At 65.4% G+C, this 56,215-nt stretch carries 52 protein-coding genes and 1 other RNA gene (1 of these 53 only partly in view); 23 read left to right on the top strand and 30 right to left on the bottom strand.

Annotated features, from left to right (window positions below; genetic code table 11):
• Positions 1-872 precede the first annotated feature (872 nt).
• Positions 873-1,031 (top strand): hypothetical protein, encoded by a 159-nt coding sequence (locus JOE66_RS07570; RefSeq protein WP_205108187.1) that lies wholly within the window; start codon positions 873-875, stop codon positions 1,029-1,031.
• A gap of 65 nt (positions 1,032-1,096) precedes the next feature.
• Here JOE66_RS07570 and JOE66_RS07565 read toward each other — a convergent pair whose 3' ends face one another.
• The gene (locus JOE66_RS07565; protein ID WP_205108184.1) at positions 1,097-1,849 is read right to left on the bottom strand and encodes a gamma-glutamyl-gamma-aminobutyrate hydrolase family protein; all 753 of its coding nucleotides are present in this window, start codon (positions 1,847-1,849) and stop codon (positions 1,097-1,099) included.
• Between the two features lie 189 nt (positions 1,850-2,038).
• On the opposite strand from JOE66_RS07565, the gene JOE66_RS07560 reads away from it, so the two are divergent.
• From JOE66_RS07560 to JOE66_RS07545, 4 genes are all read left to right on the top strand, one after another.
• Positions 2,039-2,932: an arginase family protein gene (locus JOE66_RS07560; protein ID WP_307827107.1), complete on the top strand. Its 894-nt coding sequence runs from the start codon at positions 2,039-2,041 to the stop codon at positions 2,930-2,932.
• A 71-nt stretch (positions 2,933-3,003) separates the two neighbouring features.
• A complete protein-coding gene (locus JOE66_RS07555; protein WP_205108180.1) occupies positions 3,004-3,786 on the top strand; it encodes a crotonase/enoyl-CoA hydratase family protein in 783 nt (260 codons plus the stop codon).
• 42 nt (positions 3,787-3,828) lie between these two features.
• Entirely contained in the window at positions 3,829-5,295 is a 1,467-nt protein-coding gene (locus tag JOE66_RS07550; protein WP_205108178.1) for a dihydrolipoyl dehydrogenase family protein, read from the top strand.
• A gap of 39 nt (positions 5,296-5,334) precedes the next feature.
• Complete coding sequence (locus tag JOE66_RS07545) at positions 5,335-5,727, top strand: Fe-S oxidoreductase (protein ID WP_372435509.1); 393 nt, start codon at positions 5,335-5,337, stop codon at positions 5,725-5,727.
• A 13-nt stretch (positions 5,728-5,740) separates the two neighbouring features.
• On the opposite strand, the gene JOE66_RS07540 is transcribed toward JOE66_RS07545, so the two are convergent.
• From JOE66_RS07540 to JOE66_RS07515, 6 genes are all read right to left on the bottom strand, one after another.
• The gene (locus tag JOE66_RS07540) at positions 5,741-7,186 is read right to left on the bottom strand and encodes an amidase (protein WP_205108176.1); all 1,446 of its coding nucleotides are present in this window, start codon (positions 7,184-7,186) and stop codon (positions 5,741-5,743) included.
• A 20-nt stretch (positions 7,187-7,206) separates the two neighbouring features.
• Positions 7,207-7,785: a GNAT family N-acetyltransferase gene (locus tag JOE66_RS07535; RefSeq protein WP_205108174.1), complete on the bottom strand. Its 579-nt coding sequence runs from the start codon at positions 7,783-7,785 to the stop codon at positions 7,207-7,209.
• 64 nt (positions 7,786-7,849) lie between these two features.
• Positions 7,850-8,554, bottom strand: coding sequence for a uracil-DNA glycosylase (locus tag JOE66_RS07530; protein WP_205111731.1), 705 nt, complete (start codon positions 8,552-8,554; stop codon positions 7,850-7,852).
• Positions 8,551-9,276 carry a Type 1 glutamine amidotransferase-like domain-containing protein gene (locus JOE66_RS07525; protein ID WP_205108172.1) on the bottom strand — a complete coding sequence of 242 codons (726 nt, stop codon included), beginning with the start codon at positions 9,274-9,276 and terminating at the stop codon, positions 8,551-8,553. The genes JOE66_RS07530 and JOE66_RS07525 overlap by 4 nt, the downstream gene beginning before the upstream one ends.
• Before the next feature lie 31 nt (positions 9,277-9,307).
• Positions 9,308-9,823: a phosphoribosyltransferase gene (locus tag JOE66_RS07520; RefSeq protein WP_205108170.1), complete on the bottom strand. Its 516-nt coding sequence runs from the start codon at positions 9,821-9,823 to the stop codon at positions 9,308-9,310.
• Positions 9,824-9,839: 16 nt separating this feature from the next.
• Positions 9,840-10,634, bottom strand: a complete 795-nt coding sequence (locus JOE66_RS07515) for an SDR family oxidoreductase (RefSeq protein ID WP_205108167.1) — start codon at positions 10,632-10,634, stop codon at positions 9,840-9,842.
• Positions 10,635-10,840: 206 nt separating this feature from the next.
• Between JOE66_RS07515 and JOE66_RS07510 the strand changes: the two genes are divergently transcribed.
• The 5 genes from JOE66_RS07510 (at position 10,841) to JOE66_RS07490 (ending at position 16,786) form a co-directional block, all read left to right on the top strand.
• Entirely contained in the window at positions 10,841-12,166 is a 1,326-nt protein-coding gene (locus JOE66_RS07510; RefSeq protein WP_205108165.1) for a bifunctional o-acetylhomoserine/o-acetylserine sulfhydrylase, read from the top strand.
• Between the two features lie 163 nt (positions 12,167-12,329).
• Positions 12,330-13,535 (top strand): homoserine O-acetyltransferase MetX, encoded by a 1,206-nt coding sequence (gene metX / locus JOE66_RS07505; protein WP_205108163.1) that lies wholly within the window; start codon positions 12,330-12,332, stop codon positions 13,533-13,535.
• A 118-nt stretch (positions 13,536-13,653) separates the two neighbouring features.
• Entirely contained in the window at positions 13,654-14,799 is a 1,146-nt protein-coding gene (locus JOE66_RS07500; protein ID WP_205108161.1) for a sensor histidine kinase, read from the top strand.
• On the top strand, positions 14,796-16,037 hold the full coding sequence (locus JOE66_RS07495) for a membrane-associated sensor domain-containing protein (protein ID WP_205108159.1): 1,242 nt from the start codon (positions 14,796-14,798) through the stop codon (positions 16,035-16,037). Before JOE66_RS07500 ends, JOE66_RS07495 begins: the two co-directional genes overlap by 4 nt.
• A 44-nt stretch (positions 16,038-16,081) precedes the next feature.
• Positions 16,082-16,786: a response regulator gene (locus tag JOE66_RS07490; RefSeq protein WP_205108157.1), complete on the top strand. Its 705-nt coding sequence runs from the start codon at positions 16,082-16,084 to the stop codon at positions 16,784-16,786.
• Here the strand turns inward: JOE66_RS07490 and JOE66_RS07485 are convergent.
• The 3 genes from JOE66_RS07485 to JOE66_RS07475 all read right to left on the bottom strand — a co-directional run bounded on the left by JOE66_RS07485 (position 16,735) and on the right by JOE66_RS07475 (position 19,798).
• The gene (locus JOE66_RS07485; RefSeq protein ID WP_205108155.1) at positions 16,735-18,015 is read right to left on the bottom strand and encodes an MFS transporter; all 1,281 of its coding nucleotides are present in this window, start codon (positions 18,013-18,015) and stop codon (positions 16,735-16,737) included. The genes JOE66_RS07490 and JOE66_RS07485 overlap by 52 nt on opposite strands.
• A 134-nt stretch (positions 18,016-18,149) precedes the next feature.
• Positions 18,150-18,515 carry a thiamine-binding protein gene (locus JOE66_RS07480; protein ID WP_205108153.1) on the bottom strand — a complete coding sequence of 122 codons (366 nt, stop codon included), beginning with the start codon at positions 18,513-18,515 and terminating at the stop codon, positions 18,150-18,152.
• On the bottom strand, positions 18,515-19,798 hold the full coding sequence (locus JOE66_RS07475; RefSeq protein WP_205108151.1) for a glycosyltransferase 87 family protein: 1,284 nt from the start codon (positions 19,796-19,798) through the stop codon (positions 18,515-18,517). The genes JOE66_RS07480 and JOE66_RS07475 overlap by 1 nt, the downstream gene beginning before the upstream one ends.
• A gap of 192 nt (positions 19,799-19,990) precedes the next feature.
• Here JOE66_RS07475 and JOE66_RS07470 point away from each other — a divergent pair, with 192 nt between their 5' ends.
• Positions 19,991-20,740 carry a YceI family protein gene (locus tag JOE66_RS07470; RefSeq protein ID WP_205108149.1) on the top strand — a complete coding sequence of 250 codons (750 nt, stop codon included), beginning with the start codon at positions 19,991-19,993 and terminating at the stop codon, positions 20,738-20,740.
• Between the two features lie 36 nt (positions 20,741-20,776).
• Here JOE66_RS07470 and JOE66_RS07465 read toward each other — a convergent pair whose 3' ends face one another.
• Entirely contained in the window at positions 20,777-21,631 is an 855-nt protein-coding gene (locus tag JOE66_RS07465) for an ADP-dependent NAD(P)H-hydrate dehydratase (RefSeq protein WP_205108147.1), read from the bottom strand.
• Between the two features lie 108 nt (positions 21,632-21,739).
• Between JOE66_RS07465 and JOE66_RS07460 the strand changes: the two genes are divergently transcribed.
• Positions 21,740-22,819, top strand: coding sequence for an NADH:flavin oxidoreductase/NADH oxidase (locus tag JOE66_RS07460; protein WP_205108145.1), 1,080 nt, complete (start codon positions 21,740-21,742; stop codon positions 22,817-22,819).
• Positions 22,820-22,835: 16 nt separating this feature from the next.
• Here JOE66_RS07460 and JOE66_RS07455 read toward each other — a convergent pair whose 3' ends face one another.
• The 3 genes from JOE66_RS07455 to guaB1 form a co-directional block, all read right to left on the bottom strand.
• The gene (locus JOE66_RS07455; RefSeq protein WP_205108143.1) at positions 22,836-23,876 is read right to left on the bottom strand and encodes a hemolysin family protein; all 1,041 of its coding nucleotides are present in this window, start codon (positions 23,874-23,876) and stop codon (positions 22,836-22,838) included.
• Entirely contained in the window at positions 23,869-25,314 is a 1,446-nt protein-coding gene (locus JOE66_RS07450; RefSeq protein ID WP_205108141.1) for a hemolysin family protein, read from the bottom strand. Before JOE66_RS07450 ends, JOE66_RS07455 begins: the two co-directional genes overlap by 8 nt.
• Positions 25,315-25,522: 208 nt before the next feature.
• Entirely contained in the window at positions 25,523-26,962 is a 1,440-nt protein-coding gene (guaB1, locus tag JOE66_RS07445; protein WP_205108139.1) for a GMP reductase, read from the bottom strand.
• A 200-nt stretch (positions 26,963-27,162) separates the two neighbouring features.
• Here guaB1 and JOE66_RS07440 point away from each other — a divergent pair, with 200 nt between their 5' ends.
• Positions 27,163-30,996, top strand: coding sequence for a multifunctional oxoglutarate decarboxylase/oxoglutarate dehydrogenase thiamine pyrophosphate-binding subunit/dihydrolipoyllysine-residue succinyltransferase subunit (locus JOE66_RS07440; protein WP_205108137.1), 3,834 nt, complete (start codon positions 27,163-27,165; stop codon positions 30,994-30,996).
• A gap of 179 nt (positions 30,997-31,175) precedes the next feature.
• Here JOE66_RS07440 and JOE66_RS07435 read toward each other — a convergent pair whose 3' ends face one another.
• A complete protein-coding gene (locus tag JOE66_RS07435; protein WP_205108135.1) occupies positions 31,176-31,439 on the bottom strand; it encodes a zf-HC2 domain-containing protein in 264 nt (87 codons plus the stop codon).
• On the bottom strand, positions 31,436-32,119 hold the full coding sequence (locus JOE66_RS07430; RefSeq protein ID WP_205108132.1) for a sigma-70 family RNA polymerase sigma factor: 684 nt from the start codon (positions 32,117-32,119) through the stop codon (positions 31,436-31,438). Before JOE66_RS07430 ends, JOE66_RS07435 begins: the two co-directional genes overlap by 4 nt.
• 154 nt (positions 32,120-32,273) lie before the next feature.
• Here JOE66_RS07430 and aroA point away from each other — a divergent pair, with 154 nt between their 5' ends.
• The 5 genes from aroA (at position 32,274) to epsC (ending at position 37,225) form a co-directional block, all read left to right on the top strand.
• Positions 32,274-33,725: a 3-phosphoshikimate 1-carboxyvinyltransferase gene (gene aroA, locus JOE66_RS07425; RefSeq protein WP_205108130.1), complete on the top strand. Its 1,452-nt coding sequence runs from the start codon at positions 32,274-32,276 to the stop codon at positions 33,723-33,725.
• Positions 33,722-34,780 carry a ribosome small subunit-dependent GTPase A gene (rsgA, locus tag JOE66_RS07420; protein ID WP_307827104.1) on the top strand — a complete coding sequence of 353 codons (1,059 nt, stop codon included), beginning with the start codon at positions 33,722-33,724 and terminating at the stop codon, positions 34,778-34,780. Before aroA ends, rsgA begins: the two co-directional genes overlap by 4 nt.
• 29 nt (positions 34,781-34,809) lie before the next feature.
• Positions 34,810-35,631 carry an inositol monophosphatase family protein gene (locus JOE66_RS07415; RefSeq protein ID WP_205108128.1) on the top strand — a complete coding sequence of 274 codons (822 nt, stop codon included), beginning with the start codon at positions 34,810-34,812 and terminating at the stop codon, positions 35,629-35,631.
• Between the two features lie 96 nt (positions 35,632-35,727).
• Positions 35,728-36,663, top strand: a complete 936-nt coding sequence (cysK, locus tag JOE66_RS07410) for a cysteine synthase A (RefSeq protein WP_205108126.1) — start codon at positions 35,728-35,730, stop codon at positions 36,661-36,663.
• The gene (gene epsC, locus JOE66_RS07405; protein ID WP_205108124.1) at positions 36,656-37,225 is read left to right on the top strand and encodes a serine O-acetyltransferase EpsC; all 570 of its coding nucleotides are present in this window, start codon (positions 36,656-36,658) and stop codon (positions 37,223-37,225) included. Before cysK ends, epsC begins: the two co-directional genes overlap by 8 nt.
• A gap of 174 nt (positions 37,226-37,399) precedes the next feature.
• Here the strand turns inward: epsC and JOE66_RS07400 are convergent, their stop codons facing one another.
• The 6 genes from JOE66_RS07400 to JOE66_RS07375 form a co-directional block, all read right to left on the bottom strand.
• Positions 37,400-37,567, bottom strand: coding sequence for a hypothetical protein (locus JOE66_RS07400; protein ID WP_205108122.1), 168 nt, complete (start codon positions 37,565-37,567; stop codon positions 37,400-37,402).
• 51 nt (positions 37,568-37,618) lie between these two features.
• Entirely contained in the window at positions 37,619-38,809 is a 1,191-nt protein-coding gene (locus tag JOE66_RS07395) for a cysteine desulfurase family protein (protein ID WP_205108120.1), read from the bottom strand.
• The gene (gene nadC / locus JOE66_RS07390) at positions 38,806-39,627 is read right to left on the bottom strand and encodes a carboxylating nicotinate-nucleotide diphosphorylase (protein ID WP_205111729.1); all 822 of its coding nucleotides are present in this window, start codon (positions 39,625-39,627) and stop codon (positions 38,806-38,808) included. The genes JOE66_RS07395 and nadC overlap by 4 nt, the downstream gene beginning before the upstream one ends.
• A gap of 89 nt (positions 39,628-39,716) precedes the next feature.
• Entirely contained in the window at positions 39,717-41,324 is a 1,608-nt protein-coding gene (nadB, locus tag JOE66_RS07385) for an L-aspartate oxidase (protein ID WP_205108118.1), read from the bottom strand.
• The gene (gene nadA, locus JOE66_RS07380) at positions 41,321-42,592 is read right to left on the bottom strand and encodes a quinolinate synthase NadA (RefSeq protein WP_205108116.1); all 1,272 of its coding nucleotides are present in this window, start codon (positions 42,590-42,592) and stop codon (positions 41,321-41,323) included. The genes nadB and nadA overlap by 4 nt, the downstream gene beginning before the upstream one ends.
• Positions 42,593-42,708: 116 nt before the next feature.
• Positions 42,709-43,452 (bottom strand): NUDIX hydrolase, encoded by a 744-nt coding sequence (locus tag JOE66_RS07375; protein WP_205108115.1) that lies wholly within the window; start codon positions 43,450-43,452, stop codon positions 42,709-42,711.
• 426 nt (positions 43,453-43,878) lie between these two features.
• Between JOE66_RS07375 and JOE66_RS07370 the strand changes: the two genes are divergently transcribed.
• A complete protein-coding gene (locus JOE66_RS07370; RefSeq protein ID WP_205108113.1) occupies positions 43,879-44,211 on the top strand; it encodes a DUF7882 family protein in 333 nt (110 codons plus the stop codon).
• Positions 44,212-44,226: 15 nt separating this feature from the next.
• Here JOE66_RS07370 and JOE66_RS07365 read toward each other — a convergent pair whose 3' ends face one another.
• Entirely contained in the window at positions 44,227-46,899 is a 2,673-nt protein-coding gene (locus JOE66_RS07365) for a phosphoenolpyruvate carboxylase (RefSeq protein WP_372435482.1), read from the bottom strand.
• 126 nt (positions 46,900-47,025) lie between these two features.
• On the opposite strand from JOE66_RS07365, the gene JOE66_RS07360 reads away from it, so the two are divergent.
• Complete coding sequence (locus tag JOE66_RS07360; RefSeq protein WP_205108111.1) at positions 47,026-48,222, top strand: MarP family serine protease; 1,197 nt, start codon at positions 47,026-47,028, stop codon at positions 48,220-48,222.
• Between the two features lie 44 nt (positions 48,223-48,266).
• On the opposite strand, the gene JOE66_RS07355 is transcribed toward JOE66_RS07360, so the two are convergent.
• Positions 48,267-49,691, bottom strand: a complete 1,425-nt coding sequence (locus tag JOE66_RS07355; protein ID WP_205108108.1) for an amidohydrolase family protein — start codon at positions 49,689-49,691, stop codon at positions 48,267-48,269.
• Positions 49,692-49,822: 131 nt separating this feature from the next.
• On the opposite strand from JOE66_RS07355, the gene JOE66_RS07350 reads away from it, so the two are divergent.
• Positions 49,823-50,950 carry an FUSC family protein gene (locus JOE66_RS07350; protein ID WP_205108106.1) on the top strand — a complete coding sequence of 376 codons (1,128 nt, stop codon included), beginning with the start codon at positions 49,823-49,825 and terminating at the stop codon, positions 50,948-50,950.
• On the opposite strand, the gene JOE66_RS07345 is transcribed toward JOE66_RS07350, so the two are convergent.
• On the bottom strand, positions 50,922-51,416 hold the full coding sequence (locus JOE66_RS07345; RefSeq protein ID WP_239518251.1) for a MarR family winged helix-turn-helix transcriptional regulator: 495 nt from the start codon (positions 51,414-51,416) through the stop codon (positions 50,922-50,924). The genes JOE66_RS07350 and JOE66_RS07345 overlap by 29 nt on opposite strands.
• Positions 51,417-51,486: 70 nt before the next feature.
• Between JOE66_RS07345 and JOE66_RS07340 the strand changes: the two genes are divergently transcribed.
• Positions 51,487-53,604 (top strand): MMPL family transporter, encoded by a 2,118-nt coding sequence (locus JOE66_RS07340; RefSeq protein ID WP_205108104.1) that lies wholly within the window; start codon positions 51,487-51,489, stop codon positions 53,602-53,604.
• On the opposite strand, the gene JOE66_RS07335 is transcribed toward JOE66_RS07340, so the two are convergent.
• Together JOE66_RS07335 and JOE66_RS07330 are read right to left on the bottom strand one after the other, a co-directional pair.
• Positions 53,531-53,929 (bottom strand): type II toxin-antitoxin system death-on-curing family toxin, encoded by a 399-nt coding sequence (locus tag JOE66_RS07335; protein ID WP_205108102.1) that lies wholly within the window; start codon positions 53,927-53,929, stop codon positions 53,531-53,533. The genes JOE66_RS07340 and JOE66_RS07335 overlap by 74 nt on opposite strands.
• On the bottom strand, positions 53,926-54,126 hold the full coding sequence (locus tag JOE66_RS07330) for a ribbon-helix-helix protein, CopG family (RefSeq protein ID WP_205108100.1): 201 nt from the start codon (positions 54,124-54,126) through the stop codon (positions 53,926-53,928). The genes JOE66_RS07335 and JOE66_RS07330 overlap by 4 nt, the downstream gene beginning before the upstream one ends.
• 82 nt (positions 54,127-54,208) lie before the next feature.
• Here JOE66_RS07330 and JOE66_RS07325 point away from each other — a divergent pair, with 82 nt between their 5' ends.
• Positions 54,209-54,814, top strand: a complete 606-nt coding sequence (locus tag JOE66_RS07325; RefSeq protein ID WP_205108098.1) for a phosphoribosyltransferase family protein — start codon at positions 54,209-54,211, stop codon at positions 54,812-54,814.
• A gap of 111 nt (positions 54,815-54,925) precedes the next feature.
• On the opposite strand, the gene JOE66_RS07320 is transcribed toward JOE66_RS07325, so the two are convergent.
• The 3 genes from JOE66_RS07320 to ssrA all read right to left on the bottom strand — a co-directional run.
• On the bottom strand, positions 54,926-55,315 hold the full coding sequence (locus JOE66_RS07320) for a type II toxin-antitoxin system VapC family toxin (protein WP_205108096.1): 390 nt from the start codon (positions 55,313-55,315) through the stop codon (positions 54,926-54,928).
• The gene (locus tag JOE66_RS07315; protein ID WP_205108094.1) at positions 55,312-55,593 is read right to left on the bottom strand and encodes a type II toxin-antitoxin system VapB family antitoxin; all 282 of its coding nucleotides are present in this window, start codon (positions 55,591-55,593) and stop codon (positions 55,312-55,314) included. Before JOE66_RS07315 ends, JOE66_RS07320 begins: the two co-directional genes overlap by 4 nt.
• A 289-nt stretch (positions 55,594-55,882) precedes the next feature.
• Positions 55,883-56,215: a transfer-messenger RNA gene (ssrA, locus tag JOE66_RS07310) on the bottom strand; it runs 64 nt beyond the window's last position.

The following is a 56,215-nucleotide window of genomic DNA, read 5'->3' as shown; positions in this document are numbered from 1 at the left end:
GTCGTCTGAGTGGGCAGCGGTTAGCCTCAGACGTCGTTCCGGCCGCTTCGCGTTCGTCGTAGGCCGAGCAGAATCAAGACAATACCGACTGCCGCGACAATAAGTCCGATGTACAACCACATGCGGTCACCAGTCATCGAACTACCCGGAATGAGATTTGCGCCCTGCCCCGCAAACACCGCGCCCACGATGAGAGCAATCGCGCCGACTATCACGAGCACTGTCCGACCAACACGCCTATTCATGGTCTCAACCTAGCCTCAGCCCAGACAGATGTCCGTCTATCGGCTGACAACAGACTCCCGTTCAGCGGACCAGCGAATTTCGACGGAGTGGAAATTGGCGTGGGTGTGCGGCCGTTGCGGGAACCCGTGGTCATGGCGCCGGATAGCGGAGCAATGCGCGTCCGTAGTATTCGTCACTCGCAGTGAATCCTGAGCGTAGTGCCGCGTCACCATTGGACATGTCCACGCGAGCCCCTGTGGTGACTCCGTCAGGGTCTGGCGTTCGCCCAAGGTGGTGCGAGTACATTAGCGGCTTCCGGGTGACGGAGCTAGAACCGGCGAGACGGGTTTCGTGGCTCGGATCGAGGGCCTGACGAGGTGACCGATCGACGGGTCATCGCGCCTTCCGTACCTGCGGCGTGAGGGAAATTCCGCGCAGGTTCACTCAAATCGGGGTCAGAAAGTCACGCCGTGAACAAAATCTGTGCAATTTGGCCGCGACACGCAGGAATCGGTCATTCGCCACTCAGCTGACCGTTATGCTCTGAGAAATGCACCAGTGACCCAGCGTCGGGTTCGGCTCCTTCGGGCCCTTCGGCGGATCATTCCTCCACTCCCGAATCCTTACCCTTGCCCATGGAGCACACAATGATGTTTGCACTGGTTGCCATTCTTCTCACTGTCTGGATAATCGTCTCTCTGCCCATCGCCCTCATCATGGGGCGAATTCCGCGCCTCGCTGAACGAGCAGAGCTGCACCACGCCGAGCCTGCCGCGAGCGGCGTCGTCGGCACGATCACGCGCTGACAAAGCACGCAGCAGTAGCAGCAAGGCCGATACGCGACCGTAGCCGCGTCTGCGGCGCTGTCGGTTTACGCAGCGACGCGCGCGGCCACAGAGCTGGTCAGTGCAGAGAGCACGAGGGCGAGTTGCCCAACAGGTGCGCCAGGGTCTTCGGGGTGCCACTGCACACCGTAGATGGGAGCCGAGCTGTGCTCGAGCGCTTCGGGGGTGCCGTCGGCGGCGATTCCCACGACGACCAGGTCGTCACCGATGCGATCCGCCGCCTGGTGGTGAGCGCTCTGCACAACGACCCGAGTGGTGCCCAAGTGACCGGCGAGTCGGCTCGCCGCACGCAGATCGACTTCGTGTCGGGTCATGGTCGATTCGACTGGCACGCCGACATTCGTGTGCGAGGTCTGCTCGCCGAGGTCTTGAAGCAGCGTGCCGCCGAGGGCGACGTTGATGATCTGAAGTCCCCGGCAGATGCCGAGCAGCGGGGTCTGCCGTTCGAGCGCGCGACGCACCAGAGCGATCTGCGCCTCGTCGGCGACATCGAAGTGCTGGCCCTCACCTCGATACCCTGACGCCGCGCCGTAGAACCTCGGGTCGATGTCTTCGCCGCCCATGACGACGAGTGCGTCTGCATCGCGAGTGAGCTCTAGCAGCTTCTCGGTGCCAACATCTGCGGCCCCGACGCGAAGCACCGAATACCCGAGCCGCTCCCCTTCGGCGACGACGGCCGAGTTCAGGGTGTCGACGTACGCGTGATATTCAGGCCGGTCGGGCCGAGACCGCGTCACCTCGACGACGGCGAGCGTCTTCGTGGCGGTGGTGTCGGGCATCCGGAGCTCTTCTCGTTTGCAGGGCAGCCTGTCGGTCACGGCTGGTGTGTGATTCAAGTAGACGGCCCCACAGGCGCCACGGCCAGTCGCCAGGTAACGCGCCGTCACAAACCTCACCGGCAAAGACAGTGCGACACGCGATGGATGCCCGGCAACCCATTGGCCGAACGCTCGTGCCAGACTGAGAATGTGCCAGCTACCTTTCTTGTTGTTCCCCAGTGGCAGGGTTCCGGTTCGAGCCGGGCCATGCAGCTCAGTGACGGTGCCGATGCGATTGCGGGGGACCTGCCGGCGGCGGTCACTCGGCGTGTCGAGGTGCCGCTCGGCGCCGGCGAGAGCCTGGATACGGGGGTGCACCGGGCCAGTTCGGTGCTCAGCATCCGTGACGCGGTTGCAGCGGCGCTCGGCGCTGACCCTGACGACGGCGAGCGCGAGGGCGTCGGCCAGGGCGAACCAGGCATCGTCGTGACCATCGGCGGGGACTGCGGTGTGGAGCTCGCACCCGTCGCCCGCGCGGTCGGCAGGCACCCAGACCTCGCCGTGGTGTGGCTCGATGCCCACGCAGACCTCTGCACACCCGAGGAATCACCCTCGGGTGCGTTCTCAGGCATGGTGCTGCGCACACTGCTCGGCGACGGGGCAAAGTTGCTGGTGCCCACTGCTGGCGAGACGCTGAACGCTTCGCGGGTGGTTCTGGCTGGCACACGATCGTACGATGACGACGAAGAAGCCTTCATAGAGGAGAAGGCGATCCGGCTCGTCACCGTCGACCAGCTCCAGCAGAGCGAAGACCTCGAACGCGGCGATGCGCTGGTTGCGGCCGTCGAGTCGACCGGTGCGTCCTCGGTGTACCTGCACATCGACCTCGACGTGCTCGACCCGGCCGAGATCGCCGGCATCAGCTACCCGGAGCCCTTCGGCCTCACGGTGGCAGCACTGGTGGAGAACATCACGGCGGTTCGCCGGCGCTTCACCCTCGTCGGCGCCGGAATCACGCAGTTCGCGCCGTCGAGCCCCGATACGGCCGCTGACGACCTTTCTGCGGTGCTCCGCATCATCTCGGCGCTGACCCGGCCCCTGTAGCCCGGCCGCCCCAACTGGCCTGGCAGCGGGGCTGACAGGTCCCGGCCCCGAGTTCGACGTAGCATCGATGCATGAACACGCGTATCACCGTCGAACGCCGAGGCCCCATTCTTCTCATCGGCCTCAACCGGCCAGAGAAGCGCAACGCCGCCGATCTCGCCCTTCTTGAGGAGCTCGCCGCGGCCTACGGCGAACTCGAGCATGACCCCGAACTGCGGGTCGGCCTCGTGCACGCGGTCGGTGACCACTTCACCGCAGGACTCGACCTGGCCGACATCGGCCCACGCATCGGCCCCGACGGTCTCGACTACGTGGTCGAGGGCGGCATCAACCCCTGGCAGCTCGAGGGCCGCTACCTCAGCAAACCAGTGGTCATGGCCGTTCAGGGCACCTGCCTCACCCTCGGCATCGAACTGGTACTTGCCAGCGACATCGCCGTCGCCGCTGCCTCGACCCGGTTCGGTCAGATCGAGGTCTCGCGGGGCATCCTGCCCTTCGGCGGCGCCACCCTGAGGTTCCCGCGCGCCGTCGGCTGGGGCAATGCCATGCGATGGATGCTCACCGGCGACCTTTTCGACGCCGCCGAAGCTCATCGCATCGGCCTGGTGCAGGAGGTTGTGCCCGACGGCGAGCAGTTTGCCCGGGCTCTCGAACTCGCGAGTCGCGTCGCCGCCCAGGCGCCGCTCGCCGTTCAGGCCGTGCTCGCCAATGCCCACCTCGCCGTGCGATCGGGCGATGCCGAAGCCGAACGCGAACTTCAGCCGGAGCTCGTGAGGCTGGTCGGCAGCGAGGACTCCGTGATCGGAATGCAAGCCTTCGTGCAAAGAAAGCCTGCCGAGTTCGTCGGTCGGTAGTGTGGAATCAGGGTTCTGCGACCCTGGACCGAAAGGGCACCAATGACCGCTTCACCAGAAGAGACAACATTCGACCTGATCGTGATCGGCGGGGGTGCGATCGGTGAGAACGTCGCCGACCGGGCCGTGCAGGGAGGGCTCAGCGTCGCACTGGTCGAAGCCGAGCTGGTCGGCGGCGAGTGTTCGTATTGGGCATGCATGCCGTCGAAGGCGCTGCTGAGAAGCGGTGCGGCCGTCCGCGCCGCCCAGAACGTGTCTGGGGCACGAGAGGCCGTCACCGGCCAGATCGACGTGCGTGCCGTGCTCGAGCAGCGCAACAGCATCGCCAGCAACTGGAGCGACGACGGCCAGGCCGAGTGGGTCGCCGGCGCGGGCATCACGCTGCTGCGCGGTTTCGCGCGGTTCACGGGCCCCAAAGCGCTGTCGCTGACGGATGCCCGGGGCGCGGTGACACAACTCACGGCCCGCCACGCCGTCGCGGTCTCGACCGGTTCTGCCGCACTGCTGCCCGACATCCCCGGGTTGGCTGGAGCAGCCCCCTGGACCAGCCGCGAAGCGACGAGCACCCAGGAGATCCCGGCACGGCTCGCCATCCTCGGTGGCGGCGTGGTGGGCTGCGAGATGGCGACCGCCTACGCCTCACTCGGATCGAAGGTGACTCTGCTTTCACGAGGTGCACTGCTCAGCAACCTGGAGCCGTTCGCCGGCGAGCGGGTGAAGGATGCCCTGCTCGCGCTGGGCGTCGACGTGCAACTGGGGGCCTCCCCGACGTCTGTCTCGCGAGACGGCGCCGGCGGCGAGGTGACCCTGGTAGTGGGCGGCACAGAACTCGTTGTGGACGAGCTTCTGGTGGCCGTCGGCCGAACGCCGAACACCGGTGACCTCGGGCTCGAGACGATCGGCCTCGAGCCGCACAGCTGGCTGCCGACCGACGACACGATGCTCGTCGTCGGCGAAGACGGCGCTCCCCTCTCGGGTGAGTGGCTCTATGCCACCGGAGATGTGACGCATCGCGCGCTGCTCACCCACCAGGGCAAGTACCAGGCCAGGGCCGCAGGAGACGTCATCGCGGCCCGCGCGCTCGGCAAACGCCTCTCGATCGAACCGTGGGGCGCCCATGTCGCGACGGCAGATCATGAGTCTGTGCCCCAGGTGACCTTCACCGACCCGGAGGTCGCCTCCGTCGGCCTGACACTCGCGGCCGCGCAGAAGGCGGGCTATTCTGTGCGCGCCGTCGACTACGAGATCGGCAACGTCGCAGGGGCGAGTGTGACCAGCGAGAACTACTCCGGCCAGGCACGCATGATCGTCGATGAAGACCGGCAGGTCATCCTGGGCGTGACGTTCGTCGGGCAGGGCGTCGCCGAGCTGCTGCACTCCGCCACCATCGCCGTGGTCGGTGAAGTGCCCCTCAACAGGCTCTGGCACGCGGTACCGTCGTACCCCACGCTCAGCGAGGTCTGGCTGCGTCTGCTCGAGACGTATGGCCGGGATACGTCGAGTTTCTAGACCGTGCCAACACCACTGCCAGCATCCCTGCGCTCACTCGTGCCCGCTCCCCTCCGGCGACTGGTGGTCGCGATCATCAGGCCCATCCTTCTTGCCCCGCCGCTCGCGGCAGCAGGGTACCTCTACGCGACGCTGGTCGGCATTGTGTGGGGGGCTGTGCTCAGCACCGGCCGCATCCGCCGGGTCGACGGCCTGTTCGTCTTCACCGGAATGCCGCCCGGGTCGTTCTCGCGCGGCGGATCGTGCATCGGCGGGGTCTACCTGACCGACACGAACGACTCGCCGACCGTGCTCGAACACGAAGCCATTCATCGGCTGCAGTGGAAGAAATACGGCCTCACCTTCCCGTTGGCCTACTTTCTCGCCGGGCGCGACCCCCTGAAAAACCGATTCGAGATCGAAGCCGGGCTCGAGAAGGGCGGCTACGGCTGAACCGCTCGCTCGCTCACCACTGCGGCGGGTGACGGATTTCCCAGCGAAGCACACGCTCCAGTTGGCGCCCGAGGGAGAAGAGTGTGGCTTCGCCTCCTGGTCGGCCGATGAGCTGCACCCCGATGGGCAGACCCGGGAGCCCCTCAGCGACCGCCCGCGTCTCGCCGACCGGGAGCGTGATCGCCGGCAGCCCACTCACGTTCACGAATGAGGTGAACGGCGTGTACTGCACCTGCTGGGCGAAGTTCTTCTCGGCATCGACGCTGTCGAACCACCCGATCGTGCGCGGAGGGAACGCGAGGGTTGGAGTGAGAACGGCGTCGAACGAGTCGAACTGCCGGATGATCGACCGCTCGAAGCCCGAAAGAACACCCAGTGCGGCCGACAGTTCTGCGGCGCTCAATGAACGGCCGCGATGAAGAAGCCACCGGGTGAGGGGCTCGAGCAGGTGTTCGTTCGAGGCGTCTGCCGGGATCGACGCGGCCCCGGCCTGCCAGATCGTGCGGAAGGCGGGGGCATACTCTGGCGAAGGCAGGAGCGACAGCTCTTCGACGCCATGCCCGAGGTCAGAGAGCAGAGCCACGGTCTGTTCGAACGTCTCGATCACGTCAGGATCGAGGGTGATCTCGTAGGCGTCTGACCACGGGGAATCCAGCAGCACTCCCAGCTGAAAACGACCTTCGCCACGGATAGCGGCTCCGAGGTAGGGCCCGTCGTGGTTCTCGGGGGCCCTCAGCGCAAAGTGATGGTGCGGAGTGCCGCCGCTCGGGGCGATCATTCCGTCGAGCAGCAGCGCAGCATCCGTCACCGACCGGGCCAGTGGCCCGCCGACGGCGAGACCCGCCAGAGTACCGATACCCGACGCGGCGGGGATGAGACCGCGCGAGGGCTTCAGGCCGACCAGGCCGGTCGCGGCGGCGGGGATGCGAATCGACCCGCCGCCGTCGGAGCCGGGAGCGAAGGGCAGCATTCCGGCGGCCACAGCGACGGCAGCTCCCCCGCTCGAACCGCCTGGCCCACGCGCTGTGTCATAGGGATTACGGGCCGGCGGAGCCACGAGGTTCTCGGTGTAGCTCGGCAGGCCGAACTCCGGTGTCGCGGATTTTCCGAGGCTGATCGCTCCTGCCGCGTCGAGCACCTCGGCGATCTCGTCGCTCTCCTCTGGCACGTGGTCGGCGAACAGGCGTGAGCCGAAGGTGGTGCGCACGCCTTTGCGCCGCACGAGGTCCTTGTCGGCGAAGGGCAGCCCCCAGAGCGTCGTCGTGCGCGGCACGTTCTCTTCAACGTGTCGGGCTCGCGCGAGAGCCAACTCGGCGGTCACCTCGTGAAGGGCCCCGAGCCCGGGGTTCAGCTTCTCGATGCGTTTCAGATAGTGCGCTGTCACCTCGGTGGGCGAGGCCTCGCCCTTCTGCAGCAGCTGCCAGAGCTCGAGCGCCGACAGATCGTAAATCTCAGCCATGCGAATGTCGTCTCTTCGAGCTACTTCAGGTGCTTCTGCAGGAGAACCGTGCCGAGCCAGCGGTTGAATTTGAAGCCGACCTTGCCGAGCCTGCCGACTTCGACGAAACCGAAACTCTCGTGGAGCCTGATCGAACCTTCGGCGCCCTTGTCGACAATCACCGCGAGGACCTCCTTGATGCCCGCGGCCTTGGAGCGCGCGAGGAGCTCCTTCATGAGGGCCTTGCCGAGACCCTTGCCCGTGGCCGCCGGCCCGAGGTAGATCGAATCCTCGACGGTTCGCCGATAGGCGGCCTTCTGCTTCCACGGGGAGACGTAGGCGAACCCGAGCACGGTCGAGGTCGGCGAGACCGCCACCAGGAACGGCATGTTGAGCTTGGAGACCCAGCTGAACTTCGTGCGCCACTCCTTGAGGGTCATCGCGTCTTCATCGAACGTCACGACCGTGTTGGCCACGTAGTGGTTGTAGATCTCGCGCACGTAGGGCATGTCGGCGAGGGTCGCATCGCGGATCGTGAACTCGAACACCGGCTCGGGTTGAACCGGGGGGCGCAGGTGAACAGGCAGCTGGCGCCGGGGCTGATATTCCTCTTCAAGCATGCCAGAAGCCTAATGGGCAACCGCCCGGGTTGGCTTGTGGGCTTCACCAGCGTCAGGATGCACGTCACCGGCCGTCGAGCGACCAGTCGATCGGTGCCGCACCCTGCTCGAGCAACAACGCGTTGGCTCTGCTGAACGGCCGCGAACCGAAGAAGCCACGGTAGGCCGAGAGCGGACTCGGATGCGCAGACTCGATCACCGGCACCTCGCCGAGAAGCGGCCGAAGCGTGGCGGCATCCTTGCCCCAGAGGATGACGACAAGCGGAGTCTGCCGTGCGACCAGGGCCCTGATCGCCTGGTCGGTCACCGCCTCCCAGCCTTTACCGCGGTGCGAGGCCGCCTGGCCCGGTTGCACGGTCAGCACCCGGTTGAGCAGCATCACACCGTGCCGCGACCACGCCGTGAGATCGCCGTGCACGGCCGAGGGCTCGCCGAGGTCGTCGCCCAGCTCCCGAAAGATGTTCTGAAGGCTCCGGGGCAGCGGCCTCACCCGCTGGTCGACCGCGAACGACAGGCCGATCGGGTGCCCGGGGGTGGGGTAGGGATCCTGCCCCACGACGAGAACCCGAACCTCGTCGAACGGGAATCGGAACGCCCGGAACACGTCGTCACCAGCGGGCAGGTAACCGCGCCCCGACGCCACCTCGGCTCGCAGAAAATCGCCCAGTTGCCGGATCTGCGCAGCCACCGGTTCAAGGGCTGCCGCCCAGCCTGTGTCGATCAGTCCTCGCGAAACCAGTTCGTCAAGCGACGAGCCAGCGGGGCTCAGTTCGCGCCCATCGTCGCAACCCGCACTCCGCCGCCCTCGGTGGTCACGGTCCACACACTGCCCCGGCCGACGACCCTGAGCGGGCCCTCGCCGATGACCAGGGCCGTGTGTTCGTCGATGGCGATGCCACTCTCGACGAGGCCGGCTTCCGTTGCCGCGACGAGCCGGGACAGGGTGCCCCACTGGGCTGCGTGCACGTCGACGGCGAGGTCGATGAGCCCGATGCCCTCGCCCATGGTGATCTCCTCAAGATCTTCGGCCGCGTCGTGCGGTGACACTTCGACCTCCCCGATCTTCCAGCCACCCAGCAACGCCCGGTCTGCCGCAATCGCAGCACCGGCAGAGAAGCCGAGGTAGGGCACACCCGACGAGACCTGGCGCCGGATCTCGCCGAATGCCGGGTCGAGGCTGTCCCGGTAGGCAGGAGTGAGGCCACCCCAGACCAGGATGCCGTCGACGTCGGCGAGCTGTGTCGGACTGACGGTCTCGCCCTCCGCGATGAGCACGGGTACCGGCTGGAGTTCGGTGAGAAGTTCGAGAGACGCGAGAAGAGCCGCATATTTCTCTGGCCCGTCGCCGTCTCGCACGAGAACCAGGGCAATCCGCGGGCCCTCGAGCCGGCCCGCCTGCAGGGCGCGTTCGGCGCTTTCCGACAGGAATTCCCGGTACACGGCCCCGTCGTCTTCCGGGGGCCAGCCTCCGCCGACAAGATGGATGCTCACCGGGGCATCCCCGAACCCGAGGCCCTGCGCGTCATACCGTCACCGGCGGGTGGGCCGACCACGGGAAGACGATCCACCGGTCGGTCTTGCGCCAGTAGAAGTCAGGTTCGATCACCGATCGCGGCTTGGCGTACAGCGTCGCCGTCTTCACCGTGACGCCGATCTTCGTCAGCAGTCCGACCACAAGGGCAAGCGTGCGCCCCGAGTCGGCGACATCGTCGACCAGCAGGATGTTCTTGCCGATCAATGCGGTGTTGTCGAGCATCGGCGGCAGGATGATCGGCTCAGGCAGTGTCGTCTCGATATCGGAATAGAACTCCACGTTCAGGCTCCCGCAGCTCTTGGTTCCGGTGGCGTAGGCCAGGGCGCCGGCGGGCAGGAGGCCGCCGCGGGCGATGGCGATCACGAAGTCGGGCACGAACCCGCTCTCGAGCACGCTTGTTGCGAGAACCCGTGACGCTTCGCCGAACTCCAGCCACCCCAGCACCTCGCGCTCGGGGGTTTCTTCGACGACGACGGTTTCAGGTGCTTCTGTACTCTCGGCCATTGGTCAAAACTACCGGTTATTGCTTCACTTCGAGGGGGCCACGGTGCACCTTGTACGCAGCCGACTGCGCGACCGGCTTGATCACGACCAGGTCGAGGCTGATATGTGGAGCCAACTCGACCATCGTCACGATGGTCTCGGCAACATCGTCTGCGGTCAGCGGGTTCGGAACCCCTGCGTAGACCGCGTCGGCAGCAGCCTGATCGCCCCTGAACCTCACCAGCGAGAACTCGTCGGTGTGCACCATGCCAGGCGCTATCTCGAGAACACGAATGGGTTCGCCACTCAGTTCGAGCCGCAGAACGTCCATCATGGCCGCCACGGCGAACTTTGCTGCGTTGTATCCGCCGCCCTTCTCGTAGGCGATGTGACCCGCGATCGAGGAGACCGTGAGGATGTCGGCAACACCCTCCCCCGTTGGCACGCCGGAGACAGAGGCACGAAGCAGCGGAAGCAGGGCCGTGATGACGCGCTTCACGGCGATGACGTTGATCTCGAACATCCACTGCCAGTCCGCGATACTGCCGTGCTCGACGGTGTCGAGCCCGACGGCCCCGCCGGCGTTGTTGACCAGTGTGCTCACTCCACCGGTTTCGGCGAGATGGACTGCCAGGGCATCCACATCGGCCTGGACGGTCAGGTCGGCGACGAAGAACGTCGCCCCCGTCTCTTCGGCGAGCGCACGCAGCCGGTCTTCACGGCGTGCCACGGCCACCACCGGCCACCCGTGAGCGCGGAGCCGGCGCACTGTGGCGGCACCGATACCCGAACTCGCTCCGGTGACGACGGCACGACGATTTTGCTGGGGCACGGGGATCCGCTTTCTGTGACTGGTGGCAGGAGAGGCACTCTGTGCAACAACGCTAGCGGAGATGGTATTTCGTTCTCGTTACCCCGTATTGCATTCCTCGTTGACGCTACCTTCGCGGGTGCCTACTGTTACGACAGAGAGAGCGCACCGTTTCGTCTCCCTGCGTTCACCCAGCCCTCCTCCCCAGAACTCGAAGGACACCTCAGATGACCGACAATTCCGCCGACTGGCAGTTCGAAACCAAACAGATCCACAGTGGTGCTGCGCCTGACCCGGTGACAAACGCGCGCGCGACGCCGATCTACCAGACCACGTCGTATGTCTTCAACAACGCCGACCACGCGAAGAACCTCTTCGCTCTCGCCGAATTCGGCAACATCTACACGCGCATCCAGAACCCGACCCAGAACGTGGTCGAGGAGCGAGTTGCAGCGCTCGAAGGCGGAACAGCAGCGCTGCTGGTCGCTTCGGGCCAGGCCGCAGAGACTTTCGCCGTTCTGAACATCGCCCAGGCCGGCGACCACATCGTGTCGAGCGCCTCGATCTACGGCGGAACGTACAACCTGTTCAAGTACACGCTTGCCAAACTCGGCATCGAGACCACCTTCGTCGAGAACCAGGACGACGCGGAAGAGTGGTCGAGGGCAGTACGCCCGAACACCAAGCTGTTCTTCGCTGAGACCATCGGAAACCCGAAGATCAACATCCTCGACATCTCCCTGGTCTCGACGGTCGCCCACGAGAACGGCGTGCCGCTCATCGTCGACAACACGATCGCGACCCCGTACCTGATCCGCCCGTTCGAGCACGGGGCCGACATCATCGTGCACTCGGCCACCAAGTTCCTCGGCGGCCACGGCACCGTCATCGGCGGCGTCATCGTCGACGGCGGAAAGTTCAAGTGGAGCGAGAACTCGGCGAAGTTCCCGGGGCTCACCACACCCGACGAGTCGTACCACGGCGTCACCTACACCGAGGCGCTCGGCGACGGCATCGCGTACATCATCAAGGCCCGCGTTCAGCTTCTGCGTGACCTCGGATCATCGATCGCCCCCGCGAGCGCATGGCAGCTCATCCAGGGCATCGAGACCCTGAGCCTGCGCATCGAGCGCCACGTGCAGAACGCCCAGGACGTTGCGGAGTGGCTCGACAGCCACGAGGACGTCGCAACGGTCTACTACGCCGGGCTCCCGTCAAGCCCGTGGTACGCCGCCGCCAACAAGTACGCCCCCAAGGGTGTCGGTGCGGTGCTGTCGTTCGAGCTCAAGGGTGGTGTCGATGCCGGTCGCGCCCTCGTCAACACACTCAGCCTGTTCTCGCACCTCGCGAACATCGGTGACGTGCGGAGCCTCGTGATCCACCCGGCATCGACGACGCACTCCCAGCTCACGCCGGAGCAGCAGCTCACCTCCGGTGTCACACCGGGCCTCGTGCGCCTCTCTGTGGGCCTCGAGAACATCGCCGACATCAAGGCAGACCTCGCGGCCGGCCTTGCCGCTGCACGCGAGGTCGCTCGGGCGAACGCGCTGTAATAACGCTGCTTGAGCACACCGAAGCCCCCACACACCAGGATTTCACTGGGCGTGGGGGGCTTCGATACGCTGTTGCGCAGCTACTCAACCAGCGATCGTGAGGTGGCCGGGTGACGTAACAGTCGCCCGGCCACCTCTTTCTTTCAGCCAGAATGGACTGACCATGGACTGGCAGATATCTGAAGACACCGTACCGAGCGATTTCATCACGGATGCGCAGATCCGGTCGATCCTCGGAAAGCCCGCTGCCACCGGGGCCTGGCGCGACGGTGACCCCGTCGGAAACCGCCGATTCGCGCACATCGGTGATGTGAGCTTCGAAAGCGGCGGATTCGTCCCCGATGTCCGTATCGCGTACGAGACATTCGGCAGGCTCAACGTCAACGGGGACAATGCGATTCTGGTGGCGCACGCCCTCACGGGCGACAGCCACCTTACGGGGCTCGCCGGCCCCGGGCATCCGACAGCAGGGTGGTGGAGCGGTATCGTCGGCCCCGGCCTGGCGCTGGACACCGACCGGTACTTCGTCGTCGCCCCGAACATGCTGGGCAGCTGCCAGGGCACGACCGGCCCCGCCTCCCTCGCGCCTGACGGTGAAGAGTGGGGTTCCCGATTTCCGTACACCAGCATCCGTGACCAGGTGCGGGCGCAGCGGCGCCTGATGAGCGTGCTCGGCATCCAGACCTGGGCTGCCGTCGTCGGTGGTTCGATGGGCGGGATGCAGGTGCTCGAGTGGGGCATCGAATACCCGGAGACGGCCGAGAGGCTGGCGATCATCGCGGCACCCTCCGTGTCCAGCGCCGACCAGATCGCCTTGAATTCAGTGCAGATCGAGGCCATCCGTGCGGACCCGTTCTTTCATCACGGCTCGTACTACGACGCTAAGATCGGCGAGGGACCGCACCAGGGGCTCGCCCTGGCCAGGCGCATGGCCCTCCTCAACTACCGGAGCCCGACCGAACTCAACGACCGATTCGAACGGAGCTGGCAGAGCGGAATCAGCCCCCTCGGCCACCACGGGCGTTTCGCGGTCGAGTCGTACCTCGACTTTCACGGCAACAAGTTCACGCGGCGCTTCGATGCGAACGCCTACATCACCCTGGTCGAGGCGATGAATTCGCACGATGTCGGCCGCGGCCGGGGCGGTGTGATCGAGGCACTCCGCCGGGTCACAGCGACAACGCTCATCATCGGGATCGACAGCGACCGGCTGTTTCCGGTCGAGGACCAGCAGCTCATTGCTCGTCACATCCGAGGCAATATCGACGGCACGCAGGCGCACGTGATCTCCTCACGATTCGGCCACGACGGCTTTCTCATCGAATACGACACCGTCGGCGCGCAATTGAAACGTCTGCTGACCTCGTAACAGCTAGCATCGACAGTGTGACCGACCTCCTGCGTGCAGACGCGATGATGCGCGCCGCGAAGCTGTACCTGCGCACAGCGTCGTCTGCTCGGTTCGGGCCCAGCGCCCAGGGCACCACATGATCAAACACCAGGAACCGCTGCTTCGAACGGCGGCGTGGCTCGAGGGCACCGTCTTCACCGTCTCCTCCCTGGCCTGCTTCGGCCTGGCCGGCGATGTACCCCCCTTCGCCGTGTGGGTCGCGATTCCGGCCTATCTCCTCATCGTGCTCAGCTACTTCATGATGAACCGAACCGGTTCGCTCGTCTGGGGCGCTGCTGCGGCGCTCTCCGGCCTTCTGCTCAGTGCCTTTCTGGGCACGATCGAAGGCAGCCATCCGTCGATTCTCAGCGCCGTCCTTCTGCTCTCGGGCGGAGGTATCGGTGCGATGGCCATCATCCTGCAGTCCTCGCGGTCTGGCCGGATCGTGCTGATCGTCTTCTTCCTGTTGAACCTCGCGGCCACGCTGCCTGTCATGAGTCCCGACGTGCGCACCCAGGCCCTGACGATCTTCATCGTCGGCTGGTCGGTGAACGTTCTCGTCGGAGTATGGCTGGACGACAGCGTGAGGCGCGCCCGCACCCGTATCGCGCGCCTCGGCACCGCACACCAGGCGGAGCGCCGTGCAAGTGAACTCGAGGCCCAGCGCCGACAGAGCGCACGGCTCCTGCACGACACCGTACTGGCGACCCTGACCCTCCTGGCCCACTCCGGCGTGGGCGTCGATCCGGATGCCCTGCGGAGCCAGGCCGCAGAAGACGCCGTGCTGCTGCGACAGCTTCGTCTCGGCGAGACGCCCGCGCCCCGGTCATCCGGCGGCTACACCCTGCAGTCGAACGAGGTGGCGGAGGTCACCGACAGCATCCGTGCCCTGCAGCAGCGGTTCCAGCGCCGCGGCCTGACCGTGCACTGGCACGGCGATGGCGACATCACGCTACCCCAGCCTGTGCGCAGTGCCTTTCTGATGTCGCTCGGCGAATGCCTGGAGAATGTGCGTCGTCACTCCGGTGTCGACTCTGCCGATGTGACGATCACCCAGAACGCTGCAGGGGTTCGGGCCATGGTGACCGACACCGGGGTGGGCTTCGACATGGGCGAGGTCGAGAAGGGCAGATTGGGCATCGCCGAATCCGTCGTCGCGCGCATCAGGGACGTCGGTGGCAACGCCCGCATCTTCTCCGCCCCCGGCGCCGGCACGACCGTGGTGCTGGAGGTACCACGATGAAGTCAGAGGGCGACGAGGCGACCAGCGGGCTGCTGACCCGGCTCGTGCGTGCGCGAACCCTCGGACCCGACGCCATCGACGCACTGCGCAAAGACGTCGCGTCGGACTCCCGCATCGGCATCGGCTACCTCGGCATCGGCGCGATCGTCGCTGCGGTCATCCTCTCGGTTCGCGGGCTCGCCATCTTCATCCTGAGCTGGGGTGCCTATGACAACCCGTGGCTCACCCTCGTGGCCTGGATCCTCACCGCGGGTGCTCTCGTCACCGCCGTCGTTGTCGCCAACTCGCGTGGGAGCTACCTGCCGACTCCCGTCTTCGCCCTCGTGCTCGCCCTGCTCGGCGTCGCGGTGATCATCGACGTCGTCTCGGCAAACGGCTTCACCTCGGGCACGCCGGAAGTGACCGTCATCGTGGGCTCGGGTGCCACTCTTCTCGCGCTGGTGGCGTACCGGCCGCTCAACCAGCTCATTCTGGCGACGTTGGTGCTTGCCGGATTCCTGTTCATCGTCACCATCGTCGGCGTCGGAACTGGCCCGGAGGGCACGAAGCCACAGATCGAGGTCATCGTCGCGGCCCTCGCGCCCACGCTGATCGCCATCCTGATCGTCAAATCGTTCAGCCGCTTCATCGATCGTGAGCTCGACCGCACTCTCGTCGAAGCAACCATATCCTCGCCTCACTTTGCCATCGGTATCCTCGGTTCAGACGAGCTCGCCCGCCTGGACATGACCGCGGAAGAACTGCTGAGCGACGTGGCCTCAGGGCGGATCACACTGCCGCTGAACGCCCAGCAGGCGGCCGCCGCGTCGTCGCTCGCGAGCGAGTTGCGCCTGCGATTGGTCGCCGGGAGACGCCAGACCTGGTTGCAGCACGCCATCGATGATTCCGAAGTGCTCAGTCCCACGGTCGACCTCTATGACCAGACCGGCCTGGCCGGCTTTCTCTCGCAGGAGCAGCGTGAAGGGCTGCTCTCGGCGATCTGGCTGATCGCCGCTGCTCCCTCGAGACAACGCACCGAGATCTCCATCACCATCGGACCCCAGCAGGACGACGATGCGAGCAACAAGCTCGACCAGATTCTCTTTCCGCTCGAGATCGACGTCACCGGTATTCCCCGAAGCAGAATCGATGTGACGATCTGGGGGGCCCTCGACCGCGTAGGCAGTCATGTGGAAACCGTCCGACACGGTTCCCTGAACATTCGCATTAATGTACAGGTTGACACACCGGAATCATAAGATGAACGAAGCACGACCCACACGCTCCGCCAGGAAGGCCACAGATGCCCGCGTCACATGACACGATTCGATTGGCGATAGTAGATGACCACCGGATGCTGCTCGGGGCTCTCACCGAATGGATCCGTGGGGCTGCGGCAGACATCAGCATGGTCGCCGCGGTGACGACCTGGCCCGACCTGCTCACCGACCCGGAATTCCCGGTCGACGTCGTTCTCCTCGACCTCGACCTCAAAGACAACCTGCCGATCTCGGTCAAGCTTCGCGCCCTGAAGTCAGCAGGCGTGAAGACGGTGCTGATGAGTACGTACTCGGAGCCCGTCGTGATCCGCGAGGCACTCGCGGCCGGCGCGCTGGGTTACCTCGTGAAGAGCGAAGAGGCCGACATGATCGTCGAAGCCATCCGCGCCGCTGCCAAGGGCGAACCCTTCATCTCGAGCGAACTCGATCTCGCGCTGAGCGCCCGGGAGATGGGTGGTGCCCCGAAACTGAGCGCCCAGGAGCGCCGCGTGATGGCCCTCTACGGCGGCGGCGAACCCGTCAAGCAGGTCGCAGAGCAGCTCAGCATCTCCGAGGAGACGGCCAAGAGCTACCTGAAGCGCATCCGGGAGAAGTACCGTGTTCTCGGAATCGACGTGGGAACAAAGGTCGCCCTGCGCAAGCGCGCCATTCAGGACGGCCTGCTGCTGCACGATGACTATGTCGCCAGCAACGACTCGCTGTCGGAATCCTCGACTTCAGCCGAGTAGGGTGCCGAGACACGGCCTCTCCGCTCCACGGCGAAGGCCAGCAGTGCCAGGGTCACACCGCACAGACTGAGAGCGATGCCCACCCAGATCGGCGCGATGTAGCCGAGTCCCGCCGTGAGCACGATTCCACCCAGGAGCGGCCCTAGTGCATTCCCCGTGTTGAGCGCCGAGTGGTTGAGTGCTGCGGCGATCGACTGGCTGTCGCCGGCGACGTCCATCAGGCGGGTCTGGATGATCGGCGAGATCGCCGACCCGGCCAGCCCGACGAAGAAGATCCCGATGAACAACCCTGCCGGGGTGCTCGAGAACAGCACCAGGGCCACGAGGGCGACGATCATCACGCCGAAGAACATCACCATCGACCGCTTCACGCTGCGGTCGGCCGCGGCACCGCCGAGGAAGTTGCCGACGGTCATGCCGATTCCGATACAGGCCAGTGCGAAGGGAACGAACAACTCTGGCAGGCCGGTGATCGAGGTCAGGATCGGAGAGACGTAGGTGTAGACGCTGAAGAAGCCTCCGAACCCGATGGCCCCGATTCCGAGCGCGAACCACACCTGCGATCTCCGGAAGACACTGAGTTCGTTTCGGAGTGTCGCGTTCCTGTCTCCGGGCAGCCGTGGAACGGTGAGGATCACCGAGACGAGGGCCAGCACGAAGATCGCCGTGACAACGAGGTAGGCGGCCCTCCAGCCGGAGGTCTGCCCCACCCAGGTCACGAACGGGACCCCGATCACGTTGGCCACTGTGAGACCACCGAGGACGAGCGCGACTCCCCGACCTCGCTTGCCCGGCCCCATGAGCGACGCTGCGACCAGCGCGGCGATGCCGAAGTACGCGCCATGGGGCAATCCGGAGGCGAAGCGGGCCAGAACCACCAGTCCGAACGAGGGCAGTGTGGCGCTGGCCAGCGTGCCGACGATGATGGCGGCGAGCAGCCAGACCAGCACGATCTTTCGGGGCCACCGGGCCGCGACTGCGGCGATCGTCGGTGCACCCACGACGACACCGGCGGCGTACGCCGTGATGAGCAGCCCGGCCTGGGCATTGGCCTGCTCGGTCGAGGCTGCGAACACCGCGGGCAGAAGGTCGTGGGCCAGGTTCGGCAGCAGGCCCAACGCGACGAATTCCGTACACCCGATGCCGAAACCCCCGAGGGCAAGCGCGAGGAGCGCAAGTCGCACACGGCCGGCGGAGAGGGAGGCGGTACCCGGGGCAAGAGAAGTCACTGCTTCATGATAGATCGCTGTGACCACGAAATCGAATCGATTCGACTCGGTGAGGCTCGGCGTAACACACTGTTTACGACGCGGGCTCCTCGTCGCGCGGTCTGGGCGTCGGGAGCTGTCGCAAGTGCCGGCCGTCAGGGGCTGTCTAGCGCTCGCTCGAGTCGCTCCACCTTGGCGTCCAGTTCCCCGGAGAAGCCCGGCCGGATGTCGGCCTTCAGAACGAGGGAGACCCGGGAGCCGTACTCCGCGACGGCCTCGGTTGCGCGGCGGACCACGTCGAAGACGTCGTCCCAGCTGCCCTCGATGGTGGTGAACATCGAATCGGTGTGGTTGGGCAGGCCGGAGTCGCGCACGACCCGGACGGCTGCCGCCACTGCATCGTGAACCGAAGCGTCGTCACCGACCGCACCGGCAGCGGAGTCGCCTTCCGACGTGGGCGTCGAACCGGACCGACTCCGGATTCCCACACCAGACGGGGCAACCGAGAACGCAACAAGCATCAGATCTTCACCGTTTCTGATGCGGCGAGAACCGCATCGGTCGATCGCACCCGGGTGCGCCAGAGAGACCGCACGGCAAGGGCAAAGAGCACGACAACGAGAATGTTGCGCGAGGTGAGCGCCAACAACATCAGCGGGTCGAGGGAGAGCAACCAGTCGTACAGATAGGGATAGATGACCTGCGTCAATGCGGCGAGAGCGGCCGTCAGAACGGCGAACAGGCGGAACTCCCGGCCCTGCCAGATGAGTCCGAGAATCACCGGGGCACTGATCCAGAGCATGAACTGGGGTGAACCCACCTTGTTGAAGACGATGAGCGCAGTCACGACGGCAAGCGCCAGGCTCGGCAGAACCCGTGTCACTGAAGTTCCTGAGCGCACGACATACACCCCAAGGATCAGAACACACAGCACGGCGATCGCGAGCAGGGGCGTCGTCAGGAAGTCGGCGATCGGGCCGCCGATTCCCTTGACCTGGAACGTGAGGATGTCCTGGTCGTAGTACACCGTCGATCCGGGCACACCCCAGTAGGTCATCCACATCCAGGGCAGGCTGATCGGTGCTTCGACCTGCAAGCCCCGGCCCGTCTGCTGGGTGATGAAGCTGAACAGGTTGGCCCCTGCACCCAGCATCAACCCGATGACGGCGACAGCGACTGCGGTCACGGCGGCACCGACCAGAACGCGGAGCCGGGCCTTCGTCGCGATGATGACCGCAACGATCAGGGCCGCGGGCCAGACTTTGACCCAGGTGGCCAGGGCCAGAAGCACGCCGGCGACAGCGGGTCGCCGGATGACGAGCAGGAGACCGACAATGGCCAGGTCCACCTCGAAGGTGTCGATCCGGCCGAGGGCCACGGGGCCGAGCAGCAGGAGGAAGGCCAGCCACCACCACGCCGTGTAGAAACGGATTCGCGGGCCGAAACCGCCACGGGCATCGATTCCCGGCTGAACCGGGCGAACCGACGTCGCGCGGGAGTTGAGCAGGAACCCCAGAACCATGGCGTTGGCCAGGGTGACCAGCACCAGCCAGCCGACACCGTAGAGGCCGCTGCCCAGGCTCATCGCCGCGATCATCGGCACCAGCGCAAGAATCGGGTAGACCCAGGGGCCGTCGATACCGACCCAGTACCCCTCGAGCCCATGGCTGATCCACGAGTTGTACACGATGGTCACGTCACCCCACGGCAGTGTGACGGCGGTGAGGCCCACGTACCCGAGGAAAATGTGGATCGCAGCGAACACCGACCAGAGGAGCGGGGTGTTTTCAGCCAGTCGACGCACCTCGCAATCATAGGCGTAGACGCTGTGCGATCACGGGAGGCCGCTCAGAAGCGGAATTGTTCGGAGGCCCGGCATGGCACAGGCCAGACCTACAAAAATCCAGATGCACGGCGACTTCAGATGCCAGGCACAGGCCACACGCCCTGTTCTCCCAGCAAGCAGCCACCTCCTGCTGTTTAGCTGGATTCCACGATGAGACGTTTGCTGAGTGCGGCCCTGTGCGTGGGTGCAGTGGCTGTATCGCTCGGGATCGTTGCCGCCGTGGCAATGCCCATACTGTCCCGAACGGGAGCTGACGGCACGGCATCCGACGGCACGGTGACGACCTCGCCCAGTGCACTGCCGATGATCACCGACGGCTCGGCCAGTACGCTGACTGACCCTCCTGGCCTCTCCGGCTCCTGGGCACTCTCGGCCGAATCGTGGGCAGGGTACTCGGTTGGCGCTGATCTTGGTGGCACGAGCGTCACGCTCTCCGGTGTGACGTCGCAGGTCTCCGGATCGATGACCGTCGACAACGGCACGATAACCGCCACAGACGCCAGCGTCGACGTGAGCTCAGTGACCACGGGCAACACGCTGGCCGACAGTCTTCTCCACAGCACGATGGCCGAAAAGACGGCGCAGCTGGCGGAGTCACCCACGGCGACCTTCAGTCTCATTTCGCCTGCCGCCGCGACTACAGGAACTGAATCGCCATCAACCCCGTCGTCGCCCTCCGCACCGACGGTGATCCACGCCACCGGCACCCTCACGATGCACGGTGTCACCCACAGTGTCTCGGTCGATCTCCAGGTCAGTCATTCGGCGACCAGCGTCACGGTGCAGGGCAGCATCCCGATCATCTTCGCCGACTACGACGTGACTGCTCCCGACCTGGGGTTCGCATCGGTGAACGACTCCGGCTCGGTCACCTTCTCTCTGGTGGCAACCCGGCCCTGAACCGGTGGGCAGTGCGGCCCGACGCCAGTGCCCCCATCAGTACGACGAGCGGAGCCCCGAGATCACGGCGGGAACCGATTCCGCTATGTCGAGGGCCACGATCGGGCCACCACCCGATGCCTTCTCGCCGGCCAGCCCGTGCACGACTGCTGCCGTTGCGGCCAGCCGCGCCATCACGCTCGGGTCGTTGCTGATCGCCTGGGCGTGGGTCGCCAGCAGGGCGCCGAGAATGCCTCCCAGTACGTCGCCCGACCCAGCGGCCGCGAGCTCGGTCGTGGGCGCCGTCACGCGATAGCCGCGGGTCCCCTGCGCGATGTGGGTGACGTGCCCTTTCAGCAGGACAGTGACCTTCAGAAGCTCGGCCGCCCGCTGCGCCCAGCCCTGTGGGTCTTCGGAGATGGCCGTCACGCTGACGTCGACCCCCCACTCCCCCAGCACTCGCTGAAGCTCCGAGGCGTGGGGTGTGATGACCACGCTCCCCGTACCTGCGTGCACGAGGTCCAGTGCGCCCGCATCGATGACAACAGGATGCCCCTGCCCCAGTGCCGCGACCAACTCCGCTGTCACGCGCCCACTCCGGGCCGCGGCATCCATCCCGGAACCGAGGAGCCACGCCTGCACCCGCCCCTGCGCTGTCACGATCTCCGGCCTGCGCTGGAGCACCAGACGTGTTGCGCGGCCCGGCCCGAGGTAGCGCACCATACCGAGGCCTGTGCGACTGGCCGCTTCGACTCCGAGCACCGCGGCGCCGGGGTAGGCGCGGGAACCGGTGATGACACCGAGGACGCCGCGGGAGTACTTGTCGTCAGAGGGGGTCGGTGCGGCGAGGTAGCCCCGGGCATCCGCCATCGTGAAATCGCGCCACGACACAACTTCGGTGGGTGCAGTCATGCTCCAACGATAGGACGGACGGATGCCCGACACAGCGCGTTCTCGGTGATCGCGGAATAACCGTGCGCCCAGCGGTATTTGACTCTGGGCAGACGAAAGGTGAAATACATGTCGAACCCCACACTCTTCTCCCCGATCACGATCAGGAACACCACAGTTCGCAACCGCCTCTGGGTCGCGCCCATGTGCCAGTATTCGGTCGAGAAGCGCGACGGCGTACCCACCGATTGGCACTTCACGCACCTCGGTTCTTTCGCCACCGGCGGAGTCGGGCTGATTCTGACGGAGGCGACAGGCGTGAACTCGGTCGGTCGGATCTCGGCATACGACCTCGGGCTCTACACCGACGAACAGCAGGCCGCGTTTGCCCGGATCACGGCATTCCTCCACGAGCACGGCGTTGTGGCGGGCATCCAGCTGGCCCATGCGGGCCGCAAGGCTTCGACGAATCGTCCCTGGTCGGGCAAGCACGGCACCGTGCCGGAGTCGGAGGGGGGCTGGCGCGCCGTCGGCCCGTCTGCCGTGGCGTTCCCCGGCTACGACGTTCCTGAAGAACTCACCGTCGACGCGATCGCAGGCATCGTCGATGACTTTCGGGCTGCCGGCCGCCGGGCAGTCGACGCAGGGTTCGACATACTCGAAGTCCACGCCGCCCACGGGTACCTGATCCACCAATTCCTCTCGCCGCTCAGCAATACGCGAACGGATGCCTATGGTGGCAGCCTCGAGAACCGTGCCCGACTTCTGCTCGAGGTCGTCACCGCGCTGCGCAACGAAGTCGGCGAGGACGTGCCGATCCTTGTTCGGCTCTCGGGAACGGACTGGGTCGAATCAGGCGGCTGGGATGTGGAGCAGACGGCGATCGTCACGGCATGGGCGGCCGCTGCCGGCGCCGACTTCTTCGATATCTCCTCCGGCGGCAACTTCTCCGGCGTGACGATCCCCCTCGGCCCCGGTTACCAGGTCGGGCTCGCGACTCATGTTCGCGACGAGGCTGAGGTGGCAGTCAGCGCCGTGGGACTCATCACGACCGCAGCCCAAGCCGACACTATCGTCACGAGCGGCCAGGCCGACGTCGTGATGATGGCGCGCCAGTTCTTGCGCAACCCCCACTTCGCCCTCGACGCGGCTGCCGAGCTGGGCGTCACCCTCGACTACCTCCCGAAGCAGTACGAGCGCGCCTTCTAGAACTCACGGGGTCGCGTCAGAAGTCGCGCCGGGTGGCGTCCTGGACTTCGCCGACCAGTTCCTCAATGACATCTTCGAGAAAGAGCACGCCGGTGGTCGCGCCGTGTTCGTTGAACGCGCGAGCCACGTGGGCGCCGGTTCTGCGCATGGTGGCCAGGGCGTCTTCGAGTTCGGTGCCATCGAAGATCGATGCGAGCTGCCTGATGCGCTTGGCGGGAACGGGCCTGTCATATTCGTCATCATCGAGGTCGATGACGTCTTTGAGGTGGAGATACCCCGTCGGCTGGCCCTCGCCATCGACCAGCACGTACCGCGAGAAGCCGTGTTTGGCGACCTCGTGCTCGATCTGGGCAGGAGTTGCGCCGGGTCCGAGGGTGACCAGTCGATCCAGTGGCAGCGCAACGGCTTTGACCTTCTTCTCCGTGAATTCGAACGCTGCGTGCAACGCGCCGGAGTTGTCGTCGAGCACGCCCTCCCTGGTGGACTGCGCAACGATGTTGGAGACCTCGTCGAGCGTGTAGGTGCTCGCGGCTTCACTCTTCGGTTCGACCCCGAAGAGGCGAACGACACCGTTTGCGGTGGCGTTCAACCCCACGGTGGCAAACCGCAGGATGCGTGCGATCCAGACCAGCGGCGGCGCCAGAAGCAGCACAGCCTTGTCAGGGAGCGAGAACGACAGGTTCTTCGGCACCATTTCGCCGATGACCACGTGCAGGAATGACACGACAACGAGCGCAATCACGAAGGCGACCGTTCCGGTGACCTCCTCACTCCATCCGGTCAGGCCGAGAGGCCCCTCCAGGAGGTGGTGGATCGCCGGTTCCGACACGTTCAGGATGAGCAGCGAGGCTACGGTGATCCCGAGCTGGCTGGTTGCGAGCATGAGGGTCGCATGCTCCATCGCCCAGAGTGCTGTCTTGGCACGCTGCATTCCGCCTTCTGCCAGCGGTTCGATCTGCGAGCGCCGTGCAGAGATGACCGCGAACTCCGCGGCGACGAAGAACGCGTTCACCAACAGCAGCACGAACAGCCACGCGATTCCGGCCCAATCAGACATGACTCTCACCCCTGGTCGATTCGCGAGACCTGCTCGAGGCGGAGTTCGTCGTCGACGTCGCATCCTCCGTACCCGGAGCTGCCTGACCTGCAGGTGCCGGGGCACCTGCCCCCTCACCGGCGAGGCCGGGAACGGTCGGAGTGAATCTGATGCGATCGATTCGCCGGCCATCCATTCTCTCGACGCGTAATTCGCCGTCGGGCAACTGCACGACGTCGTCTACCTGCGGAAGCCGCCCGAGTTCGCTCATCACGAAACCGGCAACAGTCTCGTAGGGCCCGTCTTCAGGCACACGCACGGCGGCACGTTCGAGAACCTCGTCCGGCCGGAGCTGGCCGGGAAACGAGATCGCATTGGTGCTCCTGATGACGCCGGCCCGGGTTCTGTCGTGTTCATCGTTCAGTTCGCCGACGAGCTCTTCGACGAGGTCTTCGAGGGTGACGACCCCCGCAGTTCCGCCGTACTCGTCGAGCACAATGGCCATCTGGTAACCGCGGCCGCGCAATTCCCCGAGCAGCACGTCGAGGTTCATGGTCTCAGGCACCCTGAGCGGTTCGCTCTGGAGGGCAACCACGGGAACGTCGCCGCGCTTCGCCCTCGGCACCGCCACCGCCTGCTTCACGTGAACGATGCCGACCACATCGTCGATGCTCTCGTCGACGATGGGAAAGCGGCTGTACCCCGTGGTGCGGGTGAGGTCGAGCACGGCCTGGGCCGAATCGGTTCGCTTGAGGGCGGCGATGCGCGGTCGGGGCGTCATGACATCTGACGCGTCGCGGCCCGAGAAGAGCAGGGTGCGGTTCAGCAGCGTGGCCGTGTCGACGTCGAGGCTGCCCTGCAGGGCCGAACGGCGAAGCAACGACGAGAGTTCGTCGGCGGTTCGGGCGCCGGAGAGTTCCTCTTTCGGCTCGATGCCGAAGGCCCGGATGATCGCATTCGCGCTGTTGTTGAGCAGTGTCACCGCGGGGCGGAACACCGCTGTGAAGACGCGTTGGAAGGGGATGACGAGCTTCGCTGTCTGGATCGGCAGGGCCAGCGCGAAGTTCTTCGGAACAAGCTCACCCACGATCATCGAGAGCAGCGTGGCGATGACGATGGCCAGGGTCGAGGCGACGATCGTGATCGCGTCTGGCGAGAGCCCCAGCGCACCCAGTGGAGGGCGCAGCAGGCTGCTGAACGCCGGCTCCATCGTGTAACCGGTCAGCAGGGTCGTCAGCGTGATTCCCAGCTGGGCGCTGGAGAGATGCGTCGACGTGATCTTCAGCGCCGCGATCGACGCGCCGAGGCCCTTCTCACCACGCTCCTGTCGACCTTCGAGGTCGGACCGGTCGAGATTCACGAGGGAGAATTCGCTGGCGACGAAGAACCCGGTACCGACAGTGAGCACCAGGCCCAGCAGCAGGAGAAGAAGCTCAGTACCCACGGACGTCACCCACATGGGCAGAGCGGTCGGCGGTCGAATACGTCAAGCGGGGTGAGGGAGGGTCATCCATGGGTACCTCGATTGTACCGGCTCACAATCGACGACGCTGGGGAATCGCCCGCCCCGGCTATCTAAGCCGCCCGAGCTGACGCGACACGCCCTCCCGCCGCGAGTTCGAGGGCGTGTCGCGTCAGTTCGACCTGGGTGGCCGTACCCTGCGTGATTACCAGCTGACGGGGAGAGCCTTGCCTTCTTCGTAGCCGGCAGCTGACTGGATTCCGACGTACGCACGCTCCTGGAACTCGGCGACACTCGAAGCCCCGGCGTAGGTGAACGAGCTGCGGATGCCCGAAGTGATCATGTCGAGCAGGTCTTCGACAGACGGCCGCAGCGGGTCGAGATAGATCGTGCTACTCGATATCCCTTCGGCGAAGAGCTGTTTGCGGGCGAGCTCGTAGGCTCCCAGCCGGCCGAACCGGTCGGTGACCGCCTTGGCGGATGCCATGCCGTAGTTCTCCTTGTAGAGGCGACCCCCCGCATCCCTGCGAAGCATGCCCGGAGCTTCGATCGTGCCGGCGAACCACGACCCGATCATCACGGACGCGGCACCTGCCGCCAGCGCGAGGGCGACGTCGCGGGGGTACCGCACTCCCCCGTCAGCCCAGACCGTGGCCCCGTAGAGCGTTGCGGCCGCAGCCGTCTCGAGTACTGCAGAGAACTGGGGGCGGCCGACGGCCGTCATCATGCGTGTTGTGCACATCGCCCCTGGCCCCACACCGACCTTGATGATCGTCGCGCCCGCTTCTGCGAGATCCCGGACCCCTTCTGCCGTCACGACGTTACCGGCCACGATCGGCAGGCCGAGGCCCGCTTCACGCACGGAGCGGATCGCGGCCACCATCGAATCCTGGTGGCCGTGCGCGGTGTCCAGGACCAGGACGTCGACACCGGCAGCCGCCAGGGCTCGCGCTTTTGCAGCGACGTCGCCGGTGATACCGATCGCCGCCGCGACGCGAAGTCGACCGTGGGAATCGACAGCGGGTTCGTAGATCGTCGAGCGTAGTGCCCCTGTTCGGCTCAGGGTGCCGATCACACGGCCGTGCTGCATGACCGGGGCGAAATCGAGGTCTGCCGCGACCATCGCATCGAATGCTTCGCGAGGCGAGTCCAGGTCGTCGGCCGAGAGTGAGGTGAGCGAACCGTGCAGCAGATCGCCAAGCGACGCATCGGGTAGGGCCGACGCCAGCCGGAGTGCAGGGATGCAGCCGAGGAACCTGCCCGAATCGTCGTGCACCACGATTCCCTGCCCAGCGACGGCCGGGAGCACGGTCAGCGCCTCTTCGACTGTCGCGCCGGGTCGGAAGTCGAACGGGGTGTCGTACGAGGTCGACTGGTCCTTCACCCAGCGGATGGCCGCGTCGAGATCCTGCAGGTGCATGTCTTGGGGAAGCACCCCGAGTCCGCCGCGCCGGGCGAGCGTTGCAGCCAGGCGGGGCCCGGTGACCGAGTTCATGTTCGCAGCCACGATGGGGATGGTCGCGCCTGTGCCGTCTTCGGGTGCGAGGGAGACATCGAGCCTGCTCTGGATCGACGAGCGCCTGGGCACGAGAAAGACGTCGGAGTAGGTCAGGTCTGTCTTCTCTGACGGTGACAAGAACTTCATGCCTCCACGCTAGACCTGTTCGCCTGAACCGGGTCGGGCGAAATTCCGCTGGGCGAAAGACCGGTGACGAACGATCATCCGATGGGTTTAGGCTTAACAAGCACGTGTCGGCGCGTGAGGATTCACTCTGCGCGGTCATTCGGCGCGTGCTCACGATACCTATCAGCAGCGTGCGATTTGACGAGAGTGGGCGATCGGCTGTGTCAAGCCAGTTGACCGGAACGGGAACTGACGACGGTTCGTCGGGCGAATTTGGAGCAAACGAGTGGCTCGTCGATGAGCTCTACGAGCAGTACATCGTCGACAAGAACTCAGTCGACGAGTCGTGGTGGAGCATCCTCGAGCACTACAAGCCGAGCAGCCCAGAGCTGGCTGGCACAGATGCCCCTCCCGCTGCACCAGCCGTAGTCGAGGCACCGGCAGCGCAGGCGGAAGCCGTCGCCGCAGCCCCGAACGCGCCGATTCCGGCAGCACCAGCCTCTGCAACACCGGCCTCCACACCGCCGGTGACCACCGGCACGGTGCCGGTCACGACGCCGTCGACGGCTCCGGTCGCACGAACCACGTCCATGGTGGCGCGAGCCCAGCCGATCCCCGCAGAGGCGACTGTGCGGGCGCAACCGAGTGACCGTGAGGCAGCCGAACAAGACGCTGTCACTCCCCTGCGCGGGCCTGCGAAGTCACTCGCGACGAACATGGATGCCAGCCTCACGGTGCCGACGGCGACCAGCGTGCGCAGCATTCCCGCGAAACTGCTGATCGACAACCGCATCGTGATCAACTCGAACCTCAAGCGCAGCCGCGGGGGGAAGGTGTCGTTCACCCACCTCATCGGCTGGGCGCTCGTGCAGGTTCTCAAGGACTTCCCCAGCCAGAACGTGTACTACGACGTCGTCGATGGCAAGCCTGTCGTCGTGTCACCTGCCCACATCGGCCTCGGCATCGCGATCGACATGCCCAAGCCCGACGGCACCCGCTCACTGGTGGTGCCCGCCATCAAGCGCGCAGACACCATGGACTTCGGCGAATTCCTCGCCGCCTACGACGAGCTCGTGGCCAAGGCGCGTTCGGGCAAGCTCACCGGCGCAGACTTCCAGGGCGCGACGATCTCGCTCACGAACCCGGGCGGTATCGGCACGGTTCACTCGGTGCCTCGCCTGATGAAGGGCCAGGGCGCCATCATCGGCGCCGGCGCACTCGAATACCCGGCAGAGTTCCAGGGATCATCCATTCGCACCCTGACCGAACTCGGCATCGGCAAGGTCATCACGCTGACCAGCACCTACGATCACCGCGTCATCCAGGGCGCCGGTTCCGGCGAGTTCTTGAAGAAGGTGCACGAGCTTCTCCTCGGGGAGCGCGGATTCTACGAGGACATCTTCGCTGAACTGCGAATTCCCTACGTTCCCATCCACTGGGCACCCGACATCAGCGTCGACTTCGACGCCGTCGACAAGACGGCCCGGGTGCAGGAGCTCATCAACTCCTACCGCGTCCGCGGGCACCTCATGGCCGACATCGACCCGCTCGAGTACCAGCAGAAAACCCACCCAGACCTCGACATCGCGAGCCACGGCCTGACCCTGTGGGATCTCGACCGCGAGTTCATCACCGGCGGCCTCGGCGGCAAGCGCACCGCGCTACTGCGCGACATTCTCGGAATCCTGCGTGACTCGTACTGCCGGAAGACGGGCATCGAGTACATGCACATCCAGGATCCGGTGCAACGCGCCTGGATCCAGGACAAGATCGAGCGCAAGTACGCCAAGCCGAGCCACGACGAGCAGATGCGCATTCTCGCCAAGCTCAACGAGTCGGAGGCCTTCGAGACCTTCCTGCAGACGAAGTACGTCGGCCAGAAACGGTTCAGCCTCGAAGGCGGCGAGTCGACGATCGCCCTTCTCGACGCGATCCTGCAGGCTGCGGCCAGCGATGAACTCGATGAGGTCGCCATCGGCATGGCCCACCGCGGTCGCCTGAATGTACTGACCAACATCGCCGGCAAGACGTACGGCCAGATCTTCCGTGAGTTCGAAGGAACCCAGGATCCACGCACCGTCCAGGGCTCGGGGGACGTGAAGTACCACCTGGGCACCGAGGGCACGTTCTCCAGCGCCGACGGCAAGGAGATTCCGGTCTACATCGCTGCCAATCCCTCGCACCTCGAAGCGGTCAACGGTGTTCTCGAGGGGATCGTGCGGGCCAAGCAGGACCGCAAACCACGGGGCACGTACTCGACGCTGCCGATCCTCGTGCACGGCGATGCGGCAATGGCCGGCCAGGGCATCGTCTACGAGACGCTGCAGATGGAGAAGCTGCGCGGCTACCGCGTCGGCGGCACGATTCATGTCAACATCAACAACCAGGTCGGGTTCACCACCAGGCCGAGCGATTCACGCTCCTCCGTCTACTCGACCGATGTGGCGAAGTCGATCCAGGCTCCGATCTTCCACGTCAACGGAGACGACCCCGAATCCGTGGTGCGGGTCGCGCAGCTGGCCTACGAATACCGCCAGGAGTTCCACAGCGACGTCGTCATCGACCTCATCTGCTACCGCCGCCGCGGGCACAACGAGGGGGACGACCCGTCGATGACGCAGCCGCTGATGTACAACCTGATCGAGGCGAAACGCTCTGTCAGGAGGCTGTACACCGAAGCGCTGATCGGGCGCGGTGACATCAGCCAGGAGGAGTACGAAGCCGCTCACCGCGACTTCCAGGATCGCCTCGAGCGGGCCTTCGCAGAGACCCACGCGGCACAGACCTCCTCGATACCCATCATCACCGACGATCTGAACCCCGTTGCCGACCTCGAGCGCCCCGACGCGCAGCAGGAAGACGACAGCGCCGGCGAACCCGAATCGACGGGTGTGGCGGCCAGTACCGTGGCCCTCATCGGCGATGCGTTCAACAATCCGCCTGCGGGCTTCACCGTTCACCCGAAGCTTCAGCAACTCCTGCAGAAGCGCCTCGAGATGAGCCGGAACGGCGGCATCGACTGGGCGTTCGGAGAGCTCCTCGCCCTGGGTTCGCTGCTGCTCGAGGGCACCCCGGTGCGTTTCGCAGGCCAGGACACCCGCCGCGGCACCTTCGTGCAGCGGCACGCGGTGCTTCACGACCGTGACAATGGTCAGGAGTGGTTGCCGCTGGTCAACCTCAGCGACAACCAGGCGAAGTTCTGGATCTACGACTCCCTGCTGAGCGAATACGCCGCGATGGGCTTCGAATACGGCTACTCGGTCGAACGGCCCGACGCGCTCGTACTCTGGGAGGCGCAGTTCGGCGACTTCGGCAACGGCGCCCAGATCATCATCGACGAGTTCATCTCCTCGGCCGAACAGAAATGGGGCCAACGCTCGTCGCTGGTACTCCTTCTGCCGCACGGTTACGAGGGCCAGGGCCCTGACCACTCGTCAGCCCGCATCGAGCGCTACCTCCAGCTGTGCGCCGAGAACAACATGACCGTGGCGCGGCCGTCAACCCCCGCGTCGTACTTCCACCTCCTCCGACGCCAGGCGTATGCCCGGCCGCGCCGCCCGCTGATCGTCTTCACTCCCAAGGCGATGCTCCGCCTCCGTGGCGCGTCGAGTTCGGTCGACGACCTGACGCAGGGCAAGTTCGAACCGGTGATCGACGATGCCCGCTTCGGAACAGAGTCTGCAGCGCCGAAGACCGGTGTGAAGCGGGTCCTGCTCATGGCAGGAAAGATCTACTACGACCTGCTGAACGAGTTGGCGAAAGCTCCGAATGACGAGATCGCACTCGTCAGGGTCGAGCAGTACTACCCGGTTCCCGCAGCAGAACTCACCTCAATTCTCGCGACGTACCCGAACGCCGAGCTGGTGTGGGTGCAGGACGAGCCTCAGAACCAGGGTGCGTGGCCGTTCATCTGCCTCGAACTGCCTGTTCGCCTCCCGGCCGGCCGCACGATCACCGTCGTCTCACGCGCTGCGGCAGCATCACCTGCCGCCGGTTCTGCCAAGCGTCACGCGAAGGAGCAGGCCGAACTGCTTGCAAAGGCCCTGAGCCTGTAGGAGTCGCGGGGCGGAGCTGCGTAGCGGGACCCGAAGGGTGGGGGTTTCGATACGCGGCTTCGCCCCTACTCAACCAGCGTTTGTCGGGCGGTGCGCCGCGCTAAGGGCGAGCGCCTGTTCAGGGTGCCCGCCGCGCTCGCCTACTCAACCAGCAGTGCCGCGCTTGGAGCGAGGGCGCGTCAGAGCGTGACGCGAACCTCGGTGTGCGTGCTCTGGATCTCACGGATACTCAGCAGCACCTGGTCGCGAAGCTGCTCCGGCGCCACCTCTTTGCAGGCGCGTTGCACCGCTTCGGTCAGCACGACTCCGATATGGAGTTCAGACGAGCAGTCGTTGCAGTTCTCGATGTGCTCACGGATATCGGCAGCATCGGTGCTGGCGAGTTCGTTGTGAAGATACTCCTCGAGTTCGGCCTTGGCCTTCGTGCAACCGCAGTCGGTCATTTCTTCGTTCCTTTCGACACTGCCGCACGCTTCGGTGCGGCTTCCGCCGAGCCAGCGGGGCTCGAAGCCTTCACGGCAACTCCCCTGCCCTCGGCGTATTCAGACAAGAGCCCGCGAAGCAGCCGGCGGCCGCGGTGCAACCGGCTCATCACGGTTCCGACGGGGGTCTTCATGATGTCGGCGATCTCCTGGTAGGAGAATCCTTCGACGTCGGCCAGGTAGACAGCCAGGCGAAAGTCTTCGGGAATCGACTGCAGGGCATCCTTCACTGCACTGTCTGGCAGGTGATCGATGGCCTCTGCTTCAGCAGAACGGCTCGACGTGCCCGTTGCCGTCGCAGATTCGGCATTGCCGAGCTGCCAGTCCTCGAGGTCGCTCGTCGTGCCCTGGTACGGGTCGCGCTGCTTCTTGCGGTACACGTTGATGAACGTGTTTGTCAGAATGCGATACAACCAGGCCTTGAGATTCGTACCCTGCTCGAACTGCGCGAACGCCGCGTAGGCCTTGACGAAGGTCTCCTGCACGAGGTCCTGCGCATCGGCGGGGTTCCGCGTCATTCGGAGCGCGGCACCGTACAACTGGTCGAGGAACGGAATGGCCTGTTCTTCGAAAAGCGCGCGCGGGTCTGCCGGCGCAGACTCGATTGTTGCTACCCGTGGTTCACTGTCTGGTGATGTCATCACGGGCAAGTCTACGACGCGTCGCAGCCGCGCGGATGGAGTCGACGACGCCGTTGAGGGTCGAGCATGCGAAGGCCGCTCGAGCACTGTGGATGCTGTCCCCATGCGTCTCTCCTTCTGAAATCCCATCAATCGCCGATACCCTAGACAACTGATGCTGATCTCGAGATATTCCACACCCGACTTCAATCCCTACGGCGACGCAGCACCCCTGCCGCCGAACCCGGACTGGTCGGCTCCCCGCGCGCGCGGCAGACTCACGGCTGTGGTGTCGCTGCCGGGATCGAAGAGCCTCACCAATCGCGAACTCGTTCTCTCCGCCCTTGCAGACGCACCGTCTCGACTCCGTTCCCCGCTCCACAGCCGCGATACGACCCTCATGGTGGCTGCGCTGCGCTCGCTCGGCGTCACGATCGACGAGGTCGCTGGCCCCGGCCGCTTCGGCCCCGACTGGGTCATCACCCCGGCAGACGAGCTTCTCGGCAGCACGACGATCGACTGCGGTCTTGCCGGCACGGTGATGCGCTTCCTTCCACCGGTGTCAGCCCTCGCTCTCGGGCCCGTCATGTTCGACGGCGACGAGGGTGCGAGAAAGCGGCCGATGGCAACGACGATCTCGTCATTGCGAGCGCTCGGCGTCGACATCGATTCCGATGGCCGATCCACCCTTCCGTTCACTGTGCACGGGACCGGCCGGGTTCGAGGAGGAGCCGTCACGATCGACGCCTCCTCCTCTTCACAATTCGTCTCGGGCCTTCTCCTCGCCGGCGCACGGTTCACTGACGGCCTTCGGCTCGCTCACAACGGTGATCGCCTGCCGAGCATGCCCCACATCGAGATGACCATCGCCGCTCTGGCGGCGCGGGCTGTGAATATCGAAAGCGCCGCCGCCGGCGAGTGGTCGATCGACCCCGGTGCGATCTCCGCACGCGATGTGGACATCGAGCCAGACCTCTCGAATGCCGCTCCGTTCCTCGCCGCCGCCCTGGTCGCTGGCGGTTCGGTGACCATTGTCGGCTGGCCGTCGGCGACCACCCAGGTCGGCGACGATCTCCTCGACCTGCTGCCGCTCTTCGGCGCAGAGGTCACGCGCGAGGCGGATCGTGTGACGGTGACGGGGGGGCCGGGCATCCTGGGCGTGACGCTCGATTTGAGCACCGGTGGGGAGCTCGCCCCCGCCCTCGTGGCGATCGCGGCCCTGGCCGACTCGCCGAGCACCATCACGGGCATTGGCCATATCAGGCACCACGAGACCGACAGGCTCGCCGCTCTCGCCACCGAGATCAATCGTCTCGGCGGATCGGTGACCGAGCTCGAGGATGGCCTGCACATCGAACCCCGCCCCCTGCACGGCGGGCTCTGGCAGACGTATCACGACCATCGCATGGCTCACGCCGGGGCGATCATCGGACTGGCGGTCGACGAGGTCGTAGTCGAGAACATCGCCACAACCGCCAAAACCCTGCCCGAGTTCGCCGAACTGTGGCAGGGCATGGTCTACGGTGCGAGCGATGGCAGCCAGTCGATCTCGTCGATCCCTGTTGCGGCAGCCTCTCATTTTCCTGCCCCGGTGTCCGGCAGCGATGAGAGCGGGGCGCCGGCGTGAGTTGGTGGTCAGACGGAGCAGAGGACGACCCCGACGAATTCGATGAGTTCGACGAATCGACCATCCGCATGCGCCCCAACCCCAAGGGCAACCGGCCCCGCACCAAGACCAGGCCCGAACACGCAGACGCGGTTCGCGGCCGGGTCTTGTCGGTCGACCGCGGCCGATTCGGCGTGCTGGTCAACGAGAACACTCCGGAGGAGGCGCTGATCACGGCCTCCCGGGCGAGGGAATTGGGCCGGCTCGGAATCGTCACCGGCGACCGCGTCGACCTCGTCGGCGACACCAGTGGTGCCGAGGGCAGTCTGTCGCGCATCGTCAGGGTCGACGAGCGCACCACCCTGCTGCGTCGGAGCGCCGACGACAGCGACGCCGTCGAGCGCATCATCGTGGCAAACGCCGACCAGATGCTCATCGTCGTGGCTGCGGGCAACCCCGAACCCCGCGCGAACCTGATCGACCGGTACCTGATCGCCGCGTTCGACGCGGGGCTCGCGCCCATCCTGTGCATCACCAAGACCGACGTGGCCGACCCCGAATCGTTTCTCAGCCAGTTCGACTGCTTCGATCTGGAGATCATCAGTGGGGACAAGGACTCCTTTCCGATCGGTGCACTGAAGGAACTGCTCGTCGGGCACACCACAGTGACGGTCGGTCATTCCGGCGTCGGCAAGTCGACCCTCGTCAACGCGCTCGTCCCAGGCACCGATCGTGCCGTGGGCCGGGTCAACGATGTGACCGGCAGAGGTCGCCACACCTCGTCGTCGACCGTCTGCCTTCGTGTGCTGGGCGACGATGGAGCTTCTGGCTGGATCATCGACACCCCGGGCGTGCGATCGTTCGGCCTGGGTCACGTCGACCCGGCGAACATCCTGCGATCGTTTGCGAACTATGCCATTCCGGCGGCCACCCTCCCCCCAGAGGCGCAGGGAATCGCTCTCACCCAGGCCCACGACTGGGAGATCGTCGACCGCATCGCCGCCGGCGAACTCGGCGAAAGCGGAAAGGCTCGCCTGGAATCGCTCCAGAAGATCATCAGCACACTCGAGAAGTGATCGCGAGCGGACCGTCTAACGTAGAGGGCGTGACTTTCTCCCTGAGCGACGACCTCGCCCTTGCACAGCGACTGGCCGACGCAGCCGACAGGATCTCGCTCAGCCGCTTTTGTTCGCTCGATCTCGTGGTCGACCAGAAGCCCGATCGCACACCGGTGACGGATGCCGACAGGGCAGTCGAACGCGCCATCCGACTCGGGCTCGCGACGGAACGCCCCGGCGACTCGATCCTCGGTGAGGAATTCGGCACCGAAGGCGAGTCGACGAGGCAGTGGATCATCGATCCCATCGATGGCACGGCGAACTTCCTGCGCGGTGTGCCGGTCTGGGCCACCCTCATCGCGCTCGTGATCGACGGCGTGCCGAGCGTCGGAGTGGTGAGTTCCCCGGCTCTGGGCAAGCGCTGGTGGGCATCCCTCGGCAACGGCGCATGGATGACGGAGCACGACGCAGGGGGCAGCACTCACGATGCAGAGGGCAGCACCGTCGAGCCCCGGCGCCTCAGTGTGTCGAAGGTCGCCGACCTCGCGGACGCCTCGATCAGCTACAACAGTCTCAAGGGGTGGGACGAAGCCGGCCACCTCGATGCCCTGCTCCGCCTCAGCCGCACTGTCTGGCGCACCCGCGCCTACGGGGAGATGTGGGCGTACATGATGGTCGCAGAGGGTCTGGTCGACGTCGCGGGTGAATTCGACCTGCAGCCCTACGACGTCGCCGCGCTCATTCCCATCGTCGAAGAGGCAGGTGGAGTCTTCACGAGCGTCGAGGGAGATCCGGCAATCGGATCAGGGAGTGCACTGGCAACGAATGGACTCCTGCACGGCGAAACGGTGAGACTGCTGAAAAGCTAGGCTGTTCCGTGACGCCCACACTCGCAGTGGGCATGCTCAGACCGAGCTGGCCGAGCACTTGTAGCAACGCACTTCGAGCAAATGGAGCAGCATCGCATGTCACAGATCTACGACAACATCACCGACCTCGTCGGGCACACCCCCCTGGTACGCATCAACAGGCTCACGGCGGGCACCGACGCCACCATCCTGGCCAAGCTCGAGTTCTACAACCCGGCGAACAGTGTCAAAGACCGCATCGGCGTGGCCATCATCGACGCGGCCGAGAAATCCGGTGCACTGAAGCCCGGCGGAACCATCGTCGAAGGCACCAGCGGCAACACGGGCATAGCGCTGGCCATGGTCGGCGCCGCCCGAGGCTACAAGGTCATTCTGACGATGCCCGAGACGATGAGCATGGAGCGCCGCGTCGTTCTTCGCGCCTACGGGGCCGAACTGGTGTTGACGCCCGGCGCGGATGGCATGAAGGGCGCCGTCGAGACGGCGAACCGCATCGCTGCCGAGACCGAGGGGGCGATTCTGGCGCACCAGTTCGAGAACGAAGCCAACCCTGCCATTCACTACGCGACCACCGGTCCCGAGATCTGGAACGACACCGACGGCGCTGTCGACATCTTCGTCGCCGGCATCGGCACGGGCGGAACCATCACCGGCGCCGGGCACTTCCTGCGCGAGCAGAAGCCGGGCATCCAGATCGTCGGCGTCGAGCCGATCGACTCGCCCATTCTGAACGGTGGCGCACCGGGGCCGCACAAGATCGCGGGTATCGGCGCCAACTTCGTGCCCGACATTCTCGACCGCGAGGTCTACGACGAGATCATCGATGTCTCGCTCGCCGACTCGATTCGCGTGTCGCGGCAGCTGGCCGCCGATGAGGGAATCCTGTCGGGCATTTCGACAGGGGCGATCTTCTGGGCCGCCCTCGAGCTCGCCAAGCGCCCGGAGAACGCCGGAAAGACCATCGTGGCGATTGTCTGCGACTTCGGCGAACGGTACGTCTCGTCGGTGCTCTACGACGACATTCGTGGCTGAATCACCGAAGTCTCCGCAGACCCCCGGCTTCTTCGGCCGCCTCCGCGAAGACCTCGCCGTGGCTCTGCGGCGCGACCCCGCTGCACGGTCGCGCGTCGAGGTGCTGCTCGGGTATTCCGGAATGCACGCGCTCTGGGCGCACCGGCTGACGCACCGCCTCTGGCAGCGAGATGGTCTGAAGGTCCTGGCGCGCCTGGTGTCGCAGTTCGCCCGGTTCCTGACCGGCGTCGAGATTCATCCCGGCGCCACCATCGGCCGCCGGGTCTTCATCGACCACGGAATGGGTGTCGTCATCGGTGAGACGGCGACGGTCGGCAACGATGTTCTCATCTATCACGGCGTCACCCTCGGCGGCACGGGCGCGTCACACGGGCTCCGGCACCCGACCGTCGAAGACGATGTGCTGCTGGGCGCGGGTGCAAAACTACTCGGCCCGATCACCATCGGCCGCGGAAGCGCCGTCGGTGCCAATGCTGTCGTGCTGACGGATGCTCCCCCGCACTCGCTCATCACCGGGGTTCCGGCTGTGGTACGCCCGCGGGTACATCGCCAGGTACCCTGAGCGCCCAGGATTGAGAGCCCAGGTACCCCGAGAGTCGAGGTACCCGGGAGTCGAGGTACCCCGATGGCCGAGGTACCCGAGAGCCGAGTGGCCTGGGCCCCTGCTGCCGTGGAACGCAAGAACCCGGCCTGCGATGCAATCGCAGGCCGGGTTCTTGTCTGGGTGTCCAAGCGATCAGACGCGGGTGCGCCCGCCGGTGATGAAGCGCAGCAGGAACACGATCAGGGCGATGACCAAGAGCACGACTCCGACCCAGATCAGGAAGCTCAGCGACGACGAGATGCCTCCAGTGATGAGCAGCACGATCGCGATGATCGCGATGATCGCAACAAGAATATTCATAATTGTGTATCCCTCCCGAGATGTATGAACGGCGGTGGCCGCGGCCCAATTTTACGTCGCGGGTACACCAGTTCGGGGGGGCCTTGCGCCGCCGGAAGGTTCTGGGGTAAGGCGACGGACGGCCAGCACGGATTCGAGAACAGCGGCTGCCGCCAGCTGCAGGTCGCCATCGGTTGCACCTGCGCCGAAAGTGAAACGAACAGCAGTCTGAGCCAGTTCGGGTTCGATTCCCACCGCCAGGAGAACGTGGGAGGGCTCGTCGCTCCCGGCCGCACAGGCCGACCCACTCGAGCACACCACACCCCGCCGCTCCAATTCGAGGAGCACCGCCTCACCACTTGTTCCGGCGAAACAGAAGGAGGCGTGGCCGGGCAGCCGCGAGGTCGCGTGCCCGGTCAGCAGGGCATCCGGTACCATCGACTTCACCGTGGCGATGAATTCGTCACGGAGTGCGGTCACACGGTGGGCGTCGTCGACTCTGGTACGTTCTGCGAGAGTGAGGGCGGTCGCCAGCCCCACTGCCCCGGCGACGTTCTCGGTGCCTGAGCGCGCCCCGCGTTCCTGCCCGCCGCCGTGAAGAACCGGTTCGAGGGAGAGCCTGCCTCGAACAACCAGGGCGCCGATCCCCTTCGGTGCACCGAGTTTGTGCCCCGAGATCGTGAGCGCATCGAGACCTAGCCTGCGGATGTCGAGGTCGAGCCACCCGGCGGCCTGCACCGCGTCGGAGTGCAGGGGTACACCGGCCCGCTCAGCAATGGCGGAGAGCTCGGCAACCGGCTGTACCGTGCCGATCTCGTTGTTCGCGAACATGATCGAGGCCAGCGTGGTGTCGGGCCGCAGTACGGCAGCGAACTGTTCGGGATCGACCAGGCCCGTGCCGTCGACCGGCAGCAGCGTCACGTCGAACCCGTGATGGCGCCTTAGATAGTCGCACGACTCGAGAACGGCTTCGTGTTCGATCGGTGTCGTCACGAGGTGCCGCCCCCGCGGGTTCGCCAGGGCGATTCCCTTGACTGCGAGGTTGTCGGCTTCGGTACCCCCAGCGGTGAAGACGACCTCGCTCGCCCGAGCCCCGAGCAGTCGTGCCACCGTGGCCCGGGCCTCGCCGAGTGCCGTCGCCGCGCGCTCCCCCAGCGAGTGTGTACTCGATGGGTTGCCGAAGTCTCCGGTGAGGTAGGGCCACATCGCCTCGAGAACCTCACGCCGCACGGCCGTGGTGGCGGCGGAGTCGAGGTAGATCATGTGGTGACAGTCACATCGAGCCCCAGGTCGAGTGCGCGCACGCTGTGCGTCAACGCACCGACGGAGATCACGTCGACACCCGTCTGGGCGATCGCGGCCACCGTGCTCAGGTTCACCGACCCGCTCGCCTCGACGATTGCGCGCCCAGCCACCTCTTCGACTCCCCGGCGGAGGTCTGAGAGGCTGAAGTTGTCGAGCATGATCGTGTCGACGCCGCCGGCGAGCACGGCCTCGATCTGGTCGAGCCTGTCGACCTCCGCTTCGAGGTGCGTGGTGTGCGACAAGGATGCCCGGACCTGCCTCAGAGCTTCGGTGACGCTGAGCCGGCCATCCTGGGTCAGAACAGCGAGGTGATTGTCTTTGGCCATGACGGCATCAGAGAGCGAGAAGCGGTGGTTGTGCCCGCCCCCGCAGCGCACCGCGTGGCGTTCGAGCACGCGGAGGCCGGGAGTGGTCTTCCGGGTGTCGACGATGCGCGCACGGGTGCCAGCTACCTGTGCGACGTACTGGGCAGTGAGGGTGGCTATTCCCGAGAGTCGCTGCACGAAATTCAGCGCGACGCGCTCGGACTGCAGCACGGAGCGGGCGGCCCCCGATACCGTGGCGAGAGTGTCACCCTTCGCAAACACCGCACCGTCTGCGACGTGCATCTCGAAGACGACGGCTGGGTCGAGCAGGGTGAACGCTGCGGCGAAGACCGCTCCGCCGCTGAAGACTCCTGCCTCGCGAGCGACGAGTCCGGCTGTGGCCCGGGCGTCGACGGGGATCAGTGTCTGGGAGGTGAGGTCGCCCCAAGGCGCGTCTTCGTTCAACGCCATCGTGACGATGGGTGTGATCTGCAAGGCCGTGAGTGCGCTGCTGAGCTGGCCCGTGTGTGCGGCCGAAGCCGCGATGGTGTTCGAAGTGTTCACAGGGAGACCCGCGCCTTTCGTGCTGCGATCAGGTGATGGTGGAACTGGGAGCTCGGCTCCGTGAAATCCGAACGGAAGTGAGCACCGCGCGACTCTTCGCGGGCCAGCGCCGCGCGGGCGATGAGCGTGCCCAGCAGGTGCAGGTTGGCATTCTCCCGATCGTGCAGTGTGTCGGTCGACGGCCGCAATTCCGCGAGCCGATCGAGCGCCAGGCCCAGCATCCGGGCATCGCGGTAGACCCCGACGGTGTCCCACATCATCTGCTGCAGCTCGAGGCGGTCGATCGGCCGGGCGGTGGCGGCCCTGCCACGGTCGGAATCGGGCGGATCGACGACCTCACCAGGAGATCCTCCGATGTCGTCTGTCGCACCCACACGCTCAGGCCAGGCCTCCGGCTCCGCCTCACCCTGCAACGCTTGCACGCACCGCCACGCGAAGACGACAGATTCCAGCAGGGAATTCGAGGCGAGCCGGTTCGCCCCATGCACCCCGGTGCAGGCGACCTCCCCGACGGCGAAGAGCCCACGAAGCGAGGTGCGACCCCAGTTGTCCGTCGAAACACCGCCCATCCAGTAGTGGGCGGCCGGGGTGATCGGAATCGGCTGGGTGCTCCAGTCGAGGCCATTTCGGCGGCAGGCCTCGGTGATGCTCGGGAACCGGCGACGGAGAAAGTCTGGGCCGAGCCCCGTGGCATCGAGCATCACCGGCGCGCCCCCCTGCTTGTGCATCTGCTCGGCGATACCGCGGGCCACCACATCGCGCGGCGCGAGCTCGGCATCCGGATGCACGGCCTGCATGAACCGCTGGCCGTCGCTGCCCAGCAGCACTGCCCCCTCGCCCCGCACGGCCTCGGAGATCAGGAAGTTGCCGGGCATGGCAAGCGACGTCGGGTGGAACTGGTAGAACTCGAGGTCGGTGAGTTCGGCGCCGGCACGATAGGCCGCTGCGACCCCATCACCGGTTGTCACCACCGGGTTCGTCGTGTGCGAGAAGAGCTGGCCTGCTCCCCCGCTGGCCAGCACGACGGCGTCGGCACGAAGCTCTGACGCCACACCGTCTGCGCCGATGATCGACACACCCACCACGCAGCCAGCATCATCGACCACGAGGTCGGCGACGAAAGTGAATTCGAGGATCTGCGAGGCCGTTGCCCGAACGGCCCGCACCAGCGCCGACTCGATCTCGGCCCCTGTCGCATCTCCGCCCGCGTGAAGAATGCGAGGGTGCGAGTGCGCCGCCTCGAGCCCTGCGGCCAGCTCGCCGCCCTCGGAGCGGTCGAATTCCACCCCCAGCCTGATGAGGTCGCGAATGCGTTCAGGCCCCTCGGCACACAGCACCTCCACGGCAGACACGCGGGTCAGCCCGGCACCGGCGACCAGAGTGTCGTGCACGTGCGATTCGACGCTGTCGTCGTCGAAGAGCGCGGCAGCAACTCCTCCCTGGGCATACCTCGTGTTGCTCTCACCGAGCTCAGCTTTGGTGATCAGCGTCACGTCGTGCGTGCGGCTAGCCTGGATGGCCACCACGAGGCCAGCGATTCCGCTGCCGACCACGACGATCGTGCCACGAGACGGCTCTGGCTGCCCCTTCGGATCACTGGTCATGGCTTGGCCGCCAACATCCTCTCGAGGGCGACCCTCGCCGGCAGAGCAACCGAGTCTACGACGGAGATCTGGTTCACGATCTCTCCGGCGATGAAGGCCTCGAGCACCCAGGCCAGGTAGCCCGGGTGAATGCGGTACATCGTCGAGCACGGGCACACCACAGGATCGAGGCAGAAGATCGTGTGTTCGGGGTGTTCGGCGGCGAGCCGCTGCACCATGTTGATCTCGGTTCCGATGGCGAACGTCGAGCCTGCTGGCGCCCTCTCGATGGCCTTCTTGATGTAATCGGTCGAACCGGCTTCGTCCGCAGCGTCGACGACGGGCATCGGGCACTCCGGATGCACGATCACGCGCACGCCCGGGTGCTCAGCCCGCGCGCGGTCGATCTGGGCCACGGTGAAACGCTTGTGCACCGAACAGAATCCGTGCCAGAGAATGACCCGGGCATCCTGGATCGCCTCCGCATCGTTGCCACCGAGCGGTTTGCGTGGGTTCCACATCGGCATGCGCTCGAGCGGCACGCCCATCGCTTTGGCGGTGTTGCGACCGAGGTGCTGGTCGGGAAAGAACAGCACGCGCTGGCCCCGCTCGAAGGCCCACTCGAGCACAGTCGCTGCGTTCGATGAGGTGCAGACGATTCCGCCGTGCTCGCCGCAGAACCCCTTGAGGGCCGCCGAGGAGTTCATGTAGGTGACCGGGATGACCGGCACGCGCCCGCTCGCATCCGGCTCGGTGCCGTACAACTCTTCGAGTTGTTCCCAGCACTCCGTCACCGAGTCGATGTCGGCCATGTCGGCCATCGAGCAGCCGGCAGCCAGGTTCGGGAGAATGACGCTCTGGCTTGGGCCTGAGAGCAGATCGGCCGTCTCCGCCATGAAGTGCACGCCGCAGAACACGATCGCCTCGGCGTCGGGCCTGGCTCTGGCGGCCTGGGCGAGCTGGAAGGAGTCGCCGACAAAATCGGCGTAGGTGATGACTTCATCACGTTGGTAGAAGTGGCCGAGGATCACCAGGCGGTCACCGAGCGTCGCCTTTGCAGCACGGATGCGACGATCGAGCTCCTCGTCTGAAGCACGTCGGTACTCCGCGGGGATCTCACCCTGGCGCGGCGTGTCGACAGGAGCAACATCGAACATCGACGAGCCCGGCCCGTACTCGGCCACCGGCGCCGAGTCGAAGTTCCAGGGTGCTTCTTTGAGCGCAGGGCTGCAACTGGTCACCTGTCCGCCGGGGCGGATCAACTGGATGGTGGTGTTCACAGATGCCATGCGGCGCTCCTCGGGAGTGTCAGAACGGGGATTCGAAGTGGTCGGTAGGGGGGTATCGCTGGAGGCAGCCAGAGTCGGCAGTGGGGTTCGGAGTAGGGGTTCGGCGTCTGGCCCGACTAGAGACCGGGAAGCGGGCCGTTGTCCACCAGCCCGACCGACTCGTTGTACTTGTAGAGACGCGGGGGTCGGTGGCGACCCCCAGACAAGCGTTCGTCAGTGGCGACGATGGACTTGGTCGACTCCACCTGGCGCCGGAAGTTGGCGGGGTCGAGCGGTCTTCGCAGAACGGCCTCGTACACCTCGCGCAGCTGGGCGAGTGTGAACCGCTCACCCAGGAAGGCATGGGCGATCTGGCTGTACTCCATCTTGGTTCTCAGCCGCCAGAGGGCGTACTCGACGATGGTGTTGTGGTCGAAAGCCAGCTCAGGCAGGTCGTCGGCGGGGTACCACCTGACGTTCTCGCCTTCCATCGCTCGCTCCGCTTCGTCTGGCCTGACCAACGCCCAATACACGATCGAGACGACGCGTTGCCCCGGCGACCGGTCGACGGTTCCGAAGGCGTAGAGCTGCTCGAGGTATTGGGGGGCGAGACTCGTGGTCTCGTGGAGATTTCGGCCGGCCGACTCTGCCAGGCTCTCAGACGCCTGCACGGGACCACCCGGCAGGGCCCAGAGCCCGTGGAACGGCTCACGGATCCTGCGGACGACAGGCAACCACAGCGTGGCCGGTGCGCCTGCCTCACTTGCCCGCAGCGCGAAGATCACGGTGGAGACAGCGAGAACCACTTCGTCAGTGCGTGACGATTCAGGCCGCGGCAACGAGGCAACACTGGGCGCGTGCGCTGCTTCACTGGCTGTCATCGGGCATCGATTCGAGTAAAGGTTGAAATGACTTGAACTGATGATAGCGCATTCGACTGCCCGCGCAGACCACGTCAGACCAGTTCAAACCCGTTCGTATGGGAGCACGATCGACTTCTCCGGCCTGTTCTTGCCGCCGTGAACGGGCGAGAATAGGCGACGCGCCAGCCTCCGTCAAGGCCCAATATCCCACTTGTCTGCGGCACAGAACCGGGCCATAGTTCATCTATGACGCGGTGGCCTCTCCCCCCACGAAGGCCACGTTCGTCGGAGTTCCCGACCAGTCGGCATGCGAGTTCTGACGCTGTCGTTCTTCGGGAATCCTGTGGTCTGGTTTCGCGGCAATCGGGTAGTTGCGAAACCAGACCACCTTTTCTGCGTCGGCGAATCGACACCGTAGGCTGGCTCGCGTAGCGAAGGAGACTCATGGGAAAACTGGTCTACGGAGACGCCGGCACCGAAATCGAATTCGACGACCGGGTCCTCACCCACCTGCAGATCGTCATCGGCGCCAAACTCCGCCGCCGCGAGAGCTTTTTCTTCTCGTGGAAGGACGACCCCTCCGTCGGTGACGGCCGGAGCAGCATCTGGCTCGACTCGTCGGTGCCGTTGTACTTCCGCTTCAGCGGGAGCAGGGTGCCCACCATCAACCGTGACTGGATCACTGCCATGACGGCCTCAGCGAACAGCGGGGCAGGGCTCACCTTCATCGAAGAACCCGGCGAGCCGTCGACCCCCCTGCCGAAGTCGACGGCCTGACCGCGCCCGCCGGCCTCACCCCGTGTTCTGCAGTCCGGCGGCGACTCCATTGACAGCCAGCAACAGCAGCTGGTGCGGTTCGTCGAGAGGGTCGGAACTACCGGATGCCCTGACCTCCCTGAGCGCACGAAGCTGCAAGAGCGACAGCGCGTCGACATAGGGGCTGCGGAGTCGCACTGCGCGTCTCAGCACAGGGCGCGTCTCGAGCACCTCGGCGTTGCCGGTCGTGAGACCCACCCATTCCCGGGTCAGTCGCATCTCTTCGAGCACGAGGGCCGCAAGGTCATCGCGGTCGCCGAGCGCCAGGTACCGTTTCGCCAGCCTGTCATCGGTCTTGGCCAGTGACATCTCGACGTTGTTGATCATCGCGGTGAACAGGGGCCAGCGAGCGTAGGCATCGCGCAGGACGTCGAGATCCCCAACGGCTGCCAGGGCCGAACCCAGCCCGAACCAGCCCGTCAGGTTGATGCGGGCCTGGGTCCAGGAGAAGACCCAGGGGATGGCTCGCAGGTCCTCGAGAGACTCCACAGAGAGACCGCGCCGGGCGGGCCTCGAACCCAGAGCCAGCAGACCCACTTCTTCGAGAGGCGTGACCTGGGCGAACCACTGGGGAAAGCCCTCGCTCCTGATCAGTTCGTAGAAGCGCTCCCGCGATCGCACGTCCATCGTTGCAGCGACATCACTGAAATCCGCAGTGGCGTCGGCGTTCGACTTCTCATTCGTCGGGCTCGAGGCGAGCAGGGTTGCTGCCGCCATCTGCTCGATGTGCCGGGCGGCAATCGTCTTGTCGCCGTACTGGGCGAAGATCACCTCGCCCTGCTCCGTGAGCTTGAACCGTCCCTCCACAGATCCCGGAGGCTGCGCCATCACGGCCTCGTTGGCCGGCCCTCCGCCGCGCCCCAGCGCGCCGCCGCGCCCGTGGAAGAGGGTGAGCTCGATCTCGTTGTCGCGAGCCCACTGTGCGATCTTCTCCTGGGCGGAGTAGAGAGCCAGTGTCGCCGAGACCGGGCCCACATCCTTCGATGAATCGGAGTAGCCGAGCATCACCTCCAGGCGGCGACCGGTCTGGGCGAGACGTGCCTGCACGGCGGGCAGTTGGATCATCTCGGCGAGGATCGTCGTGCTGGCCTGCAGGTCGTCGAAGGTCTCGAAGAGCGGGATGGCGTCGAGGGTCGGTGCGGCGTCTGCAGAGCCGAGCGCTGCCTCGGCCAGCGCGTAGACGTTCGCAATGTCGGCAGAGGACTGCGTGAACGAGACGATGTAGCGACGCGACGCGTTCAGGCCGTATCGGGCCTGGAGGAAGGAGATCGTGCGATAGACATCGAGCACCTCGTTGGTCATCTCGCTGAGCTCACCACCGGCCGCCACCTCTGCGAGTGCCTGTCGATGCACCTTGGAATGCTGCCGCACCTCGAGTTCAGCGAGATGGAAGCCGAAGGTCTCGACCTGCCAGAGGAGGTTCTGCAATTCGCCGTTCGCGCTTCGGTGCGCGCCAGCGGCCCGAAGCGAAGCCTGGATCACCCGAAGGTCACTGAGCAGTTCGTCTGGCTTGGCATAGGCGAGATCGGCATTTCTCAGGCGCGTGGCCGCGATGCGGGCTGCGACGACCAGAAGCACCCGCCGATGTGGCTCGTTCGGAGCCCTGGTACCCACCTGCGCCGTCACCTCACCGGCGAACGCCCGTTGGCTCGCCCACAGGGCCTTGAGCCCGGCGTCGGCGGGAGTGTCGGCCGAATCGAGCGTGAGGGTGCGCCCGATTCGCGTGGCTGCGCGCTCGAGGCCGAGCAGGATGTGTTCGGAGGCGATCGCAGCAGCCGCTTTCGTGACCGAAGCGGTGACAAATGGGTTGCCATCGCGGTCTGCCGCGATCCAGCTGCCGAGTCGGAAGAACGCGGGCGCTTCGGTCGGCCGGGCACCGGCATCGCCTGCGAGCAGCCAGTCGTCGAGCATCCGGTACACCTTGGGAACCACCTCGAACAGGGTCTGGTCGAAGATGTTCATGGCGGTCCGCACCTCATCGAGGGGCGTCGGGCGTGTGGTGCGCAGCGGCGAGGTGCGCCACAGCACGTCGATCTCCTCGAGGAGCCGGCGATCGTTCTCCGCTCCAGAGAGGGTACCTGCGCTGGTGGCGTCGCGTTCGGAGAGCAGTTCGCTGATTCTCCGGATGCCCGAAGCCACGGCCCTGCGTCGGGCCTCCGTCGGATGCGCGGTGAGCACAGGGTGAAAACGCAGTTCGCGCAGGCGTCTCGATGCCTCGTCGGCCCCGACTTCGTCTACCAGCTGCTCGATCGCCGCCGGGAGGGAGTCGGTCGTGACGGCTCCGCCTGCCGCGTCGCGCGCACGAAGCACACGCACGCGGTGGTGTTCCTCGGCGAGGTTGCTGAGGTGGAAATAGCAGGTGAAGGCCCTCGCCACCTGCTCTGCCCGGGTCGGGGAGAACGAATCGACGAGCTCCTCAGCTGCTTCGATCGCTTCGGAGTCGTCGTTCTCGTAGGCCTCGATCGTCAATGCACGGAGTTTCTCGACGTCGGCGAGCAGTTCCGAGCTGCCCGATTCGGTGAGCACCCGGCCCAAGAGGCTGCCGAGAAGCCGAACGTCGCCCCGGAGGTCTTCGTTCACCTCGTCGCGAATATCCTTGCGGGTGGGCTCCTTGCGAGGTGAAGCAGTGCTGTCTTCGATAGTGGTCACCGCAATACGCTAGCGCGAACAGATTGACAACACGTTACGAGAGGTTTCGAACGTGTCTCGTGGGCCAGGCCCGCGGGAACACTGCGCGCAGCTATCCCCCAGCTTCTTCGACCAGATTGGAAGCCTATGGAACTCGCTGTCGATATTGTGCTCATTGTCGCCGCTGTGGTGGCTGTCGCCGCCGGCTGGGGGCGTGGCGCTGTCGTCACGGCCGCTTCGCTGCTCGGCATCGCCGTGGGCGCCTGGGCAGCAACGATCGTCTCGCCCCTCGTGGTGACAGCGCTCGTCGGCTACGGCTGGACAAGCTCCCTGCAGCGTTCCATCGTCGCCGGCGTCGTCTTCGTGCTCTGCATCGTGATCGCCTCCTCGATCTTCGGCGCCGTCGCCGTTCTGTTGCGCCGCACCATCGGTCGGCTCAGGATCGCCCGGGGCATCGACTCCCTGGTCGGCGCCGCCATGGGATTGCTCGCCTGGGCGATCGTCGTCTGGCTTGCGGGCGGATTCCTGCTGTCGACGGGCCAGCTCCAGGCCACGCAGATGGTCAATTCCTCGGCGATCGTGCAGACTCTCAACCGGCTGGCCCCCGTGCCGGCGACAACGGCTCTCGGAACCCTCGACAGTGCCCTCGGCAGCGCCGGGTTCCCGACGGTCTTCTCGAATGGTGCAGAGATCATCGCCGGGGCGCAGGCTCCCGATACCAGCGTGCCGAACGCTGTCGACACGGCGTCAGCCAGTGTGGTGAAGGTGCTCACCTCTGCACCCAACTGCAACACCGATTCCGAGGGCAGCGGCTGGGTCGTCGCCGACAACCGCATCATCACGAACGCGCACGTCGTGGCGGGCGGCTCCGACATCTACGTTCAGACCAGCGCGTCGAACACCCTGCTTCCCGCCCAGCTCGTCGTCTTCGACCCCGAGAGCGACCTCGCTGTGCTCGAAGTCAGTGACCTCCCCGCGGCCCCCCTTGTCCTCGGTACCGAACTCGCTGCCTCCGACTCCGCCGTGGTCGCCGGCTACCCCGAGAATGGCCCCTACCAGGCGGTCACGGCCCGCGTGAGGCAGGTGGTGCAGGCCACGGGCCTTGATATCTACGGCCAGACCTCGGTTACTCGCGAGATCTATTCGCTTCGCACCACCGTTCTCCCCGGCAATTCCGGCGGCCCGCTCTTCAACACCGACGGGGCCGTCGTCGGTGTGGTCTTCGCACGATCGACCACCGACGCAGAAACCGGCTACGCCCTCACGCTAAACCAGATCCAGCCCGTGCTGGCCCAGGTCACAGCATCCGACCCTGTCAGTTCTGGGGCATGCCAGGCCGAGTAGTCGGCTGGTCTGAGCTGCGAAGGCCGTCCACGCTCACCCTGCGGTCACCAGGCGAGTCTGAGGCCCGTCTTCGCCGCCGCATCGCGAACTCTGCCGTGCAGCTCGTCTGACACGCGGTCGGCTGCAGGATGCACGGCTCGGCCACTCTCAGAAGCCAGCCTTCCGCCGATGTACACACGTTCGAGGTTGCGGAGCCCACAGGCGAACGCATAACTCGCGTACACGTCCCACACTGGCCCCGTGTCGGGATTCGAGGGGTTCACCACCACAAAATCGGCGAACTTGCCGACCTCGAGGCTGCCGATGCGATCGGCGACCCCCAACGCTTCCGCCGAACCGAGGGTGTGGAGTCGCATCATGTCGCGCGGCATGATGATCGAGGCATCCTGGTGCAGGGCACGCTGGGTGTACATACCGATTCGCATGTTCTGGAAGGGGTCGCTGATGTCGGTGCAGGACTGGTCGTCGAGCCCGACGCCGATGGGCATGCCCAGCCCGCGATAGCGAACGATGTCGGCTATCCCTGAACCCAGGCGACCGTTCGAGGTCGGCTGCCACACCATTCCACTGCCCGAACTCGCCGCCTTCTTGGCCATGTAGGCGTCGGGGTGCACGAAGTGCCCGAACAGGAATCCCTCGCGGAGGGCTCCAGCGTCTTCGTACCAGCCGAACTTCTCGCGCTGCTGGTCGAGCGCTTCGCTGGTTTCGAGAAAATGGGCCTGGTTCCCGATTCCGTGGGTATCCATTGCGCGCACCTCGTCGCGCGCCGCGCCGGCGGCCTCCGACCACTGCACCGCACCGAAGACACTCGTGCCGAGGTTGAGGGCTGGTGGCACTTCTGACTGCACGTAGGCGACAGCATCGGCGAATACGCCGAACGCCTGGTCTGCGGGCTGGAACTCGCTGTCGAGACGGATCGAGTTCACGGTGCGTAGCCCCGAATCGCGCGCAGCGTCGACCTGGCGCTGGAGGTAACGCTCACTTCTGATCGAAAAGATCTCACGGCGGTCTGTGGCGGGGTCGTAGCGGCCGACCACCCGGGAATCGGTGAAGTTGTAGGCCGATGTGATGCCGTTGGTGATGAAGTCGAGACAGCCGTGCAGCGTGAACCAATAGATGTCGTCTTCGTCTGCGGCCGAGATGAAGCTCGACTGCGTTCCGACCCAGCCGTAGAGATTCTCTCCCGGAGTCATCCCCCGCATTCCCGAGGTGAAGATGTGGCTGTGCGCTGAGACGAATCCGGGCGCGACGAACGAGCCGTGGGCATCGACGGTCTCGCCGGTCTGGCTCGCCGGTGCGTCACCCTCGCCGAGGCCGCTGATCCGCCCGTCACTGTCGACGGTCATCCAGCCCCTGAACCATTCGGTGCCGTCGGCCATCGGGATGATGATGGCATTCATCACGGTCAAGGCGTGTACGAACATGATCCTCCGGGTGTCTTCGCCGCGGTTGCGGCTCAACCGAACCACTCCACGCACGCTAGCGATCGGAGAAGTCCAACAGGTTACGCGCGGCGGTTGCCAGCCGTGCGTTGTCACTGAACGGAGCCCGACCCGCAGGAGCCGGCTGTGCGGGTCGTGTGCGCGGATAAAATGAAGCCATGTCCGAACCGAATTCCTTCCGTTCGTACACGGCATCCGTCTTCGGATTCGGTGACCACAACGGCGCACACCGCGGTGCACTGCGGGTCGGGTTCTCCGTGTTGGTGCCTCTCGTCGCGCTGTACGCAACGGGCCACATGCAGTGGTCGATCTACGCAGCATTCGGCGCCTTCGCTTCCGTATACGGGCGCGGCTCGGGCTCCGTGGCGCGCCTGAAGATGCAGGCGACGGCCGGCGGGGTGCTTGTGGTCACCGTGGTGCTCGGAGCACTGGTTGCGACGACGGCCGAGAAGGACTGGGTGATCGTCGCGATCGCTGCGATCTGGGCCTCTGCGGTCGCGCTGGCATCCGAGGTGTTCCGCTGGGCCCCGCCCGGGCCGCTCTTCGCCGTCTTCGGGCTCTGCTCCGTAGCCTCGATACCATCCGGCTGGAGCGAGGTGCCCGTAGCAGCAGGAATCAGTCTGCTCGCCGCGGTGTTCGCCGTCGCGGTCGGCCAGATCGGGGCGATCAGGCGCCGACTTCCGTCGACACATCCTGCGGATGCGACGGTGAGCGCGGAAATTCCTGCCCCGACATCGATCTGGCGCCGTATTCGCTCAACACTCGCCTCGCGTCGCGGAATCGTCCGGATCGGTCGTTTCGGGGTTGCCGCGGGCCTCGCCGGCGCCATCTCGACGGGGCTTGGCATCGGGCATCCCTACTGGGCGATTCTCACCGCCGTCGTTCCCCTTGTTGCGTCAGACCTGACGATTTCGCTGGCCAAAGGCACCCAACGGGTTCTGGGCACGACAATCGGCTTGGCTGTCGCGTGGGCACTCCTGTCCCTCAACCTCAGCGGCCTGTGGGTGATCCTGCTGGTCGTGGCCCTGCAGATCGTCGCGGAACTGCTGGTGATGCGGAACTACGGCCTCGCGCTTGTGTTCATCACACCGCTCGCGTTGGTGATGGTGAGCCTCGCGCACACAGCGAACCCGAACCAGCTCATCGCCGACAGGGCCGTCGAAACCCTGCTCGGCACCGTCGTGGGCCTCGCGGTCGCGCTCGCATCACGAAATCTCATGCGCCCCTCAGCGGTTGGCCGTGGTGGGACGGATGGCCCTATTGGGACGAGTGGGACTGGCGGATGACCTCGCGGTAGACGCCGGCAACCTTGGAGAGATACAACTCGATCGCCTCGCGTTCTGGCACCGTGAAGTCGTCGAGTACGGCGTCGACCCCGAAGATCAGTGGTCGGAGTGCCGCAAAGGTCGCCGAGACCGACGCCACCGTCGGCACCACCCGAACGCTCCGGCGATCGCTGGGGTGCGCCTCCCGGCCGACGTGACCGACCTTTTCGAGACGATCGATGACGAGCGTCGTCGCCGCAGTGCTGATCCCGAGGCCGTGGGCCAACTCGGTGGGACTCAGCGGGCCTCGCTCGATCAGGAGCTCCATCGCCTCGAGGTCGGTGCTGTTCACGTTCAGGTGCGCCTGCAGGACCCGGTCGAAGTCCCCCATCAGAGAGAGGATCTCCCGAAAGACGATGCTGGCCTGCCGCATTGCCGGGGCACCGTCGTCGAACAGTGACGGCGCTTCGGGAACAGGATTCGACATGAAATCCATTGTAGGCTCTGATACGGTTAAGTTACCTAATAATCAGGGTACTAAGAGACTGGGTAGGGTCATGCGACAGATCACTGAGTTCGTGAGCGGCAAGTTCACCGCCTGGATCGTTCTGGGCCTCACAATCATCGCAGCGGCGATCCTGTTCGCAACAGCGCCAGCGAGTACCGGCACCATCGCCCCAACGGCCGGCCTTCCCTCCGCCACCCAGTCGGCGCAGGTCGCCGAACTGCAGAAGTCCCTGCCGAACTCCGATGCAGGGTTCGCGTTGATCGTCTTCGACAGAAGCGGGTCTCCGCTCACCGAGGCAGACAAGACGGCGATCGCCGCCCGCTCCGCAGCGCTCGCACCGGAATCGCTCAGTGGCCGGTTGCCCCCAGCCCAGTACTCCGAAGACGGCACCGCGGCGCTCATCCCGATGCCTCTGGCCGCCGCCGCGGACAGCACAGCGCAAGGTGAGCGCGTCACGAGCCTCAGGGCGACGGCGCAGGCCGATCTTCCTCAGGGACTGAACGCGTACCTCACCGGGCCAGAAGGCTTCCAGGCCGATGTCGCAGCAGCGTTCCAGGGTGCTGATTTCAAACTCCTGCTCGTCACGGTGATCGTCGTTGCGGCATTGCTTCTCATCACCTACCGGAGCCCCTGGCTCTGGCTGGTGCCACTCGCCGTGATCGGCGCGGCCGACGCCCTCGCGAGCGTGATCGTCAAAGACCTCGCCCAGGTGTTCGGATTCACCATCGATGCGTCGATCTCGGGCATCCTGTCGGTGCTCGTCTTCGGTGCGGGAACGAACTACGCCCTGCTGCTGATAGCGCGGTATCGCGAAGAACTGAGACAACACGAGAAGCGCAGTACCGCCATGTCCATGGCCCTTCGCGGGGCGGGGCCGGCGATCCTGGCCAGTGGCAGCACTGTGACCCTCAGTCTCCTCACCCTGCTCTTCGCCTCTCTCGAGGGAAACCGGGCACTCGGGTTCGCCTGCGCGATCGGCATCGTCACCGCCATGATCTTCGCGCTCATCGTTCTGCCCGCGGCGCTGGTCATCTTCGGCCGCGGCCTGTTCTGGCCCTTTGTTCCCCGGTTCGGCTCTGAATCCCCGACCGAGCACGGCTTCTGGGCCAGACTCGGTCGCGCCGTCTCGAAGCGGCCCGCCGTCGTCACCGTCGTCAGTGTCGTCGTCCTGGGCGCACTGGCCGTCGGCGCCCTCAGCATCTCGGTCGGCCTCTCGCAGGTGCAACAGTTCAGAGGCAACCCCGAATCGGCGCAGGGGCAGTCGGTCATCGATGCCGCCTTCCCCGCCGGGCAGAGTGCACAGACCGCGGTGATCGTGCCGACGGATGCTGTCGCTGACGCGGTGACGATCGCAACCGCCACTCCCGGGGTCTCTGCGGCCACGCCGGGCCAGTCCGCTGGCACCATCACGCAGCTGAACGTGACGCTCGACGCAGAGCCAGGGTCGCAGCAGGCCTTCGACACCATCACGACGCTGCGGCAGGCCTATGCCGACGCTCCGAACGCCGCATCCGCAGCCCTCGTCGGGGGCACCGATGCCACAGCGCTCGATACCAGGGTGGCTGCGGCACACGACCAGGCCCTGATCATCCCCCTGATCCTGGCCATCGTCTTCATCGTTCTGCTCGTGCTGCTCCGGGCCATCGTCGCCCCTGTTCTCCTGATCCTCACAGTGGTGGCAAGCTACTTCGCCAGCCTCGGGGCGGCCAATCTGGTGTTCTCGTCGGTGTTCAAGATTCCCGCGTTCGACACCAGCGTGGTGCTCTTCAGCTTCCTGTTCCTGGTGGCACTGGGAGTGGACTACAACATCTTCCTCGTCACACGGGCCAGGGAGGAGTCGCTGCGCCTGGGTACCCGCGAAGGAATGATCCATGCGCTCTCGGCCACCGGTGGGGTGATCACAAGTGCCGGTATCCTTCTCGCTGCGGTCTTCGCTGTGCTGAGCGTGCTGCCGATCATCGCCCTGACCCAGATCGGCGTGATCGTGGGCATCGGCGTTCTGCTCGACACCCTGCTCGTACGAACCGTTCTGGTACCGGCACTCGTCTTCCTGACCGGCGACAGGTTCTGGTGGCCCAGCAGAGTCGGTGCGGCTATCGCTTCAGGCTCGTCTGCGGCGGGCTCATCCGCGGTAGGCGAAGCACCGAGAGCCGCGCAGCTGAACTAGCGAGGTCGGTCGAGCCCGACGCAACGCCGACGACCAACTCGAACGCTTCATCAGCTGTGAAATAGTGCTCGAACCCGTTGATCCACAGAAAGAGCACCGTCGCCGTCCACGCCGTGCGCCTGTTGCCGTCGACCAATGCGTGGTTGCGAGAGAGCGACTCGAGGAGCGCGGCGGCCTTCTCATCAATCGAAACGTACGCGTCGACTCCATACATCGACGACGACGGTCGCGCGAGCGCGGAGGAGAGCAAACCGGCGTCGCGCACGTCGAACCCGAACCGTTCGACGACACGGTAGACGTCATCGAGCCCGAGATATTCGGTCACGCTTCTTCGAGGCGCGTCAGCAACTCGGCGTCATGGCGCAGAACGAAGTCGATTCCGGCGTCGATGTCTGCCCGGCGAGCCCGACTGCGCACAATGTTCTCTGCCCCCTGAAGGAGCAGCGAGTGCTTCGACACGTGATCACGTTCGGCCAGCTCGTCGAGCTGTCGATCGAGTTCTTCGGGGATTCTCACGGTCATGGCCATACCAGAATGGTACCACTGGGGGATTCACGACCACACCTCGGAATTCGGACACCTCCTCGAACAGTAGCGTTGGAGTGTGAGCGACGCGACAAGCACAGACGAGACGAAACCCATGCCCTCCTTCTACACCGCCCAGATCGGCAGCCAGCAGGTCGAGCTGCCGATCGTGCCGGTTTCGGATTCCCTCTTGATCGCCCTGATGATGATCATCGACCATGGCGTGGAATTCGCTGCTAAAGCCGGCGCTGAGCTGGCTGGCCACTTCGCCGCAATGCAGCCAGAGATCGTGGTCGCACCCGCCACGCTCGGAATTCCCCTCGCCATCGAGGTCACCCGCAGCCTCGGGCTCGACGACTACCTCATCCTCCAGAAGACCCGCAAGATTCACCTTCGAGACGCCCTCAGCGAACCAGTGACGGCCATCACGAGCGAAGGCAGCCAGTCGCTGCTGCTCGACCGGAACAGAATCCCGAGCGTGGCCGGCCGCCGAACCCTTTTTGTCGACGACGTGATCTCGACCGGCTCATCGACGGCGGCGGCGCTTCGCCTCCTTGCGGCCGCGGGTGCTGACGTGGTGGGAGTGGGCGCACTACTCACGGAGAGCGATGCCTGGAGAGAACCCCTCAGCGAGTACGCCGACAGGATCTTTGCGCTCGGCAGCATCCCGGTGTTCCCCCGGTAGCGCTACAGACGAAATTCGATGGGGTGGACCACACCAGCTACCTCGTTACGCGGCTTCTCCTGCGGCCGGTTCGTCCGCGGTCGGCGACGCTCCGAAAGCCGCCCAGCCGAACTAGCGCGCAGTCGCGACGTCGGTCTGAGAAAAGTCGTCACCCACGAAGAGCAAGGGCTGCTTCGAGACTGCGGCAGTTGCGTACGCCATACAGTCGCCGAAGTTCAGGCGGGCAGGGTGGTGACCCTTCCCGAATCGGGCGAACGCTTCGGCAGCGACCGACGCATGCTCCGCAGTGAATTCCACTGTCGAGATCGTCAGAACGTCGAGAATGCGTTGGATCTCAACGCCCTGCAGCCCGAACCGTGCTGAGCCGAGAACAATCATCAGCTCGAGTACGGACCCTGCGCTCATCGATATCGTATCTGCCGACTCGATCTCGCCGAGAACCAGTTCAAAGCCCGGTTCCCGCGTGACGATGGCGACGACGGCCGAGGTGTCGACGATCATCCCTCGGCCACACCTGTGGCCAGATCGTCGACCATCTCATCAAAACCAAGCTCTGTTTCGATCTCAGATTTTGTGATGGATGCACCGGCGACGCGGGGCCAAATCTGTTGTTCGAAGAAACCGATTGTCTGGGAATGTCGCTGTGCCCGACCAAGGTCCAGTGCAGCCAGCTTCTCCCTCGCAAGTTGACGCACGGCCCCGGTCTTCGTGAGGCCGAGACGCGTGGCGACTTCTGTGACGAGCGAGACGGTCTCCTCGTCTTTCAGGTTCAATCCCATGGTCACAATTCTACCTCATTCCTCTCGGTGGGTAGAAAGTATCAGATTCATGGAACGGTGCGCTGAGCGGTCGCATACTGGTGCAGAGAGCACCGCTTCGATGTCTTGTGGCAGAGCAGAGCCCTCGCATGGATGCAACCGCTGTGGATTGCGCTCGAAGGCATCCTTGTGTTCCGAGAGAGCGCTACGGCCAGCCCGCGCAGCTGGGGCGTTTCTTTCGCGGCGGAAACCAACGAAGGGCCGCCCTCTCGGGCGACCCTTCTGGTCAACAGCGCGCGGTCGTGGGCAATGGTGGAGATGCGGGGAATTGAACCCCGGTCCACTGCTGTGGTCATGTGCCTTCTACGGGTGTAGCCAGTGAAATCGTTCTACTCGGCTCCGGAATGTGCCACTGGCACCTAATCCGACAAGCCCAGCCTCAGTAAGAGTCCCTGTGTGCCCTCAGGCGAAACACACAAGCAATCCCTCTAGATAACGCCAGGCTCCGGGTAGAGGGCATTCCCGGTCTGACGGTTCCTTAGTGGGCTACAAGGAGCTTAGGCTGCGAGAGCGAAAGCGGCCTTGGAGGCCGGAACAGTGCTGTTTTGATTGGCACTTATAGTTTGCAGAGAGCGTTTACGAG

The sequence above is a fragment of the Subtercola frigoramans genome (assembly GCF_016907385.1).
Lineage (GTDB): Bacteria > Actinomycetota > Actinomycetes > Actinomycetales > Microbacteriaceae > Subtercola > Subtercola frigoramans.
Note: the sequence above shows the minus strand (reverse complement) of the source record. Positions and strands in the feature narration are given on the sequence as shown.

Excerpts from the sequence above, each read along its gene's own strand:
- JOE66_RS07315 (WP_205108094.1), bottom strand. The coding sequence starts at position 55,593 with ATGGGATTGAACCTGAAAGACGAGGAGACCGTCTCGCTCGTCACAGAA.
- JOE66_RS07495 (WP_205108159.1), top strand. The coding sequence starts at position 14,796 with ATGAAGTCAGAGGGCGACGAGGCGACCAGCGGGCTGCTGACCCGGCTC.
- metX (WP_205108163.1), top strand. The coding sequence starts at position 12,330 with ATGGACTGGCAGATATCTGAAGACACCGTACCGAGCGATTTCATCACG.
- JOE66_RS07540 (WP_205108176.1), bottom strand. The coding sequence starts at position 7,186 with ATGGCTGAGATTTACGATCTGTCGGCGCTCGAGCTCTGGCAGCTGCTG.
- JOE66_RS07320 (WP_205108096.1), bottom strand. The coding sequence starts at position 55,315 with ATGATCGTCGACACCTCGGCCGTCGTCGCCATCGTCACGCGGGAACCG.
- JOE66_RS07375 (WP_205108115.1), bottom strand. The coding sequence starts at position 43,452 with ATGACAGCCAGTGAAGCAGCGCACGCGCCCAGTGTTGCCTCGTTGCCG.
- JOE66_RS07470 (WP_205108149.1), top strand. The coding sequence starts at position 19,991 with ATGAGACGTTTGCTGAGTGCGGCCCTGTGCGTGGGTGCAGTGGCTGTA.
- JOE66_RS07460 (WP_205108145.1), top strand. The coding sequence starts at position 21,740 with ATGTCGAACCCCACACTCTTCTCCCCGATCACGATCAGGAACACCACA.
- cysK (WP_205108126.1), top strand. The coding sequence starts at position 35,728 with ATGTCACAGATCTACGACAACATCACCGACCTCGTCGGGCACACCCCC.
- JOE66_RS07435 (WP_205108135.1), bottom strand. The coding sequence starts at position 31,439 with ATGACCGACTGCGGTTGCACGAAGGCCAAGGCCGAACTCGAGGAGTAT.
- JOE66_RS07430 (WP_205108132.1), bottom strand. The coding sequence starts at position 32,119 with ATGACATCACCAGACAGTGAACCACGGGTAGCAACAATCGAGTCTGCG.
- JOE66_RS07500 (WP_205108161.1), top strand. The coding sequence starts at position 13,654 with ATGATCAAACACCAGGAACCGCTGCTTCGAACGGCGGCGTGGCTCGAG.
- JOE66_RS07350 (WP_205108106.1), top strand. The coding sequence starts at position 49,823 with ATGTCCGAACCGAATTCCTTCCGTTCGTACACGGCATCCGTCTTCGGA.
- JOE66_RS07565 (WP_205108184.1), bottom strand. The coding sequence starts at position 1,849 with ATGCCCGACACCACCGCCACGAAGACGCTCGCCGTCGTCGAGGTGACG.
- JOE66_RS07400 (WP_205108122.1), bottom strand. The coding sequence starts at position 37,567 with ATGAATATTCTTGTTGCGATCATCGCGATCATCGCGATCGTGCTGCTC.
- JOE66_RS07465 (WP_205108147.1), bottom strand. The coding sequence starts at position 21,631 with ATGACTGCACCCACCGAAGTTGTGTCGTGGCGCGATTTCACGATGGCG.
- JOE66_RS07555 (WP_205108180.1), top strand. The coding sequence starts at position 3,004 with ATGAACACGCGTATCACCGTCGAACGCCGAGGCCCCATTCTTCTCATC.
- JOE66_RS07535 (WP_205108174.1), bottom strand. The coding sequence starts at position 7,785 with ATGCTTGAAGAGGAATATCAGCCCCGGCGCCAGCTGCCTGTTCACCTG.
- JOE66_RS07520 (WP_205108170.1), bottom strand. The coding sequence starts at position 9,823 with ATGGCCGAGAGTACAGAAGCACCTGAAACCGTCGTCGTCGAAGAAACC.
- guaB1 (WP_205108139.1), bottom strand. The coding sequence starts at position 26,962 with ATGAAGTTCTTGTCACCGTCAGAGAAGACAGACCTGACCTACTCCGAC.
- JOE66_RS07330 (WP_205108100.1), bottom strand. The coding sequence starts at position 54,126 with ATGACCGTGAGAATCCCCGAAGAACTCGATCGACAGCTCGACGAGCTG.
- nadA (WP_205108116.1), bottom strand. The coding sequence starts at position 42,592 with ATGGCATCTGTGAACACCACCATCCAGTTGATCCGCCCCGGCGGACAG.
- JOE66_RS07360 (WP_205108111.1), top strand. The coding sequence starts at position 47,026 with ATGGAACTCGCTGTCGATATTGTGCTCATTGTCGCCGCTGTGGTGGCT.
- nadB (WP_205108118.1), bottom strand. The coding sequence starts at position 41,324 with ATGACCAGTGATCCGAAGGGGCAGCCAGAGCCGTCTCGTGGCACGATC.
- aroA (WP_205108130.1), top strand. The coding sequence starts at position 32,274 with ATGCTGATCTCGAGATATTCCACACCCGACTTCAATCCCTACGGCGAC.
- JOE66_RS07450 (WP_205108141.1), bottom strand. The coding sequence starts at position 25,314 with ATGTGGGTGACGTCCGTGGGTACTGAGCTTCTTCTCCTGCTGCTGGGC.
- JOE66_RS07570 (WP_205108187.1), top strand. The coding sequence starts at position 873 with ATGATGTTTGCACTGGTTGCCATTCTTCTCACTGTCTGGATAATCGTC.
- JOE66_RS07480 (WP_205108153.1), bottom strand. The coding sequence starts at position 18,515 with ATGCTTGTTGCGTTCTCGGTTGCCCCGTCTGGTGTGGGAATCCGGAGT.
- JOE66_RS07550 (WP_205108178.1), top strand. The coding sequence starts at position 3,829 with ATGACCGCTTCACCAGAAGAGACAACATTCGACCTGATCGTGATCGGC.
- JOE66_RS07395 (WP_205108120.1), bottom strand. The coding sequence starts at position 38,809 with ATGATCTACCTCGACTCCGCCGCCACCACGGCCGTGCGGCGTGAGGTT.
- JOE66_RS07455 (WP_205108143.1), bottom strand. The coding sequence starts at position 23,876 with ATGTCTGATTGGGCCGGAATCGCGTGGCTGTTCGTGCTGCTGTTGGTG.
- nadC (WP_205111729.1), bottom strand. The coding sequence starts at position 39,627 with ATGGCGTTGAACGAAGACGCGCCTTGGGGCGACCTCACCTCCCAGACA.
- JOE66_RS07345 (WP_239518251.1), bottom strand. The coding sequence starts at position 51,416 with ATGTCGAATCCTGTTCCCGAAGCGCCGTCACTGTTCGACGACGGTGCC.
- JOE66_RS07340 (WP_205108104.1), top strand. The coding sequence starts at position 51,487 with ATGCGACAGATCACTGAGTTCGTGAGCGGCAAGTTCACCGCCTGGATC.
- JOE66_RS07510 (WP_205108165.1), top strand. The coding sequence starts at position 10,841 with ATGACCGACAATTCCGCCGACTGGCAGTTCGAAACCAAACAGATCCAC.
- JOE66_RS07370 (WP_205108113.1), top strand. The coding sequence starts at position 43,879 with ATGGGAAAACTGGTCTACGGAGACGCCGGCACCGAAATCGAATTCGAC.
- JOE66_RS07490 (WP_205108157.1), top strand. The coding sequence starts at position 16,082 with ATGCCCGCGTCACATGACACGATTCGATTGGCGATAGTAGATGACCAC.